Origin of the sequence: Roseomonas marmotae (assembly GCF_017654485.1) — a bacterium.
GTDB lineage: Bacteria > Pseudomonadota > Alphaproteobacteria > Acetobacterales > Acetobacteraceae > Pseudoroseomonas > Pseudoroseomonas marmotae.
This window is the reverse complement of sequence record NZ_CP061091.1, coordinates 462,501-518,373: the sequence shown is the minus strand read 5'-3', so window position 1 is coordinate 518,373 and position 55,873 is coordinate 462,501. Positions and strand designations below refer to the sequence as shown.

The following is a 55,873-nucleotide window of genomic DNA, read 5'->3' as shown; positions in this document are numbered from 1 at the left end:
GCCGCCCGCGGTCGGCCGCCGCCCAGTCGCGTGCCCGGTAGGACCACCACGTATAGACCTTCTGCGGCGGCGGTACGAGGTGGCGGATGGCATCCTCCCAGCCGCCGGCCTGCTGCCAGCCCGTCAGCGCCTCCACCTCCACGGGCGTGTGGGAGATGACCTTGACCATCTGCCTGTGGCTCCAGACATCGTCCTCCAGCGGCGCGATGTTCAGGTCCCCCACAAGAACGGCGCGCTTCGCCGGGCCGCGCTGCCGGCTCCAGGCCGTCGCCTCGGCGATGAAATCCAGCTTATGGGCGAATTTCGGGTTCGCCTCGCGGTCGGGGATATCGCCGCCGGCGGGCACGTAGAAATCATGCAGCTCCAGCCCGCCCGGCACGTCCAGGTCGACGCTGAGGTGGCGGCAATCGCCCCTGGCGCACCAGTCCGGGTCCGACGACCGGATCTGGAACGGTACGCGGGAGAGCACGGCGACGCCGTTATATCCCTTCATTCCCTTTGCAGCCCGGTAAGGGAAGCCCAGCGCTTCCAGCCCCTCATGCGGGAAGAACTCGTCCGGGCATTTCGTCTCCTGCAGGCAGATGACGTCGGGTGCCAGGTCCCGCACCAGATCGGCCAGCAGCGGCAGGCGAAGCCGAACGGAGTTGATGTTCCAGGTGACGATGCGAAGGGGGCTCATGATAGCCAGGGATAAGCTGGCCGGCTGCCAGGGCCAAGCCCCGCCGGCACCGCCCCTGCCTTGAGGAAAAAGATGTTCACGGATGCGTGATCATCTAGCATGACGTCCATGCGCCGCCTCCTGCCCGCCCTTCTGCTGCTGCTCCCCGCCTGCTCCTGGCTGCCCGGCCTCGGCGGCCTGCCGGGGGCGGAGACGCTGGGCCTCGCCACCCCGCTGCCGGAAGCCGAGCCGGAGGAGCCCATAGGCTCCGCCCGCGCGCAGGCGGGCGGGGAGCCGGCACTGACCCTGCGCTGGCGGAACCGCCGCGCCCTGGCGGTGCTGGCGGTGCTGGCGCAGCAGAGCGGCGAGAACCGGATGTGGCGCAGCGCCGGGGGGCTGGTGGTGGCGACGGACGGCGCCCGCGTCATGGCCGTGGCCGGGCTGCGCGACGGGCTGGCCGCCACGCGGCTGGATGGCCCGGACCCGCTGGATGAGCCGCTGCAACTGCTGGGGCGGGAGGTGGCCGCGCGGCGGCAGGTGGACCTGATGCGGAGCGACCGCTCACCGGAGGGGATGCGCTTCGGCCTCTCCCTGGCCTGCCGCCTGGGCGCCAGCCTGGCCGGCGGGGCGGCGGCCCCCCGCGCGCTGCTGATCGTCGAACGCTGCCGCGGCGGGGGGGGAGAGCTTCACCAACCGCTTCTGGGCGGACCCGGAGACGGGCGGGATCTACCGTTCCGAGCAATGGATCGGCCCGCAGGGGCCGCTCTGGCTGGAGGTGGTCAATCCGCCTTCCAGCTGAGGCCCGCCCGCCGGACGCGCCGGGCCACATAGGCCAGCCACAGCAGCTGCAGCGCCAGGGGCGGCAGGATGATCAGCGGCTTGGCCCAGCCCGGCAGGTCCGCGAAGCCCAGCGCCAGGGCGCCATGGAACAGCGCGAAGCCTGAATGCGCCACCGCCACCGCCGGTACCGGCAGCCCGCTGCGCTGGGCCATTTGATAGATATGGGTGCGGTGCGGCGTGCTCACCCGCTCCCCCATCCAGGCGCGGCGGAGCAGCGTGAAGCCGGTATCGAAGAGCAGGGCGAAGAGCAGCAGCGGCACCAGCAGGAAGGAGATCTGCGCCGCGTCGAAACGCGCCGCCGCCACGCCCAGCACCGCCAGGATGAAGCCCAGGAACTGGCTGCCCACATCGCCCATGAAGATGCGCGCCGGCGGCAGGTTGAAGGGCAGGAAGCCCAGGATGCCCGCGCCCAGGATCAGGCAGGCGGCATAGAGGAACCAGGCGCCCTGCTGCGCCGCCAGCACCGCCAGCACGCCGCAGGCGATCAGCGTCACCCCGCCCACCAGGGAATCCAGCCCATCCATGAAATTGACGGCATTGGTGCAGGCGACGATCCAGAACAGCGTCAGCACCGGGGCCAGCCAGCCCAGCTCCACCACGCCGATCCAGGGCAGGGCCAGCCTGTCCACCACCAGCCCGCTGCCCACCGCCACCAGCGCCGCCAGGCCCTGGGCCGCCAGCTTCACCACGAAGCGGAAATTCTTCACGTCATCCGCCAGCGCCAGGCCGGCGATGGCCACGGCGGCCAGGATGACGCCGATGAACTGCCGGTCCGCCACGCGGGCGAATTGCGCCGTCAGGAACAGCAGCAGCATACCGGCGACGAAGGCGCCGACGATGCCGACCCCGCCGCCCTTGGGGGTGGGGCGGTCATGCGCCTTGCGGTGGTCCGGATGGTCCAGAATGGGAAAGGCGATCATCAGCCGCACCAGCAGCGCGGAGAGGGCAGCCAGGCCGGCGCCGAAGACGAAGTGTTGCAGAATGGCTTGGCCGGTCATGTCGCTCCTTGGCGGGAGCCAGGGCCAGGGTGAGGCTCAGCCTCCTCCCGGCCCCTCGCCGGTGGGCATTCCCCCGGACCCCGCTGGCAGTATCCGGCTGGGGCTTAGGCCATAAGGCTTGGCCAGCGTCAAACCACACGCTCAGGCTGTGACGCGTTCCGGCTCCAGGCTGGCGTAAATGTCACCGCTGTTTACTTCGGGCGGGAGTGTCTGCAGCCAGAGCGCCAGGGTGCCGGCATGCACCGGGGCGGGCAGGGCGAAGCGCATCTCCTCCCCCAGGCAGGCATTGAAGCGGTAGCCGCCGCTCAGCGCCTCCAACAGCCGCAGTGCCTCCAGCGCCACCTCCCGCTGGATCAGCGTGAACTCGAAGGAGAGCGCGCGCACCGGGCGGGAAAGGCCGGCCAGGACCCGCGCCTCGTAGCCCTCCACGTCGATCTTGATGAAATCGGGCCTCCCATATGCCTCGGCCAGCAGGTCCAGGGTGGTGACGGGCAGGGTGATGGTCCCGTCCCAGCGCTGACCTTCCCAGCCCCGCGCGCCACTGGCGGCTGCCAGGAAGGCTTCCGATGCGGTGGCGACGGTGGGATTGGCGGGATTCAGCCGCAGGCGGGCCTGGCCCGCCTGCGCGCCCGCCAGGCTGGCCACGCGCACCACCCCCTTGTCCCGCCCGAAGAGCAGGCGCAGCAGCCGGGCCAGGCGGGGCTGCGGTTCCACCGCCACGGCACGGGCGCCCAGGCGGCGGAAGCTGGCGGTGCGGTCCCCCACATGCGCGCCGATATCGAAGCCCAGTTCCCCCGGCCCCAGGAACCGGGCCAGGAAGGCGTCCAGCCGCGCCGCCCGGCCGGGGGCGTAATAGGTGCGGAGGGACCGGCCGATCGCCCGTGCCTCGCTCACGGGCGGAAGACCAGGGCGGCACCGCCGGCCAGGGCGGGCGGGACCATCAGCCCGCCCTCCGGCGCCTCCCGCGTCTCCAGCCCCGCGAGGATGCGGCGGGCCGCGGCATTATCGTCATCGGTGCGCAGCACGAAGCCGGCGATGAAGGGCAGAGCCGGCACCGCGACCCCCGGCAGCACGGCCGCCAGTGCCGCCTCCGGCAGGATGCGCATCCGTCCCTGCGGCAGCGGCAGGGCGAATCCTCCCACGGGGTCCGGCTCCAGCACCGCGCCCGTCAGGCGGGACAGCCGCGCCGCGCTCTCGGCGGGGTCCGCCGAGACCAGCACCGCCGCCTCCAGCGCCACGGCGTGGTTGGGGTGGCGCATCCAGCGCTCCTGCCAGAGCAGTTCTGGCGTCAGGTGCTCGATCAGCTGCAGCCGCCCTTCCGGCGCGTCCGGCATGGGCAGGCGGGCGAAGCGGGCCAGCGGCCCCTCCGGCGCGGCATCGTCCACCGGCCGCTGCAAGGGGGCCACGCCCGCAATGTCGAAGCCCGCGCGCCGCAGCCGTGGCAGCTCGGCCTCCGCCTGCTCCACCCCGAAGGCGAGGATATGCAGGCCCCGGTAGCGGGCGACGAAGCCACCGATGCCATTGTCGAACAGCCCCGGCTCCAGGATGCCCAGCAGCTCCACATAGCCCTGGCGCAGCATGGCGCAGCGGTTGCCCGTGGCCAGCCGCTCCGGCGCCGCGCTGGGCCTCCGGGGGCCGGATTGCCGGGCCACGGGCGTCAGCGTGAAGCCCAGCCGCTCGTATTCCGCCCAGAGCGTCTCCGCCCGGTCGGTGCAGAGCCCGACATGGTCGAGCGTGGCGGCGCTCATTTCGTCGGCGCCTCATATTGCGGCAGGCGCCATTCCACCGGCTCCTGCGCCGCCTCGGCGTACCAGCGCTGCATCAGCGGATGCGCCCGCACCGCCTGCATGTATCCCTGTGCCGCCGCCGAGACGGCCGGGCGCCAAGTGAGGAAGCGGCAGACCACCGGCGCATACATCACATCTGCCCCGCCCATCTCCTGGCCGAAGAGGAAGGGGCCGCCCGACGCCTCCAGCGCCGCCTGCCAGATGGCGTCGATCCGAGCGATATCGGCCATGGCCTCGGGCGTCGCGCCCTCCCCGGGGCGGGTGTTCAGGATAGTCATGGGCATGTTCTGCCGCAGGGCGCGGAAGCCCGCATGCATCTCGGAGGCGATGCTGCGCGCCCAGGCCCGGGCCGCCCGGTCCTCCGGCCAGAGGCGTGGCGCCAGCTCGGCGCAGTATTCCAGGATGGCCAGGCTCTCCCAGACCCTGGCGCCCCTGTGCTCCAGATAGGGCACGGTGCCGGAGGGCGTGGCCTGCTTCACCGCGGGCGTGCTGCCCCCGGCCAGCGGGATCATCACTTCCTCCACATCCAGACCGGCCAGATGCACCGCCAGCCAGCCGCGCAAGGACCAGGAGGAATACATCTTGGTCCCGATGAAAAGCCGGCCATCCGCCATAGGTGCATCCCCTGTGCTGCTGCGCGAGAGCCTATGCGCTGGCGGCGGCAGGGGAAAGCGGGGGCAGCGATGATAAGAACGGGGGAGGGCGGGGGGTGAAAGGCCGGGGGAATGAATTCCCCGGACCCCCATCTTTCTTCTTCGGTTTTTTGGGCTGGGCCGGAGGGCCTGGCCCTCCGGCGACTGCGGGTTCAGCCCCGTAGGGCCCTTAAAAGAAAAAAGGGTCCCATTTCAGGGACCCTTTCCGGCTTCGAAGCCTGAAGCCAGGCTGACGGAAAAAAGAAGGATCAAACGCATACGTTGATGGGGAATTCATTCCCCAGCCTTGGCCTTCTCAGTCGTCCATATCGCTCCGCCGCGCCAGCACCTCGCGCTTGCCGACATGGTTGGCCGGCCCGACGATGCCTTCTTTCTCCATCTGCTCGATCAGCTTGGCGGCGCGGTTGTAGCCGATGGAGAGGTGCCGCTGGATGAAGGAGGTGGAGGCCTTGCCTTCCCGCGTCACCAGCGCCACGGCCTGGTCGAAGAGGCCCTTCTCGCCATCCGAGGCACCGGCGATGCCGGACAGGCCGGAATCGCCGCCCGCTTCCTCGTCGCTTTCCGTCACTTCCTCGATATAGGCGGGCTCGCCCTGCTCGCGCAGGAATTCCACCACGCGCTCCACCTCGGCATCGGAGACGAAGGGGCCGTGCACGCGGGCCACGCGGCCGCCGCCGGCCATGTGCAGCATGTCGCCCTGTCCCAGAAGCTGCTCGGCGCCCATCTCGCCCAGGATGGTGCGGCTGTCGATCTTGCTGGTGACCTGGAAGGAGATGCGGGTCGGGAAGTTGGCCTTGATGGTGCCGGTGATGACATCCACCGACGGCCGCTGCGTCGCCATGATGACATGGATGCCGGCGGCGCGCGCCATCTGCGCCAGGCGCTGCACGGCGGCCTCGATCTCCTTGCCCGCCACGATCATCAGGTCGGCCATCTCGTCGATGACCACGACGATCATCGGCAGCGGCTCCAGCGCCAGGGGCTGGTCCTCGAAGACGGGCTTGCCGGTATCGGGGTCGAAGCCGGTCTGCACGCGGCGGGTCAGCACCTCGCCCTTGGCGCGGGCGGCATTCACCTTGTCGTTGTAGCCGCCGATATTGCGCACGCCGAGCTGCGACATGGCGCGGTAGCGGCGCTCCATCTCCCGCACCGTCCATTTCAGCGCGCCAATGGCCTTGGGCGGTTCCGTGACAACAGGCGCCAGGAGATGTGGGATGCGGTCATAGACCGAAAGCTCCAGCATCTTCGGGTCGATCATGATGAAGCGGCACTCATCCGGGCTGAAGCGGTAGAGCAGCGACAGGATCATGGTGTTGATGCCGACCGACTTGCCGGAGCCGGTGGTGCCGGCGATCAGCAGGTGCGGCATGCGCGCGAGATCGGCGATGACGGGCGAGCCGCCGATATCCTTGCCCAGCACCAGCGGCAGCCGGGCATTGTTGGTGGCCCATTCGTGGCTGGCCATCATCTCGGAGAAATAGACCGTCTCCCGCCGCGCGTTCGGCAGCTCGATGCCGATGACGTTGCGGCCCGGCACGGTGGCGATGCGGACGGCCATCACGCTCATGCTGCGGGCGATATCGTCAGCCAGGCCGATGACGCGGGCCGACTTGGTGCCGGGCGCGGGTTCCAGCTCATAGAGCGTGACCACCGGGCCGGGGCGGATCTCCACGATGCGGCCACGGACGCCGTAATCCTCCAGCACGGATTCCAGCAGCCGGGCATTGTCCTGCAACGCAGCTTCGTTCGGGCCGTCCTGGCGCCGGGCCGGCGGCGGCTCCAGCAGGTCCAGCTGCGGCAGGCGGAAGCGTTCCGGCTGCGGCATGGGCTGCGGCGCGCGGGCGGCGCGGGGCGGGGGCTCGGGCGGGCGGGACAGGATGCGGCGCGCGGGCGGGGCCTCGTCCTCCTCGTCCATCGGCTCAGGCTGCGGCCGGGCGCGGGGCGGCGGCGCGGGGAAATCATCCTCCGCCGCATCCCCTCCGGCCACCGGAGGCGGCATGGGGGCGGGAGCGCGGGAGAGGATGGGCGCGCGCCGCTGCGGGGTAGAGGCGGCGGCGGCATCGGCGGCGCGCAGCATGGCCGAGAGCTGCGGCGAGGGGGCTTCCCGCCGGCGGGACAGCAGGCCGCCCATGGCGCTGCCCATGGCCAGGAAGGGCGCGGCCATGCGCTGCCCGATGCCGGGGCCGGGCTCCTGCTCCGGTTCCTCCTCCCGCTCGGCCCAGGCCGGCGCGGGGGGGACGCTGCGGCGCAGCAGGCTGGCGGTCAGGTCGGCCCCGCCGCGCGCGGCACGGCCGGCGCTGCGGCTCATGTGCAGCCAGGCCAGCAGCGGCACGCCGATGGCGGCGAAAGAGAGGGAGCCGGCCAGGGCGACGATGCCGACCTGCCCGACCAGCCGTCCCGGCGGACCGAAGATGCCTTGCGCCATGTCCAGCACCCGGCCTGCCAGCAGCTCGCCCAGCGCGCCGCCAGGGCCGGCCAGGGTGGGGGTGGCGGCTTCCATCGGCACCAGATGCAGGGTAGCGGCCAGCAGCGGCAACGCCGCCAGTATCGCCGCCACGCGGCCGGCGAAGGGCGCCAGGCCCTTATGCGTCGCCAGGCGCCAGGCCCAGCCCAGGGCCACGGCGCAGGGCAGCATCGCCGCCCAGCCGAAGCCTTGCAGCAGCAGGTCGGCGGCGATGGCGCCCATCGGGCCGGCGAGGTTGGTCACCTCGCGGTCGGCGGCGGTGGAGAGGGAGGGGTCGGCCGGGTTGTAGCTGGCCAGCGCGACCAGCAGGGCCCCGCCGGCGATGGCCAGCACGAGCCCCGCCAGTTCCGCCCCGCGCCGCCTGAACGCGGCCCTGACGGCGGGCGAGGCGAATTTCCGGGCCCCGGAGGCCAACCGGCCGCCAGACGAGGTGGAGGAGGATGGACGGTCGGCAAGAGCGCGGGACATGGACCTCGGTCGTCTGATGCTGAGCAGTAGGATCAGGCTAGCATGACAAAGGCTTGCAACAGAACGCAAAGCTGTGGGTGTTGCACGCCATGCGTGCAGCGGGCGTGCTCAGCGGCGCGCCACGGACCGGTAAAGCGCCGCGTAATGCCGCGCGGGACGGGTCCAGCTGACATCGGTAGCCATGCCGTTGCGCTGCAGATGCGCCCAGAGGTCACTTTGCCGCCAGAGGCCGGCCAGCCGTCCCAGGGCGCCCTCCAGCGCCTCGCGCGAGGCGCTGGCGAACTGGATGCCGGTGCCGACTCCGGCCGCCAGGGCCATGTCATTGGCGTCGATCACGGTATCCGACAGTCCGCCGACCCGCGCCACCACCGGCACCGCGCCGTAGCGCAGGGCGCAGAGCTGGGTCAGGCCGCAAGGCTCGAAGCGGGAGGGCACCAGCAGCGCGTCGCAGCCGCCCTGGATCAGATGCGCGAGGGATTCGTTGTAGCCGAGATGCAGCCCGATCCGGCCGGGATGGGCGACGGCCGCGTGCTGGAAGCCCTCCTCCAGCGCCTGGTCCCCGGTGCCCAGCACGGCCAGTTGCATCCCATGCTCCAGCAGGGCGGGCAGCGCCTCCAGCACCGCGTCCATGCCCTTCTGCCAGGAGAGGCGGCTGACGATGCCCAGCAGCGGCGCCTCCCGCGCCTCGTACAGCCCCAGCCGGGCGCGCAGGGCGCGCCGATTGGCCTCCCGCGCCTCCAGGGTAGCGGCGGTATAGGTGGCCGGCAGGCTGGGGTCTGCGGCGGGGTCCCAGACCGTGGTGTCGATGCCGTTCAGGATGCCCGAGAGATCCCGCGCCCGGTCCCGCAGCAGCCCGGCCAGGCCCATGCCGCCGGCCTCCGTCATGATCTCGGCGGCATAGCTGGGGGAGACGGTGGTGATGCGGTCGGCCAGCCTGAGGCCGGCCTTCAGGAAGCCGATGCTGCCGTAGTACTCGACGCCATCGATGGAATAGGCCTGCGGCGGCAGCCCCAGCTCGGCCAGCAGCCCGGCATCGCACTGGCCCTGGAAGGCCAGGTTATGGACGGTGAAGACACTGCCGGGGCGCCGTCCTTCCCAGTATTCCAGATAGGCCGGCACGAGCCCGGCCTGCCAGTCATGGGCATGCAGCACATCCGGCAGGAAGCCGTGCAGGGCGCCCTGGCTGATGCGCGCGGCCACCTGCGCCAGCGCGGCGAAGCGCTGCGGATTATCCGGCCAGTCCCGCCCGTCCGGCCCGCTATAGGGCCCGCCGTCGCGGTCATAGAGATGCGGCGCGTCCAGGATCAGCAGGTCCAGCCCATGGGCGCGGGCGGCCAGCAGCCGCGCCGGGCCGCCGAAGAGCGGGCCCAGTTCCAGCGCCGGCTCGGCCTCCTCCAGCGCCCGCAGCACGCGGGGATAGCCCGGCAGCAGGCTGCGGACGGCGATGCCCTCCGCCGCCAGGGCCAGCGGCAGCGCGCCGGCCACATCCGCCAGCCCGCCGGTCTTGATCAGCGGATAGAGTTCGGAGGCAACGGAGAGAACAGCCAGGCTCATGCGTTCAATGCGTCTATCATCGGTTGGGTGATGAGGGTGATACCCCTCGCGGTGCGGCGGAAGCGGCGCGCATCCTCCTCCGGATCCTCCCCCACGACCAGCCCGGGCGGCAGGTGGACGCCGCTATCCACCACCACATTGTTCAGCCGGACATTGCGGTGGATGTTGACGCCCGGCAGCAGCACTGCGCCACGGATGTCGCAGTAGGAATGCACGCGCACATTATGCGCGACCACCGACCGCGAGAGATGCGAGCCGGAGATGATGCAGCCGCCCGAGATCAGCGAATCCACGGCCATGCCGCGCCGCCCGTCATCGTCGAAGACGAATTTCGCCGGGGGCGTCAGCTCGTTGTAGGTCCAGATCGGCCAGTCGCGGTCATAGAGGTCGAGCGCGGGCACCACATCGGTCAGGTCGATATTGGCCTGCCAATAAGCATCCACCGTGCCGACATCCCGCCAATAGGCCTCGGCCTCGGCGCCGGAGGTGACGCAGGATTCGGTGAAGCGGTGCGCGACCGCCCGGCCGTTCTTCACGATATAGGGCACCACATCCTTGCCGAAGTCGTGGCTGGAATTCGGGTCGGCGGCGTCCCGGCGCAGCTGCTCGGCCAGGAAGGTCATGGTGAAGACATAGATGCCCATGCTGGCCAGGGCCATCTCCGGCTTGTCCGGCATGCCCGGCGGGTCGGCCGGCTTCTCCAGGAAATGGACGATGCGGTCCTCGGCATCCACATGCATGACGCCGAAGCCGGTGGCCTCCATCCGCGGCACCTCGATGCAGCCCACGGTCACGTCGGCGCCGCTGGCCTCGTGCTGCTGCAGCATCAGCTCGTAATCCATTTTGTAGACATGGTCCCCCGCCAGCACGACGATATGGCGGGGGGTATAGGATTCGATGATGTCGAGGTTCTGGTAGACCGCGTCGGCGGTGCCGGAATACCAGCCGGCCTCCGCCACCCGCTGGCTGGCGGGCAGGATGTCGAAGCTCTCGTTCCGTTCGGAGCGCATGAAGCCCCAGCCGCGCTGCATGTGGCGGATCAGGCTGTGCGCCTTGTACTGGGTGGCGACGCCAATGCGGCGGATGCCGGAATTGAGGGCGTTGGACAGCGCGAAGTCGATGATGCGGGACTTGGCTCCGAAGAAGACGGCCGGCTTCACGCGCCGTTCCGTCAGTTCCATCAGGCGGGTGCCGCGGCCGCCAGCCAGCACATAGGCCATGGCATGGCGGGCAAGGGGCGAAGGACTCGGCTGCGGCGACATGGCGGCTGTTCCTGCTGGCGCGTTCTTGGTTCGATGATGGCCGCGAATCCCGTGGAAAAAGGTCGCGGCAAGCTGATTCTAAGCGGCCATACCACCGGTACGTAGGGGCAAGACACGTTTCGGGATGGCATATATTTTTCGCCGAAGATGAAACCAAACCGCGCTTCGTGGCACCCAAGTCGATGCAAAGCCCTTTTCTTGACGGCCGCCGCGCGGCATTGGCCCTATGAGAGAACGGAACCAAGCCGGAGGAGGCGCAGCAATGACGGACAACACCCGAATCCCCGTGAAGCCGGAGATCGCGCAGGGTAGCTGGGTCGACGCCGCCCGCTTCCAGGCCATGACCGAGCAGGCCCGGCAGGACCCGGATGGTTTCTGGGCGGAGGAGGCGAAGCGCATCGCCTGGATGACGCCGCCGACCCGGATCAAGAACACGAGCTTCGAGGGCGACGTCCAGATCAGGTGGTTCGAGGACGGGGTGCTGAACGCCTCCGTCTCCTGCCTCGACCGGCACCTGGAGACGCGGGGGGACCAGACCGCGCTGATCTGGGAAGGCGACGACCCCGGCCAGGACATGAAGGTCACCTATCGCGACCTGCATGCCCGGGTCTGCCGCCTGGCCAATGCCATGAAGGCGCTGGGCGTGAAGAAGGGCGACCGCGTCACCCTCTACCTGCCCATGATCATCGAATCGGCCGTGGCCATGCTGGCCTGCGCGCGCATCGGCGCGGTGCATTCGGTGGTCTTCGGCGGCTTCAGCCCCGACAGCCTGGCCAGCCGGCTGATCGACTGCGAGAGCACGCTGCTGATCACCGCCGATGAGGGCCGCCGCGGCGGCCGCCGCGTGGCGCTGAAGACCAATGCGGATGAGGCGCTGAAATCAGCCCCCGCCGTGAAGTCGGTGATCGTGGTGCGTAACACCGGCGGCGACGTGCCGATGCAGGAGGGCCGCGACCACTGGTATCATGAGATCACCGAGGCCGCGCCGCGCGACTGCGAGCCGGAGCCGATGAACGCGGAGGACCCGCTCTTCATCCTCTATACCTCCGGCTCCACCGGGAAGCCAAAGGGGGTGCTGCACACCACCGGCGGCTACATGGTCTGGGCCAGCTATACCCATCAGTATGTCTTCGACTACCACGAGGGCGAGGTCTACTGGTGCACGGCCGATGTGGGCTGGGTCACGGGCCACAGCTACATCGTCTATGGGCCGCTGGCCAATGGCGCCATCAGCCTGATGTTCGAGGGCGTGCCCAACTACCCCGACAACAGCCGCTTCTGGCAGGTGGTGGACAAGCACCAGGTCAGCATCTTCTACACCGCGCCCACCGCCATCCGCGCGCTGATGCGCGACGGCGACGCGCCGGTGAAGAAGACCTCGCGCAAGTCGCTGCGCATCCTCGGCACGGTGGGCGAGCCGATCAATCCGGAAGCCTGGCTCTGGTACTACCGCGTGGTGGGGGAGGAGCGCTGCCCGGTCATCGACACCTGGTGGCAGACCGAGACCGGCGGCCATCTCATCACACCGCTGCCGGGCGCGACCGAGCTGAAGCCGGGCTCCGCCACCCTGCCGCTGCCGGGCGTGCAGGCCGGGCTGGTGGATGGCGAGGGCAAGGTCCTGGAAGGCGAGGCCGAGGGCAATCTCGTGATCCTCGATTCCTGGCCCGGCCAGATGCGCACCGTCTACAAGGACCATGAGCGCTTCATCCAGACCTACTTCGCCACCTTCCCCGGCAAGTATTTCTCGGGCGACGGCGCGCGGCGGGACGCGGATGGCTACTACTGGATCACCGGCCGCGTGGACGACGTGCTGAACGTCTCCGGCCACCGCATGGGCACCGCCGAGATCGAGAGCGCCCTGGTGGCCCACCCGAAGGTGGCCGAGGCCGCCGTCGTCGGCATGCCGCACGACATCAAGGGCCAGGGCATCTATGCCTATGTCACCCTGATCGCCGGGGAGGAGCCGAGCGAGGCGCTGCGGAAGGAGCTGGTGGTCTGGGTGCGCAAGGAGATCGGGCCGATCGCCAGCCCCGACGCCATCCAATGGGCGCCGGGCCTGCCGAAGACGCGCTCGGGCAAGATCATGCGCCGCATCCTCCGCAAGATCGCCGCCAACGAGACGGATTCCCTGGGCGATACCTCGACCCTGGCGGATCCGACGGTGGTGGAGGAACTGATCGAAAACCGCGTGGTATGACGCGGAAAGCCGGGGGAAGCCCATGCCCCCGGCTTTGTGATGGGCCGCCGCCGGCTTCAGCCCGGTGGCAGCGATGCCCGCGCGGGGCGCGGGCTTGTTGACCCGGCCCTTCCCTGCACTAGATCAGCCCTGGAAACAGCAGTCCAGGAGGGCAGAATGCCTGATAACGACCTGCAACGTGTCGTCGGCCGCCTGCGGAAGGATGCCAGGGGCCTCTCCAAGCTGACCATCCTCTGGCAGCACAAGCGGGACAGGAGCGGCGGCACCGCCGAACATTGCCGCCGGGCCGCCTGGGACCCGGAACGCCGCCTTGAGGTGCTGCGCCGCCGCGCCCCCGGGCATCCGCACTGATCCGCTCCGGCGCGAAGCAGGGTGGCCGGGGTCACAGATATTCCCGCCGGAACAGCCGCTTCAGGCTGAGGCTCTCCCCGGCCACCATGAAGTTGCCCTCGCCCCGGTAATGGATGCTGCGCGGGTATTTCGGCCGGCGGGCCACATGCGCCTTCACGACTTCCCAGATGAAGAAGTTGTATTTGCCGACAAGCGCCGCATCGGCCAGCCGGCATTCCAGGCTGCTGTGGCATTCGGCGATCAGCGCCGCGCCAACCTGCTCGGCCGGTTCCGCCGTCAGGCCGAACTCCGCGAATTTGTCCGTGTCGGCGCCTGAGCAGTTGCCGATCCGCGTCACAACCTCGGCCAGTGCCGCCTCCGGGATGTTGATGACGCATTCGCGGGAGCGGCGGACCATCTCGAAGCTGTGATTCCCGGCGGCGATGACGCAGCCGATGAGTGAGGGCGTGAACTCCATCACCGTGTGCCAGCCCATGGTCATGACATTGCGCCGGCCCTTCCAGGCGCTGCTGACCAGCACGATGGGGCCGGGCTCCATCAGCCGGCGGATCTCGGCGACGGGGAAGTCCTGCTTGCGGTAGCGGCGCATGGCGGCCTCAGTTGACGGAGGTTTCTTCCAGCGTGACCGGTGCATAGAAGGTCAGGCTGCCAGGAAGGTTCCGGAAGCCCTGCACGCCGGCCTGCATGGCGAAGGCCTGGGACCGCAGCGTCAGCCAGACAATCGGGCATTCCTCCGCGGCCTGCTTCTGCAACTCGTCATAGATGGCGCGCCGCCTGGCCGGGTCGGCTTCCTGGCGCCCGGCCTGCAGCAAGGCGTCGATATGCTCGCTGCTGAAGCCGTGGGAGCGGGTATAGGCATTGCTGCCGGAGAGATAGACCGACAGCGCATCCGGGTCCGGCCAGGCGGCCACGGTGCCGAAGACGGCGAAGTCGTATTGGCCCCGGTTGCCCATGGTGACGCGCGTGCCCCATTCCGGCAGGCGCAGCGTGACCTCGATGCCGATCTCCTTCAGGTTCTGCTGGATCACTTCCGCCGTGGACTGGTGCAGCGTGGGGCTGGAGGTCGCCAGCAGCGTGGCCGCGAAGCCATTGCCGACCCCGGCTTCCTGCAGGAGCAGCCTCGCCCGCGCGGGGTCGTAGGAGAAGATGCCGGCGCTCGGCAGGTCGTCATAGGGCGCGGGATAGGGCAGGCCGAAGAGCGGCGTGCCGCGGCCGTAATGGGCGGCGCGCACCACCTCGTCGCGCTTGATGGCATAGGCGACGGCGCGGCGCACCCGCGCATCGGTGAAGGGGCCGGTGCGCGTGTTGAACAGCAGGTTCATGAAGGGTCCGACGGTGCTCTCCATCTTCAGCCGGGGATTGTTGTCGATGGCCGCCATGCTCTGCCAGGGCACGCCCTCGATGACATCGACATCGCCGGCCTGGAGCGCCGAGACGCGCAGGTTCTCGTCCGAGTAGCCCTGGAAGCGGATGCGCGCGACCTTCGGCAGGCCGGGCTTGTAGAAGCCCTCGAAACGCTCGACCTCGATGGAGGAACCACGCTCGATGGCCGCCAGCCGGAAGGGGCCGGTGCCGGCGGGCAGGCCGTTCACCTGGCCCTTCTTCGCCGAGAGGATGGGGGCGTGGTAGCTGGCCATCAGGTGCGGGAAGGGGATGGAAGGCTCCTTCAGCAGGATGCGCCCTTCCAGCGGCCCCAGCACCTCCACCTTCTCCACCACGGAGAGGAAGGGCTTCATATAGGCGGTGGAATTCTCCGCCAGGATCTCCGCCAGCGTGAAGCGCACATCCTCGGCCGTGACGGGCTCGCCGTCATGGAAGCGCAGGCCGGGGCGCAGCCGGAAGCGGTAGGCGGTGGGGCTTTCCGCCTCCCACAGTTCCGCCATCTCGTTCCGCAGCTGCCCCGCGTGATCGTAGGAGAGCAGGCTGCGGTAGATCATCATCTTCACCGCCGCCTGGGATGAGCCGGTATTCTCCAGCGGGCGGATATTGGGCGGGAAGTTCACCAGGCCCACGCGCAGCAGGCCATTGGCGGCGGCGGCGACGCGCGCCGGAGCACCGCCGGCCAGCAGGATGCCGGCACCCAGCAGCATGCCGCGGCGTGTGATGGACCCGTCAGCAGCCTGTTGATGGGCATCGTGGAGATCTCTGCACATGCCGCCACCTTTCAAAGAACGTCGCGGGAAGCCTGTCTTCATCCGCAACATCAGGCAAGGTCCAAGACGGCGGCGCCTGCCCGGTGAACCGGACGGGGGGAGAGATATTTCGATCAGCCAGACTGGGCGGGGGCACCAGCGCCACGGCATCTTCCGGCATCGGGCGGTTCGGCGCAGACTACGCAGGCCCCGCCAATGAAGGACCGTCGCGATGACCCTGCCCGATGATGCCCCTCGCTTCAATTCTGCCGCCGCGCGGGACATCGAATATGCCCTGCACCCCTATACCAACCACAAAGCCTTCCAGGAGAGCGGCCCGCTGACCATCCAGCGGGGCGAGGGCATCCGCGTCTTCGACGACAGCGGCAGGGATTACATCGAATCGGTGGCGGGCCTGTGGTGCGCCTCGCTCGGCTTCGCCAACCAGCGGCTGGCCGATGCCGCCTACCGGCAGATGCAGAAGCTGCCCTTCTACCATGCCTTCGGCGGCCGCAGCCACGACCCGCTGATCGACCTGTCGGAGATGCTGATCCAGCGCGCGCCGCCCGCCTCCGGCGGAAAGCCCTTCAGCAAGGTCTTCTTCGCCAATTCGGGCTCCGAGGCGAATGACAGCGCCATCAAGATGATCTGGTTCTACAACAACGCCATCGGCCGGCCGCAGAAGAAGAAGATCATCGGCCGCATCCGCGGCTATCACGGCATCACCGTGGCCTCCGGCTCCGTCACCGGGCAGCCGCTGAACCACAAGATGTTCGACCTGCCGATCGCCGGCTTCCATCACGTCTCCTGTCCCCACCACTACGGCTATGCCGAGCCGGGGGAGAGCGAGGAGGCCTTCGCGACCCGCCTGGCGCAGGAGCTGGAGGAGCTGATCCTGCGCGAGGGGCCGGAAACCGTCGCCGCCTTCTTCGCCGAGCCGGTGATGGGCGCCGGCGGCGTCATCATCCCGCCCGCCACCTATTACGAGAAGGTGCAGGCCGTGCTGCGCCGGCACGATGTGCTCCTCGTGGCGGATGAGGTGATCTGCGGCTTCGGCCGCACCGGGAACTACTGGGGTTGCCAGAGCTTCGGCATCCAGCCGGATATCCTGACCTGCGCCAAGCAGCTCTCCTCCGCCTTCCTGCCGATCTCGGCGGTGATGATCAGCGAGCAGCTCTACCAGGGCATCGCCGAGGGTTCGGACGCGGCGGGCACCTGGGCGCATGGCTTCACCTATTCCGGCCACCCGGTGCCCGCCGCCGTCGCGATCGAGACGCTGAAGATCTATGACGAGATGGAGATGCCGAAGCTGGTGGCGGAGCGCGGCGCCTATCTGCAGAAGGCGATGCGGGAGCGTTTCGCCGGCCATCCGCTGGTGGGCGAGGTGCGCGGCATCGGCATGATCGGCGCCATCGAGCTGACAGCGGACAAGGCCAGCCGCACCAGCTTCGACCCGGCCCGCAGGCTCGGAGCCCGCTGGCAGGCGCTGGGACTGGAGCATGGTGTGATGATGCGGGTGCTGGTCAATGAATCCGCCGCCATCTCCCCGCCGCTGATCATCTCGGAACCCGAGATCGACGAGATGCTGGACCGCACCATGCGGGCGCTGGAGGCGCTGCGGGCGGAGATCTGACGCCACCGGGCGGCGGCGGGCCTCAGCTCCGCCGCCGCGCCCGCATGACATGCCAGAGATAGGCCCCCACCAGCCCGGCCAGCACCACGTAGCTCAGCGGCTCGATGGCGTTTTCGACCTTCTTGTACTGCTCCTCCAGCAGATAGCCGGCCACGGCCAGGATGCTGACCCAGAGCGCCGAGCCCACCAGGGTCCAGAGGTAGAAGACCGGACGCGGAATGGCGGCCAGCCCGGCGGGGATGGAGATCAGCGTCCGCACCGCCGGCACGAGCCGGCCGAAGAACAGCGCCACCGGCCCGTATTGCCGCAGCTTCGCCTCGGCCTTGTCCAGGTCCTCGGTGGAGACGGCGAACCAGCGGCCATAGCGCCCCACCAGCCGGCGGATGCGCGTGCTGCCGATGCGCCGGGCGATCTCATACCAGACCGCGTTGCCGATCACGCTGCCGGCCGTGCCGGCGATGATGGCCAGCACCAGCGACATCTGCCCCCGCGCGGCCACGAAGCCCGCCAGCGGCATGATCAGCTCCGAGGGGATGGGCGGGAAGAGGTTCTCCAGGAACATCAGGGCGAAGACGCCGGGCAGGCCGGCCCCTTCCACCATGCCCGTCACCCATTCGATCACGGGGTGGCATTCCCGCCGCCGGCCCGGAACAGCCGCAGCACGATGTGCCGGCCGCGCGTGTAGTTATAGCCTTCGACCATCCCTTCCTCCTGCGGCACCAGGCCGAGTTCCCGCGCCGCGGCCTGGAAGGCAGCGAGGTCGCGGTCGCCCACCGCGGCGAAGCGGCCGGGAGCCTCGGCCAGGAACGCAGCCGCGGCTGCGCCGTTGCGCAGCAGCACGGTGCCCGTGCCGGTGGCGAAGAGCTGGGAGGGCTCGTGATAGCCCGCCACGCCGAACTGCGCGGGCGGCAGGCCGGGCGCGCGCTCGGCCAGCAGGGCGGCCATGCGGGGTGCCACCCAGGGCGCGGTCAGGCGCGGCAGCACGCCGCCCAGCGCCACGGCATAGATCGGGATGGCCAGGAAGGCCGCCGCCAGCCCCGCCCGCGCCAGCGCCCCGCGCCGGATCTCCGCCAGCACCACCCAGAGGAACAGCGCGGCGGCCGGGATGCCCAGCAGGGCGAGGGGGTCGATGCGGCGGTCGGCGAGCCAGGGCAGGAGGCCGCTGGCGATGCCCAGCCCGCCCGCGCCCAGCACCAGGGCGAAGATGCCGAGCCCCCGCAGCCAGCGTGGCGCCGGACGGCGCAGCGGGTCCATGGCCCAGGCGGCGCCCAGCAGCATCAGCGGCGGATACATCGGCAGGCTGTAATGCGGCAGCTTGGTCGCCACCGCCTCGAAGACCAGCCAGGAAGGGATGATCCAGGCCAGCAGGAAGCGCGTGCCCGGGTTCAGCCGGTCCCGCCAGGCGGAGGGCAGCGCCCGCAGCACCAGGAAAGCGGCGGGAAAGGCGGCGATCAGGAAGGTGAGGAGGTAGTAGCCCGGCGGCCCCCAATGCGCCTCCTCGCCCGAGCCTACCTTGGAGAGCATGTCGCCGCCCACCGCCTCGGCGAAGAACCGGCCTTCGGTGGCGATGCCGATGGCGGCGAACCAGGGCAGCACCACCAGCAGCATCAGCCCCAGTCCCCAGCCCGCGCGCAGCCGGCGCAGCCAGGGCGCGCCCCGGTCGGCGATGGCCAGGGTGAGGGTGGCCAGCAGCACCACCATCGGCCCGATCGGCCCCTTCAGCAGGATGGAGGCGCCCAGCACCAGCCAGAAGCCGGCGGCCTGCCGGGCGGTGAAGGCGCCGGGGGCCAGATAGGCGCGCCCCAGCAGCCCCATGGCTGCAGTGACCGTGGCCAGCAGCGCGGCATCGGTCTTGGCGATATGCGTCTCCACCACTAGCACCATGCAGGAGGCCAGCATGGCCGCGGCCAGGAAGGCGGCCCGCCGCCCCACCAGCGCCCGGCCCCAGTGGAAGGTGGCCAGCACCGCCAGCAGCGCCCCCAGCAGAGAGGGCACGCGGTAGGGCCAGATCTGCGTCCGGTCGCCCAGGTGCAGTGCTTCCGCCACATGCACCACGGCGGATTGCGCCCAGTGGATGCCGACCGGCTTCTTGTTGCGCGCCTCCTCGCCATAGCGGATGCGGACATAGTCGCCGCTCTCCACCATCTGCCGACTGGCCTGGGCGAAACGGCTTTCGTCGCGGTCGCCGGGGGGGAGGTTGAAGAAGCCGGGCAGCCAGAGCAGCAGGCAGAGCAGCGTCAGGCAGAGACGCGGCCAGCGGGTTTCCGGCAGCCGGTCAAGGGCATCGCGCAGGGACATGCAGGGTGAACTCGGCGGGGGCGGCGCGGGCGCGGATTGGCGTCCGGCGAAGGACAGGCATGCGGGCCCGGCGTGCCGTGGCCCGCCTTACCCCTAGCACGCGGGCGCGGAAGGCGACATAGCTGCGCGCGAGATGAAGCCGCCCGCACGACGCCGCCCCCAAGCCCCCCGCCCGCGCGCCACTTCCGGCCGCAACCCCACACGACAGGCCGCCCTGGCGCTGCTGACCGCCGTGCTGGACCGCCACAGGCCGATGGAGGAGGCGCTGGACGCCCTGCCGCCCTCCGACCCGCGGGACCGGGCGGCGGCGCATCGCATCGCCGCCGCCGTGCTGCGCCGCCTCGGCAGCCTCGACGCGGTGCTGGAGCCGCTGCTGCGGCGGGAGCCGCCGCCGGAGGTGCGGCAGGCGCTGCGGATCGGCGCCGCCGAGCTGCTGCTGCTGGGCACGCCCCCGCATGCGGCGGTGGCGAGCTGCGTGGACCTGGTGCCGCGCCCCTTCGCCGGGCTGGTGAACGCGGTGCTGCGGAAGGTGGCCACCGAAGGCCCCGCCGCGCTGGAAGACCTGGACGGCGAGCGGCTGGATACCCCTGGCTGGCTCTGGACCGCCTGGCACAAGGCCTATGGCCCGGCGGTGCGCGCCATCGCCCGCGCCCACCGGCTGCCGGCGCCGCTCGACCTCTCCCTGAAGGCGGGCACCCCGCTACCGGAAGGCGCCGTCCTGCTGCCCACCGGCACCGCCCGCCTGCCCGCCGGCACGCGCATCACGGAACTGCCGGCCTTCATCGAGGGTGCGGCCTGGGCGCAGGATGCCGCCGCCGCCCTGCCGGCGCGGCTGCTGGATGTGCGCCCCGGCATGAGCGTGCTCGACCTCTGCGCCGCCCCCGGCGGCAAGACCGCCCAGCTGGCCGCCGCCGGCGCCGATGTGGTGGCGGTGGAGCGCGACCCCACGCGCATCCTGCGGCTGCGGGAGAACCTGGTGCGCCTGGGCCTCGATGCCCGGGTGGTGCAGGGCGACGCGACGGAATGGGACCCCGGCACCCGCTTCGACGCGGTGCTGCTGGATGCGCCCTGCTCGGCCACCGGCACCATCCGGCGCCACCCCGACGTGCCCTATCTGAAGCGCCCGACCGATGTGCCGACCCTGGCGGGGCTGCAGGCGCCGATGCTGGCCCATGCGGCGAAGCTGCTGGCGCCGGGCGGGCGGCTGGTCTTCGCCACCTGTTCCCTGCAGCCGGAGGAAGGCGAGGCCCATGCCGCCAATCCGCCGCCGGGGCTGGTGCCGGACCCGATCCGACCCGAGGAGGTGCCGGGGCTGGAGGGCGCTATCTCGCCGGAAGGCTGGCTGCGGACGCGGCCCGACCTCTGGGAGGAGGAAGGCGGGATGGACGGCTTCTTCATGGCCCGCTTCCGCGCCGGCTGAGCCGGAGCGGCGCGCGGCGCCGCCTGAACACCTTCCCGTGCGCCGACCTTGCCTGTGCCGGCCGGCCCGTGCTCCTTGCCCCCGGTCTGGGGATATCAGCCGGGGAGGGGCAGCCGATGAAGAGCGAGCAAGGCTGGACCGATGCCCTGCCGGCGGAGGATCTCCGCGATTTCGCCATCGGCGGCTTCACCGGGCTGGGATGGGAGGCGCTGCGGACCGACCCCGAGGCCGGGGACCTGCCGGTGCGCACCACGCTGGCCTTCGCGCATCCCACCTTCGGCGTGGCCCTGGTGGACCTCGCCCCGGACCAGGCGCCGGCGCCGGTCGAGCGCCTGCGGCAGCGGCTGCGGGCCGATGGCGACCCCGCCGCGCAGAACCTGCCGGTGATGCATCTCTCGCTGAAGGCGGGGGATCTCTGGCGCCTGACCACCGTGCTGGACAGCGCGCTGGAGGAACAGCCACGGGTGAAGGCGGCGACCGGGCAGGCCTGGATGGGCGCTGTGCAGCGGGCCCTGTTGCGGCACCTAGCCGCCGAGGCGCCGCCTGCTGCTGCTGCTGCTGCTGCTGCTGCCGCCGCCGTGCCCCCGCCCGCCCCTCCGGCAGGCGGGCCGGAGCCACCCGCCACCATGCCCGCGCCGCGCCGCGCCGCCGCGCCGCCCCTGGCCGCGCCGGCATCTATGTCTGCATCCATGCCAGGGGCCGATCCGCGCCAGCCGCTGGCGCCGGCCGCCCCGCCGGCCCCCTCACGGCGCCGCCTGCCCGCGCTCCTGGCGCTGGCCGCGCTTGCGGCTGCCGGCGGCCTGTGGCTGTTCCGCGTATCCGAGGCGCCGATGATACCTCCGGCCGGCATGCCGGAAGCCGCCACCCCCGCGCGGCCGGCACCCGAGGGCGATGTGGCGGCCGCCCCCGCCGCGCCGGAACCCGCCCGCCCCGCGCAGCCTTCTCCCCCGCAGCCTTCCGCTGCTCCGCCTTCCGCTGCTCCGCCTTCCGTTGCTCCGCCTTCCGCTGGGCCATCTTCCTCTGGGCCGGCTCCCTCTCCGGAACGACCCCCCGGGCGGAGTGCCCCGGCCGCGGCGCAGGCGCCTGCCCCTGCGGCCCTCCCCATCATCCCCATGCCGCCGCCACCGCCACCGCCCGCGGCGGCGCCCGTCACGGCCGCGGTGGACCCGCTGTCACGCATTGTGCTGCACCATCGTCCAGGGTTCCGCGCCGCGGCGCTCGACCTGGCCGGGCGGGCGGAGCAGGACGGCTCCGGCGTGGAGTTGCGGCAGGTCGCCAGCACGCCCGGCAGCGCCGTCGTGCGGTATTTCACGCCGAATGACGCCCTGGCGGCGGCGAAGCTGGCGATGCGGCTGGGCTCGGGCTGGCGGGTGCAGGACTTCACCTTCTACCGCCCGCGCCCCGCGGCCGGCACGCTGGAGATCTGGGTGCCGCGCCGGATGCCCTGAGGACGGCACGGCGGGCGGGCGGAGGCCAGCGCCTCCGCCCATCTGGTCAGGCCGCCGCGCCGGCCAGCAGGCCCCATTCCCGCAGCAGCCCTTCCAGCGCGCGGGCGCTCTCGGGCGCCAGCGGCCAGGCAGCGGGCGGGCGGGCGGGGCCGACATCGACGCCGCTGAGCGTCAGCGCCGCCTTCACGACGGAGACATTGGCGCCGTTCTGCTCCTCCGACCGCAGCGCCTCGAAAGGCTCGATGCCGGCGATGGTGGCATTGGCGGTGGCGTAATCCCCGCGCGCCAGGGCATCGCGGATCGTGACGGAACGCTCCGGCAGCAGGTTGATCAGGCCGGAGGTGAAGCCCTTCGCGCCCACGGCGGTCATCGGCGGCGCCCAGGGCTCGGCCAGGCCGCAGACGAAATTGATCTCCGGCCCCACGCGGCGGATGACCTTGGCCAGGGTCATGACATTGGGCGTGGCCCATTTCACGCCGGCGACGCCGGGGACGCGGCAGAGTGCCTCGATCGCCGGCAGGCCGATGCCGTCGTTGCGGAGGTAGAGCACCACCGGCAGGCCGGCGGCATCCGCCACGCGCCGCACATATTCCACCACCCCGCGCGGGGCCACGAAGGGATCGGGCGGCTGGTGGACCATGATGGCGTCGCAGCCATCGGCCCTGGCGCGGGAAGCCAGGTGCACCGCGTCCCTGACACCGCGGCCAATGCCGGCGATCACCAGCGTCCGCCCGCCGATCAGCGCTGGCACCTCCGCCTGCATGCGCTCGGCCTCGGCCAGGGTCAGGCCGTAGAACTCGCTGGTATTGCCGTTGATGGTCAGGCCATCCACGCCCGCACTGGCGCAGCGGTCGATGATGGGGGTGAGGCGCCGCGGCACCGGATTGTCATCGGCATCCATCGGCGTGACGAGGATGCCGGAAATGCCGGACAGGGCGTTGCGCAGGCGGTCGGAAAGGGGGCTCATCGGATGTCTGTCCTCCGGGATCGTTTCCCTGGGGCGCGGCGCGGGCCGGCGCCGTCCTGAAACTGCTATAGCAGTTTATGCCCCGGCGTTTCAATGCGGGCCCGCCAGGAATCGCCGCGCCGGAATGGCGTGAGGTGCCCGGCGTCATGACGAAGGCCGGGCCTCGCGCCGAGAGGGCCGGACGGTGCCGCCGGAGCGTCCCGGCGACATCCGCAATCCGCCATGGCCCGGCTTCGGCTCCAACGGGCATGGAGAATGATTTCTGCTCCGTTCCAGCACAGTGGGTGCAGCCTTTCCCGGGTTGCCGCGTTCGCCGTTGGTCCTGGGAGGAAGAAACGCCGATGCCGCGCGCGACCTGTCAGGCTCCTGCCGCCATCCCCGCCCGCCGGCTCCCGCCCCCGCCTGAGAAGGCCCTCATCCCCCGCCATGCCTGACGGTGACATCCCGCCCCTGTTCCGGAGCTTCTTCCTGGGTGGGTTCGAATGCTCCTCTCATCGCCGGCGCGATGGCCGTCGCCTCGATCTGCTCGCCACCACCGGGCATGACCGGCTGGCGCTGGCGGATTACCAGGCGCTGCGGGGCCAGGGCATCGTGGCGGCGCGGGACGGCCTGCGCTGGCACCGGATCGAAACCGCGCCGGGCCGCTACGACTGGTCCGAATTCCTGCCCAGGCTGCGGGCGGCCCGGGCCTCCGGCGTGCAGGTCATTTGGGACCTCTGCCATTACGGCTGGCCCGACGACCTGGATATCTGGTCCCCCGCCTTCATCGACCGTTTCGCGGCCTTCGCCGGCGCCGCCGCCCGGCTGGTGCGGGAGGAACAGGACGAGGCGCCGGCCTATTGCCCGCTGAACGAGATCTCCTACTGGGCCTGGGCGGGGGGCGAGATGGGCCATATCAACCCGCTCGCCCGCAAGCGCGGCGGCGCGCTGAAGCGCCAGCTGGTGCGCGCCACCATCGCGGCGATCGAAGCGGTGCGGGCGGTGGACCCGCGCGTCCGCATCATCAGCGCGGAGCCGCTGATCCATGTGGTGGCCCGCGGCCCCCAGCCCCGGCAGCAGCGGGCGGCGGCAGGCTACCGCCTGTCGCAATACGAGGCGCTCGACCTTCTCAGCGGCCGCCAGGAGCCGGAGCTGGGCGGCCGCGCCGACTATCTCGATATCCTCGGCGTCAACTTCTACCCGCATAACCAGTGGTACTATCATGGCTCCACCGTGCCGCTGGGCCATTACGACTACCGGCCGCTGAGCGAGATGCTGGGCGAGACGTATCGCCGCTACGGCCGGCCGCTCCTCCTGGCGGAGACGGGAGCCGAGGGTTCGGCCCGCCCGGCTTGGCTGCATTACGTGTGCGACGAGGTGCGGGACGCTCGGAGCGCCGGCGTTCCGGTGGGCGGGATCTGTCTTTATCCCGTGACCGATTATCCCGGCTGGGAAAATGACCGGCTCTGCCGCTCCGGCCTCTTCTCCGAACCGGATGGGCAGGGGCGGCGGCAGGTCCATGCGCCGCTGGCGGCCGAGCTGCGCCGGCAGCAGGAGATTTTCCGCTTCGGGACGGAGGCCGATGTCCTCCAGCACGGCTGAGGCACCGCCACGGCCGGTCAGGCCCAGGCCCCTGGCGGCCTGCCCGCAGAGCCTGCCGGGGCCCGCGGCCTTCATCGGCCACTACCTGCGCGGGCGGCCGCTGCATGTGACCGGCCTCGCGCTGATGGTGTTGGGCGCGGCTTCCTGCGCCATCGGGGTGCAGTACATCATCAAACTGCTGGTCGATGCCATGGCCGGCGATGGCGGCGGCGATGCCGCCTGGCGGGCGCTGGCCTGGTTCCTCGGCCTGATCGCGCTGGAGAGCCTGCTCTGGCGCCTGAGCGGCTGGCTGGGATGCCGCACCACCGTGGGCATGGGCATCGATGTGCGGCTGGATCTCTTCGACTACCTCGCGGGCCAGCCGATGCGCTACTTCACCGAGAACCTCGCCGGCTCGCTCGGCCAGCGCATCACCGCCACGGCCGGAAATCTCGGTGCGCTGGTCAATACCGTCGTCTGGCGTGTCATGCCGCCCTGCGTTGACTTCCTTGGCGCGCTGCTGGTCTTCGCCACGGTGGACACGGGCATGGTGCTGGCGCTGGGCGGCCTCGTGGTGGTGATCACCATCGGGCTGGTCCTGTTCGGCGAGCGTGGCCGGCCACGCCACCGCGCCTATGCCGAGAAGGCCGGCATCGTCGCCGGCGACCTGGTGGATACCATCACCAATATGTGGGCGGTGAAGGCCTTCTCCGCCCGCATCCGCGAGCATGAGCGGCTGGCGCGCGGCTTTGGCCTGGAGGGCAGGGCACAGCACGCATCCTGGATGTACACCGAAAGGGCCAGGCTTCTGCACGACATCGCGCTCTGGAGCCTGGCGGGTATCATGCTCTGCTGGGCCGTGAGTCTGTGGCAGCAGGGACGGGTCACGCCGGGGGATGTGGTGGTGGTCAGCGCGCTGACCTTCCGCATCCTGCATGGCTCGCGTGAGATGGCGCTGGCGCTGGTGGATATGGCGCAGCAATTCGGCTTCATCGAGGACACGCTGCGCGTCATCGGCCAACGGCAGGCGGTGCGTGACCAGGCTGGCGCGCCGGTGCTGCAGCCGCGTGGCGGCCAGGTCGAATTCCGCCATGTCAGCTTTTCGTACGGAACAGGACAGCAGGCGCTGCACGACCTGAATATCGTGGTTCCCGCCGGGCAGAAACTTGGCATCGTCGGGCCCTCGGGTGCAGGGAAATCAACCTTCGTGCAGTTGCTGCAACGCCTGTACGACGTGCAGCAGGGCGAGATCCTGATCGACGGCCAGCCCGTGCGGGCGGTGACGCAGGACAGCCTGCGCGCTGCGCTGGCAGTGGTGCCGCAGGAGATCATGCTCTTCCACCGCAGCGTGATGGAAAACATCCGTTTCGCGCGGCCGGAGGCGAGCGACGAAGAGGTCTTCGCCGCCGCCCGCGCCGCCTTCTGCGACGGCTTCATCCGCCGCCTGCCGCATGGCTACGATACGCTGGTGGGCGAGCGGGGCGCCAGCCTCTCCGGCGGGCAGCGCCAGCGCATCGGCATCGCGCGGGCCTTCCTCAAGCGCGCGCCCATCATCATCCTGGATGAAGCGACATCGGCGCTGGATACTGAATCGGAGATGGAGATCCAGGATGCACTGGTGCGGCTGATGCGGGACCGCACCGTCATCTCCGTGGCGCACCGCCTGTCCACGCTACGGCATTTCGACCGTATCCTCGTGATCGAGGATGGCCGTGTCGTCGAGGATGGCACGGCGGATTCGCTGCTGCAGCATGGCGGCACCTTCGGTCGCATGTGGCAACTGCAGGCCGGCGGCATGTCCCTGGCGCGCGCCTCGTGACGCCAGGCGGTTCTCAACGGGATTAATCTGTGCGGACACGTAACTTAAGCGGGGCTCGCGCGTTGCTGCTCAGGACCGATCTCTTCTTCCCGCCTGCGGGATGCGTCCGGAACTTCACACGGTCACGAAAGATCCGCCCATGATCCTATCGGTCACCTCCACGGCGTCTGGCTCGCAGTATGGCGAAAGACCAGTGCTTCTCGTCTGTTTTTCTCATCTCCGCTGGGATTTCGTCTATCAGCGCCCGCAGCATCTTTTGAGCCGCGCGGCGGCAGGCCAGGACGTCTATTTCCTGGAAGAGCCGGTACACGAGGCAGGGCTGCAGATGCCGCGCCTGAACCTGCGGCGGGATCCCTCAGGCGTCATGGTTGCCGTCCCCGTGTTGCCCGAGGGTTATGATGCCGCGCGGGCGGTAGCGGCCCAGCATGATTTCCTGAACGAGATCCTGGAGGAGCATGAGGGGGCCGCCACGACCTTCTGGTACTACACGCCGATGGCGCTGCGCTTCTCTGGCCATTGCGAGCCGGATGTCTGCGTCTATGACTGCATGGATGAGCTTTCCGCCTTCCACGGCGCGCCGCCCGAATTGACGGCGCTGGAAAACCAGCTCTTCGCGCGGGCGGATCTGGTCTTCACCGGGGGCCAGAGCCTCTACGAGGCCAAGCAATCGCGCCATCACAGCGTGCACGCCTTCCCCAGCAGCATCGACAAGGCGCATTTCGCGCGCGCCCGGCAGCCAGGTCTGGCCGGGCCAGAGGATCAGCGCGGGATCCCGCGCCCGCGCATCGGCTTCTTCGGCGTGGTCGATGAACGGATGGACACCGCCCTGGTGGATGCGTTGGCGGCGGCACGGCCGGACTGGCATTTCGTCATGATCGGCCCGGTGGTGAAGATCGACCCCGCCAGCCTGCCGCGCCGGCCGAACCTGCACTGGCTCGGCATGAAGTCCTATCAGGAGCTTCCGCAATATCTGGCGGGCTGGGATGCCGGCTTCATGCCTTTCGCCATGAATGCCTCCACACGCTTCATCAGCCCGACCAAGACACCGGAATTCCTGGCTGCCGGCCTGCCGGTGGTCTGCACTCCTGTGCGCGATGTCCAGCGTCCCTATGGCATGCTCGGCTTGGTCGAGATCGCCGGCACGGCGGAGGAGATGGCGCAGGCACTGGACAAGGTGATGGCCGGCCCGCGCCCCGAATGGCAGGCGGCGGTGGAGCGCCATCTGGCCGACATGTCCTGGGACGCCACCTGGGCGGCGATGGAGGCGCTGATCCGGCAGAGTCACAAGGCCGCGGCTCCGGCCAGCGGCGCCGATGGCCCGCGGCAGGGAGTGGGCGCCGATGTTTGACTGGCTGGTCGTGGGCGCCGGCTTCGCCGGCAGCGTGCTGGCGGAGCGCCTGGCCAGCCAGAGGAATGAGAAAGTTCTTGTCATAGACAAGCGCAACCACATCGCCGGCAATGCCTATGACCGCCATGACGATGCTGGAATTCTAATGCATCAATACGGGCCGCATATCTTCCACACCAATTCGCACGCGGTCTTCGACCATCTCTCGCGGTTCACGGAATGGCGGCCCTATGAGCATCGCGTGCTGGCGCGGGTGGACGGGCAGCTTCTGCCTATTCCGATCAACCGCACCACCATCAACCGGCTCTACGGCCTCTCCCTTTCCAGTGATGAGGAGACCGAAGCCTTCCTCGCCACCCTGGCCGAGCCGGTCCAGGAGATCCGTACCTCCGAGGATGTCGTCGTCAGCCGTGTCGGCCGCATGCTCTATGAAAAGTTCTTTCGTGGGTACACCCGGAAGCAATGGGGCGTCGATCCGTCGGAACTGGACAAATCCGTCACAGCGCGCGTGCCGACGCGGGTGAACGAGGATGACCGATACTTCAACGACCAGTTCCAGTTCATGCCGGCCCATGGCTATACCCGGATGTTCCAGCGGATGCTGGATCACCCCAACATCAAGATCATGCTGAACACGCGCTTCGAGGAGATCCGCGGCGTCATCCCCTATCGCCGCCTGATCTTCACCGGCCCGGTGGACGAGTATTACGGCTTCCGCTTCGGGCGCCTGCCCTATCGTTCGCTGCGCTTCGAGCATGTCACGCTGGACAAGCCGCAGCACCAGCCGGTGGGCGTGGTGAATTATCCACAGACCGAGGATTATACCCGCGTCACGGAATACAAGCACCTGACGGGGCAGGAGCACCCGAGGACCAGCCTGACCTATGAGCGCTCCTCCGCCGAGGGTGAACCCTACTACCCCGTGCCGCGCCCGGAGAATGCCGCGCTCTACCGCCGCTATGAGGAACTGGCGGATGCGGAGAAGAATGTCTGGTTCGTCGGCCGTCTGGCAACCTACCGCTACTACAACATGGACCAGGTGGTGGGGCAGGCGCTGGCGACCTTCCGGCGCATCGATGCGGCCCTGCCCGCCCTGCCGCTGGCCAGCCTGGCCTCCTGACCGACGGCGCGCGCCGCCGCGCGATGTCAGCCCTTGCCGCCCTGCGCCAGGGTGGCGGTGCCGTTATAGGTCGGCGTGGCAGCGGCATCGCGCCCCCACAGTTCCAGGATCTTCTCGCTACCTGGGGCGGCGGCCCGCACGCAGTCACGCCCCTTGTCGCCGAAGCCCCGGGGATGCCCGCTGTGCCAGGCCCAGGCGGTGCGGATGATGTCGTCCAGCCCGCTGTGGCGCGGCGTCCAGCCCGTCTCTTGCCGCAGCCTCTCGCTGGAGGCCACCAGCACCGGCGGATCGCCCGGCCGGCGCGGGCCGGAACGGTGCGGCACCGGCCGCCCGCCGATGCGCTCCACCGCCTGCATCACCTCTCGCACCGAATGGCCCTTGCCTCCACCGATGTTGAAGCGGCAGCTCTGCCCGTGCCGCAGATACTCCAGCACGCGCAGATGCGCGTCGGCCAGGTCCGCCACATGCACATAGTCGCGGATGCAGGTGCCGTCCGGCGTGAGATAGTCGGTGCCATGGACGGTCAGCGGCGGCGCGAGGCCAAGGGCCGCCTTGATCGCCAGCGGGATCAAATGCGTCTCGGGGTCGTGGTCCTCGCCGATACTCCCGTCGGGGTCCGCGCCGGCGGCATTGAAATAACGCAGGCTGGCCGAACGCACGGCATGGATGCGTTCCGCCCAATCCAGCGCGCGCTCCGCCATCAGCTTCGATTCGCCATAGGCTGAGACAGGATCGATCCGTGAATACTCATCGATCGGCGTGCGCTCGGGATAGCCGAAGAGCGCGGCGGTGGAGGAGAGCACAAAGCGCAGGCAGCCCGCCCGCGCCGCCGCATCGATCAGCCAGGCGGTATTGGAGACATTCTCGGCGATATAGCGCATCGGCTCGCGCATGCTCTCCCCCACCAGGGAGAGGGCAGCGAAATGCAGCACGCCATCGAAGCGGCCGCTCGCGAAAACCGCCGCGACATCCTTGCGTTCCGCGAGGTCGAGATGAATGAACTCGGCCTCGTCGGGGACCGCCGCGCGGTGCCCCTGGCAGAGGTTGTCGATCACCACGACATCGTCGCCCCGTCGCAGAAGCGCGAGGACGACATGGCTGCCGACATAGCCGGCCCCGCCGGAGACCAGAAAACGCGCCAATATCCGCCTGCTCCTCTGACCATGCCCGGATGAAGCGACTTTGCCGGCGCTGTTCTGCCGCGAAGGAAATAACGGGCTTGGTGCTGGAAAGTTCCGGTTTGTTGACGGTTTAACGGGGCGGAAAAATCTTATGCCGGGACGGCGAAGCCGGCGGCCCGCAACGCGGATTCGATGGCCCTGGCCACCTCGCCGGTGGCGCTGTGGTGAATCATGTGCCCGCATCCCGGCAGGTTGCGGAAGCGGCTGCCGGGGATGCGCGCATGCAGGGCGGCGGATTGTCCGGCGGTGTCCACGATCCGGTCTTCCTCCCCGGCGGCGATGATGACGGGCATGGTGAGCCTGCGGAGCTGCCGGAGCTGCGCGGCGGCGCTCGGGATCATCAGCGCGGTGTCGCCGGCGCTGGCGCGGAGCTGCCCGGGCCGGAGCACCAGGGCGGATGGAAATCCATGCCGGAAATTCGGGCTGACCGGCGCCGGGGCAAAAATCCGTCGGTAGAGGCGGGGCAGGAGGAACGCGTTCAGCAGCGGCGCGACAGTGTGGCAGAGCAGGTCGCCCAGCAGCGGCAGGGCCAGCAGCGAGGGCGGCAGGACATCCGGCCTCGGGCCGGGGATGTGATAGCCGGAGAGCAGCACCAGCGCGGCGGTCTCCCGCGGGTGTTGTGCGGCCATGGCCTGCGCCACCAGCGCGCCCCAGGAATGCCCCGTTAGCACCGGGCGCGCGATGCCGAGCGCATGCAGCGCCGTCCAGAGCAGCCGCGCCTGGGCGCCGGCGCTCCAGACCCGGCCGCGCGGACGGCTGCTATGGCCGAAGCCCGGCCGGTCGAAGGCGATCACCCGGTGCCGCCGCGCAAGGATGTCGATCAGCCCGCTGCTGCCGAAATCCTCGGTCATGGCGCCATTGCCGTGCAGCAGGACGATGGTGGCCGGGCCCGCGCCACGGTCGAGGTAATGGAGCCGGACCCCGTCCACCTCCAGGAAGCGGCCTTTGGGCGGATGGCGCCGCACGGCCTGCCGTGACGCCACGGCATTGGCCAGGGCCATGCCGCCGAGCAGCGCGGCCGCCACCGCCAGCATGGTGCCGGGGCGCCCTGGCGCGGCTCTTCCGGGCAGGCGGGCGGAAGCTGCCATCATGGCTCCTCGGGCGCCGCCGCGGGGCGGGGCGAGTGGCAGCGGGAAGGCAGCCCGGCGAGGCCGGCTGTCACATGGCCCGGCCGGGAGGGCAGGGGCGGCGGTATGCCCGCCGCCCGAGCGGCTACTTCAGATGCGCGGCGAGATGCTTGTTCATCTCGAACATCGTGACCTTGTCCTTGCCGAAGACTTTCTTCAGCTTGTCGTCGGCCAGGATCTCGCGCCGGTTCTCGGGGTTCTGCAGGTTGTTGGACTTGATGTAGTCCCAGACCTTGCTCACGACCTCGCCCCGCGGCAGGGGGCCTTCGCCCACCACGGCCGCCAACTCCGAAGAGGGCTTGAGCGGCGTTTGCAGCGCATTGGGCTTGCTCCCCGGCTTGGCCGGCTTGACGGCGGCCTTCTTGTCCTGTCCTGCCGATTTCGCTGGCATTGCACGCTCCTGGTTCTTGGTTCTGGGAAACCTGGCTTCGGATAGGGTCCGCCCTGGAAAAGCATGGTACAGAGCCCTGCCCGAGGCAAGCAAAGTGGTCGTTGTTCAGCTTCGGGTGAGACGTCGCTCCAGCCCGATGACCATCAGCACGGCCCCGGCCACCAGGCCGAGCCCGATCAGCCGCTGGCTGCGGGAACGCAGGCCGCCGTCGATCCGCCCGCCATCCCCGGAGGATGCGAAGAGGCTGCCATCCGTGACCGGCGCCGCGCGGGCGCGCCGGAAATAGGCGGACATGAAGCGCGCCATCAGCCGAGTCGTTCCGTCCGGCGCCAGCAGATGCGCCAGCCGGGCGGCCCAGGAGACCCAGCCCACCACCGCGCGCGGGCGGGGCGCGCGGGCCAGGCCCAGGATGGTCGCGGCGACGCGCCGGGCGTCATAGACCGGCGGCGGCGCCGAGAGCGCGCGGCCGGTGTAGTTGGCGCCATGGCTGATGCCGGGCGTGTCGATGAAGGCGGGGAAGACATCGCAGACATGGATGCCCGGATGATCCGCCAGTTCCGCCCGCAGCGCCTCCGAGAAGCCCCGCAGCCCGAACTTGCTGGCACTGTAGGCCGCCGCGAAGGGGGCGGCGGCGAAGCCACCGAGCGAGATCATGTTGATGAAGATGCCCCGCCCCTGGCGCAGGAAGACGGGGATAACCGCATGCGCGTCGTTCATGTGGCCGATCAGGTTGGCGCGGATCACCTGCTCATGCGCGCGCATCGGCGTATCCTCGAAGCGGCCCACCGCGCCCACGCCCACATTGCTGACCCAGACGTCGATGCCGCCGCCGAAGGCACGCGCCTGCGCCGCCAGCCGGTTCACCGCCTCGCTGTCCGTGGCATCCGTCGGCACGGCAACGGCCGCCGCGCCCAGCGCGCGGCAGCGGGCGGCGACCCGCTCCAGCGCCCCGGCGCCGCGCGCGGCCAGCACGAGCCGCGCGCCTTCCCGCGCGAAGGCCTCCGCCGTCGCCTGCCCGATGCCGCTGGACGCGCCGGTGATGACGACCGTCGCCCCCGCGAGCCTCAATGCCATTGCCTCAATGCCATTCCATCCTCTCCTGCCGGGCCTGCCGCTAAACCTGCCGGCAGGGCAGGAGTTGCCCGGCAGCTTGCCGCTTGCAGCCGGGAGGCGCGGGATCTGGCAGGGAAGGGACGGTGCAGCAGTGTCAGCCCCGGTCGGCGGCGGATGGCCAGGGCGCCGCGTCCAGGCGCTGGCGGGCGGCGCCGATCATGTCCAGCAGGCGGGTCCGCACCTTCTCATGGCCCAGGCCACCGGCGCGCGCCTCCGCCACGCCGGCCTCAAGCGCCAGCCGCTCCAGATCCGCATCCTCCACAGGCTGCGCTTCACTGCCCATGGAGCGCAGCATAGCGCCATCCCCATGGACCGGCGGAACACAAGCCGGTGCTTACGCGGCATGAAATTTTCGTCACATTGCCGAAACATGGAGAAATGCTGGACAGCCCGACAGAAGGCCCGGCTATGGTGACCGGAACGGCAGCGAAACTGCCTCAGGAGGTCACGTCCATGTCCAGCCTACTGGCTCCCATCATCGCCATCCTGCAGCCGCTCCTGAACCTGATGAAGGGATATACCTGGAGCAGCCTCCTGGCCCTGGCGGTGCTGGTCCTTCTCACCGCGACGATGGGCTATCCGCTGGTGGCGGTGGTGCTGGGCGCCATCATGGGGCTGCTGCTCATGTGGAAGGCGGAGCACCAGGGAAGGCTTGAGCAGGATCAGCCATAGCCATTTGGGAGGCCGGAGTGCCGGAACGGGACGAGGAGATCCAGCAGCGGATCCGCGAGCATGCCTACCGCCTCTGGCAGGAGGAGGGGTGCCCCGGGGGACGAGCCGGGGAGCACTGGCGGCGGGCGGAGGCGCTGGAGGCGGAGCGGCTGAGGGAGGACGAGCGGATCGACGAGGAAGGGCGGGAGAGCTTTCCCGCCAGCGATCCGCCCAGCCACAACAGCTTCACCGGAGAATGGCGGCCCGCCTGACACTGGGACGGCGGGAAGGGCGCGACGGAGGCCATGTGCCTGCCGGCTGCGGGAGCATCTTGTCCTGGAGGGGATCGCGCGGGCGGTGGTGGAGCCGAGGGGAATCGAACCCCTGACCTCCTCATTGCGAACGAGGCGCTCTACCAACTGAGCTACGGCCCCGCACTGCGCGAGGCCCGGCTTATTGCCGACGGCACAGAGCCTGTCAAGCGGTGCTTGCCGCCAGGGCCTGGGCTCCGTAGATGGAGGCGGGACCGGCTTCAAGGAGTGGCGATGTACGCACTGTTCTGGCTGATCGATCAGCTCATCGGGCTTTTCGTGTGGGCGTTGATCATCGCCGCGGTGTTCAGCCTGCTCGTATCCTTCAACGTGCTGGATACCCGTAATCGCTTCGTCTGGACGGTGGGGGACTTCCTCTACAAGGTGACCGAGCCGGCGCTGCGCCCGATCCGGCGCTTCATGCCGGACCTGGGCGGCATCGATATCTCGCCCATGATCCTGATCATGCTGCTTTACGCGCTGCGGATCTTCCTCTGGCAGTCGCTGTGGCCGCTGCTGGCCGGCTGAACGCGGCGGCCGCCTGGCGGGCGGTGGCGGATGGGCTGGAGCTGCGCGTGAAGGCGCAGCCCCGCGCCCGCCGCCCCGGGCTGCAGGGGCTGGTGGAGGCCGCCGATGGCCCCCGCCTGAAGCTGGCCGTGAACGAGGCGCCGGAGGATGGGCGCGCCAACCGCGCCATCTGCGCCCTGCTGGCGGAGGCCTTGCATGTCCCCCCTTCGCGCATCGCGGTGGTGCAGGGGGCGGCGTCGCGGGAAAAAACCTGCCATATCGCGGGTGATTCCGCCGCACTGGCCGCAAGGATGGCCGAGATACTGGAGAGACTGGCATGACCGCACGCATCATCGACGGCAAGGCGGTGGCGGCCGACCTGCGCGCCCGGCTGGCCGAGCGCGTGCGGCTGCTCGGCTTCGCCCCCGGCCTGCGCGTGGTGCGGGTGGGGGATGACCCGGCCAGCGGCGTCTATGTCCGCAACAAGGACCGCGCCGCGCAGCAGGCCGGCTTCGACAGCGCCACGCTGCAGCTGCCCGAAGCCACCACCGAGGCCGAGCTGCTGGCGGTGGTGCGGGAGCTGAATGCGGACCCGGCGGTGGACGGCATCCTGGTGCAGCTGCCGCTGCCGGCGCAGATCCGGGCGGATGCGGTGCTGCGCGCCATCGACCCTGCCAAGGATGTGGACGGCTTCCACCCCGTCAATGCCGGCCTGCTGGCCACCGGCCAGCCGGCCCTGGTGCCCTGCACGCCGAAGGGGGTGATGCATCTGCTGGCCGCCGCCGGCGTCGCGCCGCGCGGGGCGCGGGCGGTGGTGCTGGGCCGCTCCAACATCGTGGGCAAGCCGATGGCGGCGCTGCTGCTGGCGGCCGATGCCACGGTCACGGTGGTGCATTCCCGCACCCAGAACCTCGCCGCCGAATGCCGCCGCGCGGAGATCCTGGTCGCCGCCGTGGGGCGGCCGGAGATGGTGCGGGGGGACTGGGTGGCGGAAGGGACGACGGTGATCGATGTCGGCATCAATCGCCTGCCGACGGGCAAGCTGGTGGGTGACGTGGCCTTCGCCGAGGCGGCGGCCCATGCCGGTGCCATCACCCCGGTACCGGGCGGCGTCGGTCCGATGACCATCGCCTGCCTGCTGGAGAATACGCTGGAGGCGGCGGTGGCCCGCCGCGGCATCGCCGCGGCCTGAGCCACCGCCCCGGGATCAGGCCGCCGACAGCAGCAGCCGGGGCCCGGCCTCGGTCTCCTCCAGGGTGATCCCCGCATCCTCCAGCGCCGCACGGCTGCCTTCCGGCAGCGGCCAGTTGAGTTGCAGGCCGGCGCCTTCCAGCCGCACGGTGGGCAGGGTGGCGCGCGGCAGTTCCCGCGCGCCCGTGAAGGCATCCACCAGCGCCAGATCCACCTGCGGGCGGCGCGGCATAATGGTGGCGGTGGAAACGGTTTCCACCGTCAGCGGCCGCCCGGCGGCCAGTTGCAGCACCGGCTGCACCGCCGTGAAGAAGCGGCCGGAATCGACGGCGCTGTGCTCCTCCGGCCGGCCCAGGCGCAGGAAGGCCCGCACCAGCGCCTCCATCTCCCGCCCCGCATGGGCGGCGCGCGTCAGGCGGACGGAAGCACGGTCCTCCGGCGGCAGGCTCGCCAGCACGCTGTCCATATTGGCCTGCATGACCATGACGAGGTTGTTGACGGCGTGCTGCATCGGCCGGGCGAGGCCCGCCATGATGTCGCCTGCATCCTTCACCGGCTCATCTCCTCCACGATTTCCTTGAACAATCTGGCGGGAAGGCCGCCGCCCTGCACATCCTCCATCGGGCTGGCATCGTCATTGCCCAGCCAGATGCCCACTACCCTTTGCCCGGCTATACCAATGAACCAGGCATCGCGTGAATCCTGCGTTGTGCCGGTCTTGCCGCCGACCCGCTGGCCCGGCACCGCCGCCGCGCGGCCGGTGCCCCGCTCCACCACGGCGGAGAGCATGCGGCGCATCTCCGCCGCGTGGCCAGGAGAGAGGGCGCGCGCCGGCGCCGTCATGGGCACGGCCAGGGGCCGCCCCGCGCCTTCCGCGCGGGCGATGCCATAGGGCGTGACGCGCAGCCCGCCATTGGCGAAAGCCGCATAGGCGGCGGCCAGGTCCAGCAGCGTCACCTCGGCCGTACCCAGCGCCAGGGAGGCATCCCTGGGGAAGCGGCCATGCACGCCCAGCCGCTCCGCCACCGCCGCCACAGGTCCGGCGCCGCCGGCCGCCAGCAGGACCCGCACGGCCGCGGTATTGACGCTATGGGCCAGGGCGTCCTCCAGCGACAGCTCGCCGCGCGCCCGCCAGCGGCCATTGCCGGGGGACCAGCCGCCCAGGTTCAGCGGCAGGTCGGAGACGGTGCTGGAAGACTCCAGCCCCCGCTCCAGCGCCGCCAGCCAGACGAAGGGCTTGAAGGCCGAGCCAGGCTGGCGCCGTGCGGCGGTGGCGCGGTTGAAGGGGCTCTGGCGGTAATCGCGCCCACCGACCATGGCGCGCACCGCGCCATCCGCGGCCTGCACCACCACCACCGCGCCCTGCGCGACATGCGCGGCGGCGCCCGGACCCGCCAGCAGCGCGGTCAGCCGCGCCTCCACCACCGCCTGCAGCCGCAGGTCCAGCGTGCTGCGCAGCATCAGGTCGCCGCTGCCGGGGAAATCCTCGGCCAGGTTGCCCTGCACCCAGTCGGCGAACCAGCCGGCATTGCCGGAAGGGCGCGGTGGCAGGCTCATCCGCTCGGCCTCCTGCCGCGCGCGGCTTCCGGTGATCAGCCCGGCGGCGGCCATGGCCTCCAGCACCTCGGCGCCCCGGCGGATGGCGGCATCGGGTGCCGCGCGGGGATTGTAGCGGGAGGGCGCCTTGGGCAGCCCGGCCAGGATGGCGGCCTGCCACAGCGTCACCTTGCGCGCGGGCACGCCGAAATAGAGCCGGGCCGCCGCATCCACCCCATAGGCGCCCGCGCCCAGATAAACACGGTTGAGGTAGATCTCCAGCAACTGGTCCTTCGTGAAGCGGCTTTCGAGCCAGAGCGCCAGAAGTGCCTCCTGCAGCTTGCGGCGAATGTTGCGCTCAGGCGTCAGGAACAGGTTCTTCGCCAGCTGCTGGGTCAGGGTGGAGCCGCCCTGCACGACGCGGCCGGCCCGCCAGTTGGCGAGGGCGGCACGGGCCAGCCCGACCGGGTCCAGGCCGAAATGGCTGCGGAAGCGCCGGTCCTCCACCGCCATCAGCGCGCCCGGCAGATAGGCCGGCAGGTCCGCCAGCCGCACCCGCTCCCCATAGAGGTCGCCGCTGGTGGCGAGCAGCCGGCCGTCGCTGGCCTGGAGCGTGACGGAAGGGCGGCGGGTGGCGGCCAGCGCCTCCTCCGGCCGCGGCAGGTCCCAGGTGAAGAAGAGCAGGAGACCGCCCAGCCCGAGCCCGCCCCAGACGCCCAGCAATACCAGCAGCCGGAACAGGCGCAGCAGGCCGCCACGCCGGCGCTGCGGGCGGGCGGCGGCGGCGGGAAGGGCGGCAGAGGAAAAGGGCACCAGGCCGCGAGGCGCATGTGCCGGAAGGCGGGGCATGGACCCATTCTAGCACCGGAAGGCTTCCGGAAGACCCAAAGGATGCACCGGAATGCAATTCCCGCGAAACCGGCTGGCCGCGCCTGGCCATGCATGGCACCTCCATCAGCCAGGGCGGCCGGAAAGGACGGGGAATGCGCTGGGCAGGCTTGATGTCACTGGGTTTGTTTCTGCTGGCCTCGCCCCCGGCGGGCGCGGCGCCAGCGCCGCCGGACAGCCAGCACTGCCAGCGCCAGTGCGGTGCCGTGCTGCCCCGGCGCGCCGATCATCCTCGTGAGGTGCAAATCTGCCTGATGCGCTGCCAGGCGCTTGAGCAGTCCCAGGCCGTCACCCGGAAGCCGCAGCCGCGCAGGCCGCAGGCCAGCCAGCCCGCCGGAAAGCCGGAGGAGCCGGGCGGCGCAGGCCACGGCGCCATCTATCTGGCGCCCGCGCCCCTGCCGGATGCGGGGATGTCGGCAGGCATGGCCGACCGCAACCTCGCCCATGCCATGGCCGAGCAGCAGTGCATGGCGCGCCAGGGCGCTCCCTGCCGGCTGGCGCTGGAATTCAGTGACCGCTGCGGGGCGGTGGCGCAGGGGGTGGTATCGAAGGCCATGGTCCTGACCGCCGACCCCAGCACCTTCACCGTCATGGCGGCCACGGCCGGCGCCGGTGCCACCCGGGCGCAGGCGGAGCGATCCGCGCTCTCCGCCTGCCGCCAGCGGTTCCGGGGCACCTGCCGCATCGCCCGGAGCCTCTGCGCCGGCTGAAGCCCGCCCGCCGGAGCTGAAGCGGATCGGCGGACAGGCTGTGGCGCCTGACGCCATAGCCGCGCCCGATGGCACCGGCAGGGACTGATGACGGCGTGGCCTTCGCCTGATCAAAAATCCGGCCGGGGAGCTTTGCTCCGGCGTTCAGGATGGCTGTTTTCGAGCTACATTTGTAATACAAGTGATTTTATCCCTGGTTTGTGCAGGATGATTCGTGTTCCTGGAAAGTATTGTTGCTGAAAACAGGAATATTCGATGAGTGTGATAGAGGATGCGCCGCCTGCTGCCCGGATGGTGCAGATGATCACCGGCCACTGGGTGACGCAGATCATCCACGGCGCCGCGATGGCGGGATATGCCGAGCACCTGCATCGGGGGCCGGCGAGTGCGGAGGAACTCGCCAGGCTCGCCGGCATGAATCCCTCGGCCGTCTTCCGTCACCTGCGCGCCTGTGCCGGACTGGGCCTCGTGACCTTCGATGAAGGGAGGTTCACGGCGACGCCGCTGCTCGACACATTGCGGCGGGATCATCCCCAGTCCCTGCGCGGCTTCGCCATGTCGCAGGCCGCCCCGGGCCATTGGCTGCCCTGGGCGCGCTTCGGCGAGGCACTCCGCTCCGGCATCCCGCAGACGGTTCCGGCGCTGGGGGCGGAGATCTTCGAGTATTACCGGCACAATCCCCAGGAGGCGGATGCATTCACCGAGGCGATGGATGGCTTCTCGGCGGCCACAGCCTCCGAGGTGGCGCGCGTGCTGGATGCCAAAGGCGCCGGGCGCGTGGTGGATGTCGGTGGGGCCGGCGGTGCCTTGCTGGTCCCCTTCCTGGAGGCCAATCCGTCGCTGAAGGGGACGCTGTTCGATCTTCCGAACGTCCTCGAAGGCGAAGCCTTCAGCAATGTCCCGGAGCGGATCCGTGGCCGGATCGACAGGGTCGGCGGAGATTTCTTCGAGAGCGTTCCTCCCGCCGACCTGTATCTCCTGAAGTGGATTCTGCACGACTGGGACAACGAGCAATGCGTCACGATCCTGCGGAACTGCCGCAGGTCGATCACGCCCGGCGGTCGCATCGCGATCATAGAACTCGTGTTGGGCGAGATGGGCGAGGGCGGTCTCGCGCCGCTCATGGATATGAACATGCTGGTGATGCTGCCCGGCCGCGAGCGTTCGCTGGCCGAATATTCCGACCTCCTCGCAAGAGCCGGCTTCGGTGAGGTCGTGCTCACGCGCACCCAATCTCCGATGGCCGTCATCACCGCAGTCCCGAGCAGCCAGAGCATCTCGGAACGGTCCGTCTCATATCCTGCGGCAGTGAAGTAGCCGGCACATCCTCGTGGTGAGGCATCCGGCAGATCACGCCGGGCAGCGGGACACCGGACCGGACTGCCGCTGCCGGTTGGGATGATCCCGTCTCCACGGCCGAAACGACGCTCTGCCCATCCCCGCCGGCTTCCTCCCGACCCATGGCGGTGGACCGGATTCCGGTGGGGAATCCCTGCCCGACTCCATCAGGTCAGGCCATGCTCTGACCCCGTATGGCCGCCAGCACGGCGCGGCCGAGCGGCGTGGCGGTGCCGCAGAGCTGGAAGACGATGTCGAAATGGTTGGAGCCCGGAGGCGCCGGCACCAGCGTCACCGGGCAGCCGGCCCGCGCGTAGAAGCCGGCCTGGTCCCGCGTCTGCCGCTTGAACTCGGCGGTCTCCGTCTCCGCCACACTCAGCACCACCGGCATGCCCTGGCGCGGCGGCGGCAGGAGGGCCGGGGAATTGCGGGCCGCCGCCGCGGCGTCCAGCGTCATCCAGTCATTCACATGGCACAGCCGCAGCGGTTCCAGATCGAACAGCCCGGAGAGCAGCGTGGCGCCGGCCACGGGATGCGGGGGCAGGCCGAAGCCCGCTGGCCAGTCGCCCCCCGCCGCCAGCATCGCCGCCAGATGCCCGCCGGCTGAACTGCCGCCGACATGGATGCGCGCGGGGTCGCCGCCATGCGCGGCGATATTCCCATGCACCCAGGCCAGCGCGGCGCGGCATTGGCGCACGATCTCATCCAGCGTCGCGCCGGGCGCCAGGGCATAGTTCACCACGACCACGCAGATGCCCGCCGCCGTGAGGGCCGGCGCCATGAAGCCGGAATCGGCGGCATCCAGCAGGCGCCAGTAGCCGCCGTGGATATAGACGAAGACCGGCGCGGGCGATTCCGTGCCGGCGGCGGGGAAGACATCCAGCCGCTCAGGCTCCGTCGGGCCATAGGGGATGTCCAGCACGCAGGACAGGCAGCGGCGCGCGGCCTCGGTGCGGGCACGATACTCGGCCATGATGGGGGCGATATCAGGCACCGTGGCGCGGGCATTGTACTCGCGGTCCAGGGTGGCGCGATCCATGTCGCGATAGGTCATCGGTCCGTCCTGGTTGTGGCTGGCTGGGGCCAAGGGGGTGCTGCCCCCTTGGAGCCCCCACCGGGGTGGAAAGTCCACCCCGGACCCCGCTTCGAATTCCGTCTGGGCCTCAAGGCCCAGGCGAGGCGCTCACCGCCCGACCCTTCCACCAGCGCCAAACGGATGGCGGGGTCTGGGGTGACACTGTCACCCCGGCGGGGAGGCCTGGAGGGGCGGCGCCCCTCCAGCGTCACACCCCGATCCATCCCCGCACCCGTTCCGCGTCGCGCGCCAGATCGGCGCTGCTGCCGGACCAGACCGTGCGGCCCTTCTCCAGCACGTAGTGCCGGTCGGCCAGCCGTCCCAGCGCCGTCAGGTTCTTGTCGATCACCAGGATCGCCTGCCCGCGCTGCTTCAGGGCGGCGAGCGTCGCCCAGATCTCGGCGCGGATGACGGGGGCGAGGCCCTCGGTGGCTTCGTCCAGGATCAGCAGATGCGGGTTGGTCATCAGCGCGCGGCCGATCGCCAGCATCTGCTGCTCGCCGCCCGAGAGGGTGCGGGCGGACTGGGAGGCGCGTTCGCGCAGGCGCGGAAACAGCGCGTAGATCCGCTCCAGCGTCCAGGGCTCGGCATGGCCGGCGCGGTTGGCGGCGGTGGCGACCAGGTTCTCCCGCACGGAGAGGGTGGGGAAGACCTGCCGGCCTTCCGGCACCAGCCCGATGCCGCGCCGGGCGATGGCCTCGGGCGGCAGCCCGGCCAGCGGCGCGCCGCGGAAGGCGATGCCGCCGCCGCGCGGCGGGTTGAGCCCCATGATGGCGCGGACGGTGGTGGTCTTGCCCATGCCGTTGCGGCCGAGCAGCGTCACCACCTCCCCCGCCCCGACGCGCAGCCCGACATCGAAGAGCACCTGGCTATGGCCATAGCCGGCCTGGAGGGCGGAGACCTCCAGCATCAGACGCCCTCCTCCTCCGTCAGATAGGCGGCGCGCACCTCCGGGTCGCTGCGGATGGCCTCCGCCGTGCCGGTGGCGATGACCTTGCCGTAGACCAGGACGGAGATGCGGTCGGCCAGGGCGAAGACGGCTTCCATGTCGTGCTCGACCAGCAGGATGGCGGTCTGCCCCTTCAACCCGCGCAGGGTCTCCGTCATGGCGCGGGATTCAGCGGCGCCGAGACCGGCCATGGGCTCGTCCAGCAGCAGCAGGCGGGGGGAGGCGGCGAGCGCCAGCGCCAGTTCCACCTGCTTGCGCTCCCCGGCCGCGAGGTCGGCGGCGGGGATGGCGTGGCGGGCATCGGGCAATCCGGCGCGGCGCAGCAGGGCGCGGGCGGGGGCGCGCAGCGACGCATCGCGCGACGCGTCGCGCCAGAAGCGGAAGGAATGGCCCTGCGCCGCCTGCACGGCGAGCGCCGCATTGGCCTCGGCGCTTTCATCGTCCAGCAGCTGCACGATCTGGAAGCTGCGGGCGAGGCCGCGCCGCACCCGCCGCGCGGCGGAGAGGCGGGTGATGTCATGCCCGCCGAACAGGATGCGCCCGCCATCCGGGCGGATCTCGCCGGTGATCTGGCCGATGGCGGTAGACTTGCCGGCGCCGTTGGGGCCGATCAGCGCGTGCAGCTCACCGGGCATGACATCGAGGTTCAGCCCGTCCGTGGCGCACAGCCCGCCGAAGCGCTTCTCGAGATTCTCGACGCGCAGCAGCGGCGTGCTCATGCCGGCAGTATCCTGCGCAGCATCGCCATCAGCCCGCCGCGCGCGAAGAGCACGACCAGCAGCAGGATGGGGCCGAGGATGAACTGCCAGTGCTCGGTCAGCCCGGCCAGGATGTATTCCAGCCCGACCAGCGCGACCGCGCCCAGCACGGGCCCCAGCAGCGTGCCGAGCCCGCCCAGGATGACCATGATCATCAGCTCGCCCGACTGCGCCCAGTGCATCATGTCCGGGCTGACGAAGCGCATGGCATTGGCCATCAGCGCCCCCGCCAGCGCCGTGCCCATGCCGGAGAGGATGAAGGCGGTGAGCCGGTAGGGATAGACGGAGACGCCGAGGGCGGCCATGCGCCGCTCGCTCTGCCGCGCCCCCGCCAGCACCTGCCCGAAGCGGGAGCGGGTGACGCGCCGGAGCAGGGCCAGCCAGGCCACCAGCACGCCCAGGCAGAGCCAGTAGAGCTGACGGGCATCGCGCAGGTCCAGCCCCGGGAATTCCCCGCGCCGGCGGATGCTCAGCCCGTCATCCCCGCCATAGGCCTTCAGCGAGACGAAGAGGAAGAACAGCATCTGCGCGAAGGCGAGGGTGATCATGATGAACTGCACGCCGCGCGTGCGCAGCGAGAGCGCGCCGAAGATCCCCGCCGCCACGCCGCCCACCAGCATGGCCGCGCCCAGCGTGGCGGGCAGGCTGACGGTGCCGGGGATCAGCCCGAGGAAAGGCTCGCCCAGCGACCAGTGCGAATAGAGGATGCCGACGGCATAGCCGCCCAGGCCGAAATAGGCGGCATGGCCGAAGCTGACCAGCCCGCCATAGCCCAGCACGAGATTCAGCGCGGCGGCGGCGATGCCATAGACCGCCATGCGCGTGGCCAGGCTGATGGTGGCGGGGCTGCCGGCGGCTTCCGCCAGCCAGGGCAGGGCGATGGCCAGCACCAGCGCGAGGCCCGCGAGCAGGCGGTCACGCATGGGCGGGGAAGAGGCCGCGCGGGCGGATCAGCAGCACGATGGCCATCAGCAGGTAGATGCCCATCGAGGCGAGGCCGGCGGCCAGGGCATCGGCATCCGCGCCCTGCATGACGCCGCGCAGGGCGGTGGGCAGATAGGCGCGCAGCATCGTATCCACCACCCCCACCAGCAGCGCGCCCGCCACGGCGCCGCGCACCGAGCCCAGCCCGCCGATGACGATGACGACGAAGGTCTGGATCAGGATCTGCTCGCCCATGCCGACCTGCACGGAGAAGAGAGGCCCCGCCATCACCCCCGCCAGCCCCGCCAGCAGCGCGCCAAGGCCGAAGACCAGCGTGTAGAGCAGCCGGATATCCACGCCCAGCGCGCGCACCATCTCTCTATGTGTGGCGCCGGCGCGGACCAGCATGCCAACCCGCGTGCGCTGGAGCAGGAACCAGAGGCCGAGGCCCACCAGCAGGCCGACGCCGATGATGGCAATGCGATAGGCGGGGTAGGGCACGCCCGGGATGATCTCCACCGCGCCCTGTAGCAGTGGCGGGATATCCACGAAGAGCGGCTGCCGCCCGAAGAGCAGCACCATGCCCTGGTTGAAGAAGAGGATCAGCCCGAAGGTGGCGAGCACCTGGTCCAGGTGATCCCGCGCATAGAGCCGGCGCAGCACGACATATTCCATGACCATTCCGCAGAGCGCCGCCGCCGCCAGCCCGGCCAGCAGCGCCAGCAGGGCGGAGCCGGTCTGCGCCGCGGTGAAGGCCGCCGCGAAGGCGCCGACCATGTAGAGCGAGCCATGGGCGAGGTTGATCACGCCCATGATGCCGAAGACCAAAGTCAGGCCCGCCGCCAGCAGGAACAGCATGACCCCGAGCTGCACGCCATTGAGCAGCTGTTCCAACAGCAGCGCCATTCAGCGCCTCAGAGCTTGCACTGCGCCGAATAGGCGTCGCCGTAATTCTCCAGCACCTTGCCCGGCTGGGTGACGAGGGTCAGCCGGCCGTCCGAGCCCTTCTGCACCTTCAGCATGTACCAGTCGCAGACCGGGTGCTGGTTGGGGCCGAAGGCGAACTTCCCGCGCGGGGATTCGAACTTCGCGGGCATCATCGCGCGCCGGAAGGCTTCCGTATCGTCCACCTGCCCCCTGGTGCCGCGCAGCGCCGCGCCGATGGCCAGCGCGGTGTCGTAGCCCTGCTCGGCGTAATAGGTGGGCATGCGGTTGTATTTGGCCTGGAAGGCGGCCAGGAAACCCTTGTTGGCGGCGTTGTCGAAATCCGAATTCCAATGCGCGGTCACGGTGATGCCCAGCGCCGCCTCGCCCACCGCCGTCATGGTGTTGTAGTCCATCGAGGGTGAGGAGAGCACCATCGGGATATTGGCCGAGAGCCCGGCCTGCACATACTGCTTCAGGAAGGCGATGCCGAGCCCGCCCGGATGGAACTGGTAGACCGCATCCGGCTGCGCCGCGCGGATCTGCGCCATCTCGGCCGCGTAGTCGGTCTGGTCGAGGCGCGTATAGACCTCGCCCGCCACCGGCAGGCCATACTTCCGCTTGAAGCCGTTGATGGCATCCTTGCCCGCCTGGTAGTTGGGGGCCAGCACGAAGACCTTCTTGTAGCCGAGGTTGCGCGCGGCCTGGCCGGCGGCCTCGTGCAGGCTGTCATTCTGCCAGGCGACGGACCAGAAGTTGCGGTGGCATTCCCGCCCGGCGAGGTTGGAGGGCGAGGCATTGGGGCTGACATAGATGCCGCCCGCATCCAGCACATCCGGCGCCACGGCGCCGAGGACGTTGGAGAAGACGATGCCGGTCAGCAGCCTGATCTTCTCGTTCTGCATGAAGCGCTCGGCGATCTGCTTGCCCTGGCCGGGCTTCAGCGCATCGTCCTCCACCAGCAACTGCACCGGCGTGCCGCCGAGCTTGCCGCCATCGGTCTCCATCGCCAGCGCGAAGCCGTCGCGGATGTCCTGGCCCAGATAGCCGCCGGGGCCGGAGAGGCTGGTGATCATGCCGATCTTCAGCGGGGCGCCCTGGGCGATGGCCGGGCGGGCCAGCCAGCCGGTGGCGGGGGCGGCGGTCAGCGCCGCGGCGGCCCCCAGCAGGTTACGCCTGTCGATCATGTCTCAACTCCCCGTACCAGGAATCACATCCGGTTCATCCCGGCGGCGAAGGTGGCCTGACCATGCTTCCGGGGCAATGGGTTTAGAGGCGGGCGCGGCCCTGGCGGGGTGCCGCGGGCGGATGCGCGCCGTTTCATCGCCGTGGAACCGCGCGCAGAGCGGTGGCGGCCTGAACCCGGCGGGGCCGGGGCTCCCGGACCCCGCCGGGCGCTTTCTGTCATCGTCGTGAAAAGCCGGGCGTGGCCTGGGGTGGCCCCGCAGCCATGGCGGGCAGGCCTGGAGGGGCGGTGCCCCCCTCCGGCTCCCTCAGTCCCGGCGGCGGCGCTGCTGCGCCTCGGCCTGCCGCATCTCGACGAAGACGGCGTAGTCCTTGTGGCTGGTGCGGGCCCAGCCAACGGCGCTGCCGCGTTCCACCGCCCTGTGGATGTCCGGGTGCACCTTGGGCAGGGCCAGGTGGAAGGCGATCATGTCCTCCTTGAACTCCGCCGGCACGTCGGCACGCACCACGATGGGCCCGTTCTGGATGGGGCGGGAGGTCCAGATGACCCGCAGGTCCTTCGCCTCCAGCATGCCCTTCTCCACCGCCGCGCGCAGCGTGCCGCGGGTATAGGGGAACTCGCCCTGGCCGGAGACCCAGGTGACGCCGGCGTCGTACTGCTTCTGCAGCACCGCCACCAGCGCCTGGTCGTGCCCCCCGCCGAAGCCGGCGCGGGAGAAGAACTGCCCGGGCTCCGGGCTGATGCCGGCGGCCCGCAGCTCCGCGCGCGGGATCAGGTAGCCCGAGGCGCTGTTCGGGTCCGACCAGGCGATGGAACGGCCCCGCATCTGCTCCAGGCTGGAGATGCCGGAATCGGCGCGGACATACATCACCGCCACATAGGCGGTGGAGCCGTCCTGCTCCTGCGTCACCAGGATGGGCTCTACGCCGCCATTGGTGTCCATCCAGACGCCGGCATAGGCGGCGGGGGCCATGCTCGCCATCTCGATCTGCCGGGCGGCGAAGGCCTGCTGCACCCCGCCATAGTCGCTGGCGAAATAGAGCCGTGTGGGCACCTGGAAAGTCTCTTCCAGCAGCCTGGCATAGTCGCCGTAGCGGCCCAGGCGGTCGCTCTCCGACTCCCCGCCCAGCACGCCGATCCGCAGGCCGGGCACCTGGGCCGCCCAGGGGCGCTTGCCCGGGGCGGGCATGGCTGGCTGCTGCGCCCGGGCCTGCCGGAAGGCCATGCCCGGGGAAGCGCCCAGTCCGGCGGCGAGGCCCGTCAGGGCCAGCAGATGGCGGCGGTGCATGCGGTCGATTCTCCGGGAGAGGCTGGTCGGGACAATGTGTCATTCTTCCCCCGTGCTTTTCCAGCCTCCGCGGCGTGTCCCGCCCTCCCTCCGCAAGGATGCGCCCCGCGCCTCCGGCAATGCTGTGCCCCGGGCCTGCGGGCGGGGTGTGTCCCGCGCCTGCGGCGCATGCGACCAAACGAAACGGTGCTTCGCGCCCGGTGGGGCACGGGTGTAAGGGGAACGCGCCATGGCACCCAATGACCTCCGCGCCGACCGCCCTCTGGTTGGGGATCGCCCCCGCACAGTGTCCACCACACCCCAACGCCCCGCCTCCGGCGGCACGCCGCCGGGCGGAAGGCCGCCCCGCGCGCCAAGGGCCGGCGGGCCGGGCGGCGGCGGCTTCGGGCGCTGGACGCGCCGGCTGGTGGGGTGGGGCTTCTCCCTGGTGCTGGCGCTGGCGGTGGTGGCGGGCATCGGCCTCTATGGCCTCTACCGCCAGGGCATCGGCGACCTGCCGGACCATGCCTGGCTGGCCGATTACCAGCCGCCGCAGATGAGCCGCGTCTTCGCCGCCGACAGCCAGCTGATGGCGGAGATGGCGCTGGAGCGCCGCGTCTTCCTGCCGATCGACGCCATTCCGCGCCGGGTGCAGGAAGCCTTCATCGCCGCCGAGGACCAGCGTTTCTGGGACCACCATGGCGTGGACCCCGTCGGCCTGGCGCGCGCCGTGATGACCAACCTGGAGGCCATGGGCAGCGGCCGCCGGGCGGTGGGCGCCTCCACCATCACCCAGCAGGTCGCCAAGAACATGCTGGTGGGCAATGACCGCACCCTCATGCGGAAGGTGCGGGAGGCGATCCTGGCCTTCCGGCTGGAAAGCGCCATGTCCAAGCAGCGCATCCTGGAGATCTACCTGAACGAGATCTTCCTGGGGCAGCAGGCTTATGGCGTGGCCTCGGCCGCCATGAACTACTTCAACAAGGGCCTGGACGAGCTGACCCTGAGCGAGACGGCCTTCCTGGCCGCGCTGCCCAAGGCCCCCAACAACCTGAACCCTTACCGCTACCCCGAGGCCGCGCGCGCCCGCCGCGACTATGTGCTGGACCGCATGGTGGATGACGGCGCGATCACGGCGGCCGAGGCCGAGGCGGCGAAGCAGGAGCCGATCGTCGCCCGGGGCCGCGCCCGCCCGGATACCGTGCCCGTCGGCCAGTATTTCACCGAGGAGGTGCGGCGTGAGCTGGTGGCCCGGTTCGGCCAGGACCAGACCACCATGGGCGGGCTGGTGGTGCGCACCAGTATGGAGCCGCAGCTGCAGGCCGCGACCGAGCAGGCGCTGCGCGAGGGGCTGATGGGCTATGACCGCCGCCGCGGCGGCTGGCGTGGCCCGGTGGCCAGGATCTCCGCCCGGCCCACGGAATGGATGCCGGAGCTGGAGGCCGCCGTCCGCCCGGCCGGCGCCCTGCCCGGCTGGAAGCTGGCGGTGGCGCTGGAGGTGGAGGCGCGCAGCGCAAAGCTGGCCTGGCTGGAAAAGCCCGCCGACGGCGGCCCCGCCCAGCCGCGCCAGGGCACGCTGAATTTCGAGGAGGTCTCCGGCTGGGCCCGCCCCGTCTCGGCCCAGGGGCGCCTCGGCGCCGCGCCGCGGCGGATGCAGGATGTGCTCAGCGCCGGCGACGTGGTGCTGGTGGAGCCGCTGCCCGCCCGCGCGGCCGAGGGCCGCAACGCGGCGCGGGCGGAGCGGCTGGCGCTGCGGCAGATCCCGCTGGTGCAGGGCGCCGTGGTGGCGCTGGACCCGCAGACCGGCCGCGTGCTGGCCATGACCGGCGGCTTTAACTTCGAGCAGAGCTGGTTCAACCGCGCCACCCAGGCGATGCGCCAGCCCGGCTCCTCCTTCAAGCCCTTCGTCTATCTGCCGGCGCTGGAGATGGGCATCCCGCCCAACCAGAAGCTGCTGGACGCGCCGATCGAGATCATGACGCCGCAGGGCCTCTGGCGCCCCGGCAACTACAGCCGCAACACCAATGGCTGGGTGACGATGCGCACGGCGCTGGAGAAGTCGCTCAACCTCGTCACCATCCGGCTGGCGCAGGAGATCGGCATCGACAAGGTGGCCGATACCGCCGCGCGCTTCGGCGTCATCCCGAACATGCCGAAGGTGCTGTCCATGTCGCTGGGCGCGGGGGAGACGACCGTGCTGCGGATGGCCGCGGGCTACGCCTCCTTCGTCGCCGGCGGCAAGCAGGTGACGCCGACGCTGATCGATACGGTGCAGGACCGTTTCGGCCGCCTGGTCTGGCGCGCCGACAACCGCCACTGCGATGGCTGCGGCAACCCGCCCACGGCCGAGCCGCCGACCCTGGTGGACGACCGCAAGCAGGTGACGGACCCGATCTCGGCCTATCAGATGGTCGCGCTGCTGCAAGGCGTGGTGCAGCGCGGCACCGGCCGCGCCGCCGGCGCCGGGCTGGACCGCCCGATCGGCGGCAAGAGCGGCACCACCAACGATTACATGGACAACTGGTTCGTCGGCTTCACGCCCGATATCGTGGTGGCCGTCTGGGTCGGCTTCGACGAGCCGCGCTCCCTGGGCGATGGCGAGACGGGCGGCGGCAACGCGGCCCCCATCGTGCATGACGTGCTGGAGGCGGCGCTGAAGAACAGCCCGCCCGTGCCCTTCCGCGCCCCGCCGGGCATCGCCCTGGTGCGCGTGCAGGCCAGCAACGGCGACACCATCCTGGAGCCCTTCCGGCCCGGCACCGAGCATGCCGCCCGCGCCCCGATCGGCGGTGGCGGCGGCGGCGGGGGTGGCGGGGGCGGCGGGTATGGCGACGACGGCATGTCCAATTCGGCGGCCGGCGCGGATTCCTCGCTGGGCGGGCTCTACTGACGGGGCGGGGGGCGCCCCTCCGGCCCCTTGGCCTCCCCCCGGGACCATGCCCCGGCCATGCTCCGCCGCCCCGGCATGGCACCAACTGCCGGTGCATCCCATCTGAGTGGGGAAGGCCAGGGGATGGGTCCACCCGCCACAAGCCCCGGCCGGTGGCGGGGCTGGGGTGACACCGCCGCTCCGGCGGGGGTAGGGGACGGAGCTTTCCCCTGCCTCTTCCAAGGCCGGCCCCAGTTGCTGTAGGAACCCGCCCCATGCGCGCAGATGCCGAGGCCCTGAACGGGCAGATCCAGGATTCCATCGCCCTGCTGCGGCGCCACCTCGACTGGGATGTGGCGCTGCGGCGGTTGGATGAGGTGAACGCGCGCGCCGAGGACCCCACGCTGTGGGACAAGCCCGACCTGGCGCAGGAAGTGATGCGCGAGCGTGGCCGGCTGGCCGACCAGATCGAGGGCGTCCAGAAGCTGGAGCAGAATGTCCGCGACGCGCTGGAACTGGTCGAGATGGCGGAGGCCGAGGGCGATGAGGCCACGGCCAATGCCGCCGTGGCCGACCTGAAGGAATTCGCCGCCGAGGCCAAGCGCCGGGAGATCGAGAGCCTGCTCTCGGGCGAGGCCGATATGCGCGACGCCTTCCTGGAAGTGAATGCCGGCGCCGGCGGCACCGAGGCCCAGGACTGGGCCCAGATGCTGCTGCGCATGTACACCCGCTGGGCCGAGAAGCGCGGCTACAAGGTGCAGCTGACCGAAGAATCCGAGGGTGAGCAGGCCGGCATCAAGTCGGCCACCATCCAGGTCTCCGGCCCCAATGCCTTCGGCTGGCTGAAGACGGAAAGCGGCGTGCACCGGCTGGTGCGCATCTCTCCCTTCGACGCCGCCGCCCGGCGCCAGACGAGCTTCGCCAGCGTCTATGTCTTCCCGGTGATCGACGACAAGATCGAGATCGAGATCAACCCGGCGGACATCAAGACCGATACCTTCCGCGCCTCGGGCGCCGGCGGCCAGCACGTGAACAAGACGGAATCGGGCGTGCGCTTCACGCATATCCCCACCGGCATCGTCGCGGCCTCCACCCAGGACCGCTCGCAGCACCGCAACCGCGTCATCGCCATGGATATGCTGAAGGCGCGCCTCTATGAGCTGGAGCTGCGCAAGCGGGAGGAAGTGACCGCGGGCATCGAGGCCGGCAAGACCGATATCGGCTGGGGCCACCAGATCCGTTCCTACGTGCTGGCGCCCTACCAGCTGGTGAAGGACCTCCGCACCAACGTGGAGAAGGGCAACCCGGACGCGGTGCTGGACGGCGAGCTGGACGACTTCATGGCCGCCGCCCTGGCCAGCCGCGTCGGCACCACGCGTTCCGAGGCCAGCGCCAACGCGCGCTGAGGCGCTCCGCGCATGACGCATCCGGCCTGGGGCACGGCCCTCGCCGCCCTGCCGCCCTGCTGGCGGGAGGCGATCGGCGACGAGTTCGGCGCGCCCTACATGGATGCCCTGGCGGATTTCCTCCTGGCGGAGCGGGAGGCGGGTAAGACCCTGTTCCCGCCCGAGCCGCTGGTCTTCGCCGCGCTGCTGCGCACGCCGCTGCAACAAGTGAAGGCGGTGATCCTGGGCCAGGACCCCTATCACCAGCCCGGCCAGGCCATGGGCCTGTCCTTCTCCGTGCCGAAGGGGGTGCGTATCCCGCCCTCCCTCCGCAACATCCACAAGGAACTCGCGGGTGATTGCGGCATCCCGGCGCCGGACCATGGCTGCCTGACCCACTGGGCGGATGGGGGCGTGCTGCTGCTCAACACCGCCCTGACCGTGGAACAGGGCAAGGCGGGCAGCCACGCCAGGGCGGGCTGGCACATCTTCACGGACCGGGTCATCCAGGCCGTCAATGCGCGACCCGGCCCCGTGGCCTTCCTGCTCTGGGGTGGGCATGCCCGGAAGAAGGCGCCGATGCTGGATACCGGCCGGCACCTGGTGCTGGAATCCGACCATCCCTCGCCCCTGGCGGCGGCCCGCGCGGCGACGAGCCCGTGTCCCTTCGCCGGTTCCCGCCCCTTTAGCCGGACGAATGACTTCCTGCGCAGCCATGGCCGGAACGGCCTGATCGACTGGCGCCTGCCCTGACGGCCTGCCGCTGGCGCGGCAGATAAACCCTGCTCCCGCGCCTGACGTTGCAACAGCACGCCATCATCGGGAGCCGCCCCATGCCGAAGCTGAATTTATCCGATCTTTCGGAGAGGATGCGCCGCATCGACATCGCCATGCTCTCCACCCATGCGGAGGATGGCTCCATCGCCAGCCGGCCGATGAGCAACAATGGCGATGTCGAGTATGACGGCCACTCCTACTACTTCACCTGGGACCAGTCCCACACGGTGGGCGAGATCCGGCGCAACCCGAAGGTCTCCCTGACCTTCCAGGGCGACAAGGCCTTCGCCGTGGCGGTGGAGGGAATGGCCGAGATCATCCAGGACAAGGAGGCGTTCCGCGCCCATTGGACGCCCGACCTCGACCGCTGGTTCGCCCAGGGCATCGACACCCCGGGCGTGGTGATGATCAAGGTCAATGCCAGCCGCCTTCATTACTGGAACGGCGAGGAGTCCGGCGAGATCATGCCCTGAGCACCGTTTGACAGCGGCGGCGCCAGGGAGGCATTCCTCCGCCCTTCACGGCCAGATACTGGAACTGCCATGCGTCCCTCGGGCCGCGCCGCCGATGCGCTGCGCACTGTCATCCTGGAACCCGGCGCCGCCCGCCATGCCGAGGGCTCCTGCCGAATCCGCATGGGACTGACGGAAGTGCTCTGCACCGCCAGCGTCGAGGGCCGCGTCCCCGGCTTCCTGCGCGGCAAGGGAGAGGGCTGGGTCACGGCCGAATACGGCATGCTGCCCCGCGCCACCCACAAGCGGGGCGAGCGCGAGGCCGCCAAGGGCCGGCAATCCGGCCGCACCCAGGAAATCCAGCGCCTGATCGGCCGCAGCCTGCGCGCCGTGGTGGACCGCAAGGCCATGGGCGAGATGACCATCACGCTCGATTGCGACGTGCTGACCGCCGATGGCGGCACCCGCTGCGCCGCCATCACCGGCGCCTGGGTGGCGCTGCACCTGGCCTTCGAGCATTGCATCAGCAAGCGCGTGCTGGCCCGCAACCCCATCACCGGCCAGGTCGCCGCCATCTCCTGCGGGCTGTGGGAGGATGAGCCGGTGCTGGACCTGGACTATGCCGAGGACAGCGCCGCCCAGGCCGATGCCAATTTCGTCCTGACCGGCACCGGCGGCATCGTCGAGATCCAGGGCACGGCTGAGGGCGCACCCTTTTCCGAGACACAGTTGCTGGGCCTGATGGCCCTGGCGAAGAAAGGCACGGCGGAACTCTTCGCTGCGCAACGGGGAGCCATTGGCGCATGAGCACGCATCGCAAGCTGACCGAGGAAACCGTCGTCCTGGCCAGCCACAATGCCGGCAAGGTGCGGGAGAACGCCGCCCTGCTGGCCGAATACGGCGTGACCATCGTCAGCGCCGGCGACCTGGGCCTGCCGGTGCCGGAGGAGACGGAAACCACCTTCCTCGGCAATGCCAGGCTGAAGGCGTTGGCCGCCGCCCGCGCCTCCGGCATGGTGGCCCTGGCCGATGACAGCGGCTTCTCTGTCGCGGCGCTGGACGGCGCCCCCGGCGTCCATACCGCCGATTGGGCCGAGCAATCCGATGGCAGCCGCGATTATGCCACCGCCATGGCCAAGGTGGAGAAGCTGGCCCGCCATAGCGCCGACCGCAGCGCCTGGTTTACCTGCGCCCTGGTGCTGGCCTGGCCCGATGGCCATACGGAAGGCTTCGAGGGCCGCTGCCCCGGCACCTGGGTCTGGCCGCCGCGCGGCGAGGCTGGCTTCGGCTACGACCCGATGTTCCAGCCGGAAGGGATGACGCAGACCTTCGCGGAAATGGACCCGGCGGAGAAACACCGTATCAGCCACCGGGCACGGGCCTTCGCGATGCTGGCGGAAGGCTGTCTCGTCAAGCGGTGAGGGCAGGCCAGGGGCGCTGCCCCAGGACCCCGCCGGGGTGGAAACTCCACCCCGGACCCCGCTTCGAGTTTAAGATCAAGGGCCACATGGGCTGAGGCCGCAGTCGCCGGAGGTCGATGACCTCCGGCGGGACCGGCCTGCCACCAAACTGATGGCGGGGTCCGGGGTGACACGGTCACCCCGGCGGGGAAGTCCAGAAGGGGCGGCGCCCCTTCTGGCCCGGCCCGTTATCCTTGTTCTTCCCGCAGTTCCAGCGCCCGTGCATAGACCTGCTTGCGCGGCAGCCCGGTCGCCGCCGCCACCAGGGCTGCCGCGTCCCGCAGGCTTTCCCCGGTGGCGAGCGCTGCGCGCAGGCGGGTGTCCAGCTCGTCCTCGCCGGCGGTGGCGTCTTCCTCCGGCGGGCCCACCACCAGGGCGATCTCGCCGCGCGGCGCGTGCTCGGCATAGTAAGCGGCCAGTTCCGGCAGCGGGCCGCGCCGCACTTCCTCGAAGCGCTTGGTCAGTTCCCGTGTCACGGCGGCGGGGCGGGGGCCGAGGGCCTCGGCCAGGGCGGCGAGCGTCTCCGCCAGCCGGTGCGGAGCCTCATAGAAGACCAGCGTGGCGGAAAGCCCGGCGCGTTCGGCCGCGCGCAGCTTGGCGAGCTCTGCCGCGCGGGCGGCGGCGCGGGAGGGCAGGAAGCCCAGGAACAGGAAGGGATGAGGCGGCAGGCCGGAGAGGGTCAGCGCCATCACCGCCGCATTGGGGCCGGGGATGGCGGAGATCTCCACCCCCGCGGCGATGGCGGCGCGCACCAGGCGGTAGCCCGGGTCGCTCATCAGCGGCGTGCCTGCATCCGAAACCAGAGCAAGGCGTTTGCCTTCCGCCATCCGCGCCAGCAGGCGGGGGGTGGCCTGGTCCTCATTGTGGTCGTGCAGCGGCGTCAGTGGCGCCGAAATACCGTGCCTTGCCAGCAGGGGCGCGGTAACCCTGGTGTCCTCGCACAGGATCGCGTCCGCCTCCCGCAGGGTGGCGACGGCGCGGGGCGAGAGATCGCCGAGGTTGCCGATCGGCGTCGAGACCAGGATAAGTCCGGGCCGGCTGCGGCCGGGCGGGTCATTCAGGCCGCGACTGTTCCCAGCGGGGGCGTCCGGTGGAAGGGAGGTTGGCGTTGCGCTTCCAGTGGTCGGTTGGTCCTGCAGAGGTTCGTCCTGCGGCATGTCGTGATACTCCCTCGGGCAGCCTGGGACGCACACGCCGGCTGACGCTGGCCCTCGGTGCCCTTGTGGCGCTGGCGGGCTGTGCGCAGCAAGCCCCGGGAGCCTGGGTGGGAAGCGGGCCAGCACCGCTTACGTCGCAGGGCATGACGATGCCGCCGCAGCCGCAGCGCAGCCAGGTGGCGCTGCTGCTGCCGCTGACCGGCAGCAACGCCGCCCTGGGCCAGGCCATGCTGAACGCGACGCAGCTCGCGCTGTTCGAGCAGGGGGCGCCCGGATTCGAATTCGTCCCGCGCGATACCGCCAGCACGGCGGTGGGCGCGGCGGAGGCGGCGCGCGCCGCCATCGCCTCCGGTGCCAAGGTGCTGGTGGGGCCGCTGACGGCGGGCGAGACCTCAGCCGCCGCCGTGCCGGCACGCGCGGCGGGGGTGCCGATGCTGCCCTTCACCAATGATTCCAACCAGGCCGGGGCGCAGGTCTGGCCGCTGGGCATCACGCCACGCCAGCAGATGCGCCGGCTGGTCTCCGGGGCACATGCCCAGGGAGCGCAGCGCTTCGCCCTGGCCGCGCCCTCCGGCGCCTTCGGGCAGCAACTGGCGGCGGGGCTGCGCTCGGCCGCCTCCGATCTCGGCCTGCCGCCCCCGGTCATCGTGACCTATCCGGCCGCCGCCGCGCCTGGCATGGCGGCGCGCGACGTGGCGCGGAGGCTGCAGCCCTCCGAGGCCGCGGCCGACCCGGATGCGCCTGTCGGCGAGGCGGTCGCCGATGTGCT

The 55,873-nt window shown here is 70.5% G+C and carries 51 protein-coding genes, 1 tRNA gene and 1 pseudogene (2 of these 53 only partly in view); 24 read left to right on the top strand and 29 right to left on the bottom strand.

Annotated elements, in window-relative coordinates; all coding sequences use genetic code 11:
* On the bottom strand, nt 1-679 hold the 5' portion of the coding sequence (locus tag IAI58_RS02470) for an exodeoxyribonuclease III (RefSeq protein ID WP_207447287.1). It extends 128 nt beyond the left edge of the window; only the first 679 of its 807 coding nucleotides appear in the window; it begins with the start codon at nt 677-679; the stop codon falls past the left edge of the window.
* Between the two features lie 694 nt (nt 680-1,373).
* Here IAI58_RS02470 and IAI58_RS22965 point away from each other — a divergent pair.
* A pseudogene (locus IAI58_RS22965) lies at nt 1,374-1,457 on the top strand (YjbF family lipoprotein); the annotation flags it as partial.
* Here IAI58_RS22965 and IAI58_RS02460 read toward each other — a convergent pair.
* From IAI58_RS02460 to glgC, 7 genes are all read right to left on the bottom strand, one after another.
* Entirely contained in the window at nt 1,438-2,496 is a 1,059-nt protein-coding gene (locus IAI58_RS02460; RefSeq protein ID WP_207447288.1) for a glycosyltransferase family 4 protein, read from the bottom strand. The pseudogene IAI58_RS22965 and the gene IAI58_RS02460 overlap by 20 nt on opposite strands.
* Nucleotides 2,497-2,637: 141 nt before the next feature.
* The gene (locus IAI58_RS02455) at nt 2,638-3,390 is read right to left on the bottom strand and encodes an FkbM family methyltransferase (protein WP_207447290.1); all 753 of its coding nucleotides are present in this window, start codon (nt 3,388-3,390) and stop codon (nt 2,638-2,640) included.
* Entirely contained in the window at nt 3,387-4,244 is an 858-nt protein-coding gene (locus tag IAI58_RS02450) for a VOC family protein (protein ID WP_207447292.1), read from the bottom strand. Before IAI58_RS02450 ends, IAI58_RS02455 begins: the two co-directional genes overlap by 4 nt.
* Nucleotides 4,241-4,897 carry a glutathione S-transferase gene (locus tag IAI58_RS02445; protein ID WP_207447293.1) on the bottom strand — a complete coding sequence of 219 codons (657 nt, stop codon included), beginning with the start codon at nt 4,895-4,897 and terminating at the stop codon, nt 4,241-4,243. The genes IAI58_RS02450 and IAI58_RS02445 overlap by 4 nt, the downstream gene beginning before the upstream one ends.
* 334 nt (nt 4,898-5,231) lie before the next feature.
* Nucleotides 5,232-7,868 (bottom strand): DNA translocase FtsK, encoded by a 2,637-nt coding sequence (locus tag IAI58_RS02440; protein ID WP_207447295.1) that lies wholly within the window; start codon nt 7,866-7,868, stop codon nt 5,232-5,234.
* 108 nt (nt 7,869-7,976) lie between these two features.
* A complete protein-coding gene (glgA, locus tag IAI58_RS02435) occupies nt 7,977-9,416 on the bottom strand; it encodes a glycogen synthase GlgA (protein ID WP_207447369.1) in 1,440 nt (479 codons plus the stop codon).
* A 2-nt stretch (nt 9,417-9,418) separates the two neighbouring features.
* Nucleotides 9,419-10,684, bottom strand: coding sequence for a glucose-1-phosphate adenylyltransferase (glgC, locus tag IAI58_RS02430; RefSeq protein WP_207447297.1), 1,266 nt, complete (start codon nt 10,682-10,684; stop codon nt 9,419-9,421).
* Nucleotides 10,685-10,946: 262 nt separating this feature from the next.
* On the opposite strand from glgC, the gene acs reads away from it, so the two are divergent.
* Nucleotides 10,947-12,881 carry an acetate--CoA ligase gene (gene acs, locus IAI58_RS02425; RefSeq protein ID WP_207447299.1) on the top strand — a complete coding sequence of 645 codons (1,935 nt, stop codon included), beginning with the start codon at nt 10,947-10,949 and terminating at the stop codon, nt 12,879-12,881.
* A gap of 156 nt (nt 12,882-13,037) precedes the next feature.
* The gene (locus tag IAI58_RS02420; protein ID WP_207447301.1) at nt 13,038-13,232 is read left to right on the top strand and encodes a hypothetical protein; all 195 of its coding nucleotides are present in this window, start codon (nt 13,038-13,040) and stop codon (nt 13,230-13,232) included.
* 31 nt (nt 13,233-13,263) lie between these two features.
* Here IAI58_RS02420 and IAI58_RS02415 read toward each other — a convergent pair whose 3' ends face one another.
* Together IAI58_RS02415 and IAI58_RS02410 are read right to left on the bottom strand one after the other, a co-directional pair.
* A complete protein-coding gene (locus IAI58_RS02415; RefSeq protein ID WP_207447303.1) occupies nt 13,264-13,821 on the bottom strand; it encodes a flavin reductase family protein in 558 nt (185 codons plus the stop codon).
* Between the two features lie 7 nt (nt 13,822-13,828).
* Nucleotides 13,829-15,322, bottom strand: a complete 1,494-nt coding sequence (locus IAI58_RS02410; RefSeq protein ID WP_207447305.1) for an ABC transporter substrate-binding protein — start codon at nt 15,320-15,322, stop codon at nt 13,829-13,831.
* A 274-nt stretch (nt 15,323-15,596) separates the two neighbouring features.
* Here IAI58_RS02410 and IAI58_RS02405 point away from each other — a divergent pair, with 274 nt between their 5' ends.
* Entirely contained in the window at nt 15,597-16,997 is a 1,401-nt protein-coding gene (locus IAI58_RS02405) for an aminotransferase (RefSeq protein WP_207447307.1), read from the top strand.
* A gap of 22 nt (nt 16,998-17,019) precedes the next feature.
* Here the strand turns inward: IAI58_RS02405 and IAI58_RS02400 are convergent, their stop codons facing one another.
* Together IAI58_RS02400 and IAI58_RS02395 are read right to left on the bottom strand one after the other, a co-directional pair.
* Nucleotides 17,020-17,619: a DedA family protein gene (locus IAI58_RS02400; protein WP_207447308.1), complete on the bottom strand. Its 600-nt coding sequence runs from the start codon at nt 17,617-17,619 to the stop codon at nt 17,020-17,022.
* On the bottom strand, nt 17,616-19,295 hold the full coding sequence (locus tag IAI58_RS02395; protein WP_237182408.1) for an ArnT family glycosyltransferase: 1,680 nt from the start codon (nt 19,293-19,295) through the stop codon (nt 17,616-17,618). Before IAI58_RS02395 ends, IAI58_RS02400 begins: the two co-directional genes overlap by 4 nt.
* A gap of 133 nt (nt 19,296-19,428) precedes the next feature.
* Here IAI58_RS02395 and IAI58_RS02390 point away from each other — a divergent pair, with 133 nt between their 5' ends.
* Both IAI58_RS02390 and IAI58_RS02385 read left to right on the top strand, forming a co-directional pair.
* Entirely contained in the window at nt 19,429-20,715 is a 1,287-nt protein-coding gene (locus IAI58_RS02390) for an RsmB/NOP family class I SAM-dependent RNA methyltransferase (protein WP_207447309.1), read from the top strand.
* Nucleotides 20,716-20,831: 116 nt separating this feature from the next.
* Nucleotides 20,832-22,163 carry a hypothetical protein gene (locus IAI58_RS02385; protein ID WP_208776011.1) on the top strand — a complete coding sequence of 444 codons (1,332 nt, stop codon included), beginning with the start codon at nt 20,832-20,834 and terminating at the stop codon, nt 22,161-22,163.
* Between the two features lie 46 nt (nt 22,164-22,209).
* Here the strand turns inward: IAI58_RS02385 and IAI58_RS02380 are convergent, their stop codons facing one another.
* Complete coding sequence (locus IAI58_RS02380) at nt 22,210-23,130, bottom strand: dihydrodipicolinate synthase family protein (RefSeq protein ID WP_207447311.1); 921 nt, start codon at nt 23,128-23,130, stop codon at nt 22,210-22,212.
* A 426-nt stretch (nt 23,131-23,556) separates the two neighbouring features.
* On the opposite strand from IAI58_RS02380, the gene IAI58_RS02375 reads away from it, so the two are divergent.
* The 4 genes from IAI58_RS02375 to glf all read left to right on the top strand — a co-directional run bounded on the left by IAI58_RS02375 (nt 23,557) and on the right by glf (nt 28,977).
* Nucleotides 23,557-24,711 carry a beta-glucosidase gene (locus tag IAI58_RS02375; protein ID WP_207447312.1) on the top strand — a complete coding sequence of 385 codons (1,155 nt, stop codon included), beginning with the start codon at nt 23,557-23,559 and terminating at the stop codon, nt 24,709-24,711.
* Nucleotides 24,692-26,509 (top strand): ABC transporter ATP-binding protein, encoded by a 1,818-nt coding sequence (locus IAI58_RS02370; RefSeq protein ID WP_207447313.1) that lies wholly within the window; start codon nt 24,692-24,694, stop codon nt 26,507-26,509. Before IAI58_RS02375 ends, IAI58_RS02370 begins: the two co-directional genes overlap by 20 nt.
* 325 nt (nt 26,510-26,834) lie before the next feature.
* Nucleotides 26,835-27,857 carry a glycosyltransferase gene (locus IAI58_RS02365; protein WP_237182409.1) on the top strand — a complete coding sequence of 341 codons (1,023 nt, stop codon included), beginning with the start codon at nt 26,835-26,837 and terminating at the stop codon, nt 27,855-27,857.
* Complete coding sequence (gene glf, locus IAI58_RS02360) at nt 27,850-28,977, top strand: UDP-galactopyranose mutase (protein WP_207447317.1); 1,128 nt, start codon at nt 27,850-27,852, stop codon at nt 28,975-28,977. Before IAI58_RS02365 ends, glf begins: the two co-directional genes overlap by 8 nt.
* 26 nt (nt 28,978-29,003) lie before the next feature.
* On the opposite strand, the gene galE is transcribed toward glf, so the two are convergent.
* From galE to IAI58_RS02335, 5 genes are all read right to left on the bottom strand, one after another.
* Entirely contained in the window at nt 29,004-30,119 is a 1,116-nt protein-coding gene (gene galE, locus IAI58_RS02355) for a UDP-glucose 4-epimerase GalE (RefSeq protein ID WP_237182410.1), read from the bottom strand.
* A gap of 128 nt (nt 30,120-30,247) precedes the next feature.
* Nucleotides 30,248-31,249 (bottom strand): alpha/beta fold hydrolase, encoded by a 1,002-nt coding sequence (locus IAI58_RS02350; protein ID WP_208776010.1) that lies wholly within the window; start codon nt 31,247-31,249, stop codon nt 30,248-30,250.
* A gap of 121 nt (nt 31,250-31,370) precedes the next feature.
* Nucleotides 31,371-31,676, bottom strand: a complete 306-nt coding sequence (locus IAI58_RS02345; protein WP_207447323.1) for an SWIB/MDM2 domain-containing protein — start codon at nt 31,674-31,676, stop codon at nt 31,371-31,373.
* 105 nt (nt 31,677-31,781) lie between these two features.
* Complete coding sequence (locus IAI58_RS02340) at nt 31,782-32,750, bottom strand: SDR family oxidoreductase (protein WP_207447325.1); 969 nt, start codon at nt 32,748-32,750, stop codon at nt 31,782-31,784.
* Nucleotides 32,751-32,883: 133 nt separating this feature from the next.
* On the bottom strand, nt 32,884-33,084 hold the full coding sequence (locus tag IAI58_RS02335) for a hypothetical protein (RefSeq protein WP_207447327.1): 201 nt from the start codon (nt 33,082-33,084) through the stop codon (nt 32,884-32,886).
* A gap of 158 nt (nt 33,085-33,242) precedes the next feature.
* Here IAI58_RS02335 and IAI58_RS02330 point away from each other — a divergent pair, with 158 nt between their 5' ends.
* Together IAI58_RS02330 and IAI58_RS02325 are read left to right on the top strand one after the other, a co-directional pair.
* Complete coding sequence (locus tag IAI58_RS02330) at nt 33,243-33,461, top strand: hypothetical protein (RefSeq protein WP_207447329.1); 219 nt, start codon at nt 33,243-33,245, stop codon at nt 33,459-33,461.
* A gap of 17 nt (nt 33,462-33,478) precedes the next feature.
* Nucleotides 33,479-33,712, top strand: coding sequence for a DUF2934 domain-containing protein (locus IAI58_RS02325; protein ID WP_207447330.1), 234 nt, complete (start codon nt 33,479-33,481; stop codon nt 33,710-33,712).
* 86 nt (nt 33,713-33,798) lie between these two features.
* On the opposite strand, the gene IAI58_RS02320 is transcribed toward IAI58_RS02325, so the two are convergent.
* Nucleotides 33,799-33,874 (bottom strand) — tRNA-Ala (locus tag IAI58_RS02320).
* 111 nt (nt 33,875-33,985) lie between these two features.
* Here IAI58_RS02320 and IAI58_RS02315 point away from each other — a divergent pair.
* The 3 genes from IAI58_RS02315 to folD are packed head-to-tail and all read left to right on the top strand — an operon-like array spanning nt 33,986 to nt 35,450.
* The gene (locus IAI58_RS02315; protein ID WP_207447331.1) at nt 33,986-34,279 is read left to right on the top strand and encodes a YggT family protein; all 294 of its coding nucleotides are present in this window, start codon (nt 33,986-33,988) and stop codon (nt 34,277-34,279) included.
* Entirely contained in the window at nt 34,258-34,599 is a 342-nt protein-coding gene (locus tag IAI58_RS02310; protein ID WP_207447332.1) for a DUF167 domain-containing protein, read from the top strand. Before IAI58_RS02315 ends, IAI58_RS02310 begins: the two co-directional genes overlap by 22 nt.
* The gene (gene folD, locus IAI58_RS02305) at nt 34,596-35,450 is read left to right on the top strand and encodes a bifunctional methylenetetrahydrofolate dehydrogenase/methenyltetrahydrofolate cyclohydrolase FolD (RefSeq protein ID WP_207447333.1); all 855 of its coding nucleotides are present in this window, start codon (nt 34,596-34,598) and stop codon (nt 35,448-35,450) included. Before IAI58_RS02310 ends, folD begins: the two co-directional genes overlap by 4 nt.
* A gap of 15 nt (nt 35,451-35,465) precedes the next feature.
* Here the strand turns inward: folD and IAI58_RS02300 are convergent, their stop codons facing one another.
* Together IAI58_RS02300 and IAI58_RS02295 are read right to left on the bottom strand one after the other, a co-directional pair.
* Nucleotides 35,466-36,002: a hypothetical protein gene (locus tag IAI58_RS02300; protein ID WP_207447334.1), complete on the bottom strand. Its 537-nt coding sequence runs from the start codon at nt 36,000-36,002 to the stop codon at nt 35,466-35,468.
* The gene (locus tag IAI58_RS02295; RefSeq protein ID WP_237182411.1) at nt 35,999-37,834 is read right to left on the bottom strand and encodes a transglycosylase domain-containing protein; all 1,836 of its coding nucleotides are present in this window, start codon (nt 37,832-37,834) and stop codon (nt 35,999-36,001) included. The genes IAI58_RS02300 and IAI58_RS02295 overlap by 4 nt, the downstream gene beginning before the upstream one ends.
* Before the next feature lie 152 nt (nt 37,835-37,986).
* On the opposite strand from IAI58_RS02295, the gene IAI58_RS02290 reads away from it, so the two are divergent.
* Nucleotides 37,987-38,583, top strand: a complete 597-nt coding sequence (locus IAI58_RS02290; RefSeq protein WP_207447335.1) for a DUF4189 domain-containing protein — start codon at nt 37,987-37,989, stop codon at nt 38,581-38,583.
* A gap of 255 nt (nt 38,584-38,838) precedes the next feature.
* Nucleotides 38,839-39,900 (top strand): methyltransferase, encoded by a 1,062-nt coding sequence (locus IAI58_RS02285; protein WP_207447336.1) that lies wholly within the window; start codon nt 38,839-38,841, stop codon nt 39,898-39,900.
* Nucleotides 39,901-40,093: 193 nt separating this feature from the next.
* Here IAI58_RS02285 and IAI58_RS02280 read toward each other — a convergent pair whose 3' ends face one another.
* From IAI58_RS02280 to phnD, 7 genes are all read right to left on the bottom strand, one after another.
* Nucleotides 40,094-40,975, bottom strand: a complete 882-nt coding sequence (locus IAI58_RS02280; protein ID WP_207447337.1) for an alpha/beta hydrolase — start codon at nt 40,973-40,975, stop codon at nt 40,094-40,096.
* A gap of 229 nt (nt 40,976-41,204) precedes the next feature.
* Nucleotides 41,205-41,906, bottom strand: a complete 702-nt coding sequence (locus tag IAI58_RS02275; RefSeq protein ID WP_207447339.1) for an ABC transporter ATP-binding protein — start codon at nt 41,904-41,906, stop codon at nt 41,205-41,207.
* Nucleotides 41,906-42,664 (bottom strand): ABC transporter ATP-binding protein, encoded by a 759-nt coding sequence (locus tag IAI58_RS02270; protein WP_207447341.1) that lies wholly within the window; start codon nt 42,662-42,664, stop codon nt 41,906-41,908. Before IAI58_RS02270 ends, IAI58_RS02275 begins: the two co-directional genes overlap by 1 nt.
* A complete protein-coding gene (locus tag IAI58_RS02265; protein ID WP_207447343.1) occupies nt 42,661-43,626 on the bottom strand; it encodes a branched-chain amino acid ABC transporter permease in 966 nt (321 codons plus the stop codon). The genes IAI58_RS02270 and IAI58_RS02265 overlap by 4 nt, the downstream gene beginning before the upstream one ends.
* Nucleotides 43,619-44,533 carry a branched-chain amino acid ABC transporter permease gene (locus IAI58_RS02260; RefSeq protein WP_207447345.1) on the bottom strand — a complete coding sequence of 305 codons (915 nt, stop codon included), beginning with the start codon at nt 44,531-44,533 and terminating at the stop codon, nt 43,619-43,621. Before IAI58_RS02260 ends, IAI58_RS02265 begins: the two co-directional genes overlap by 8 nt.
* Nucleotides 44,534-44,541: 8 nt before the next feature.
* A complete protein-coding gene (locus IAI58_RS02255) occupies nt 44,542-45,738 on the bottom strand; it encodes an ABC transporter substrate-binding protein (protein WP_207447347.1) in 1,197 nt (398 codons plus the stop codon).
* Between the two features lie 306 nt (nt 45,739-46,044).
* Nucleotides 46,045-47,025 carry a phosphate/phosphite/phosphonate ABC transporter substrate-binding protein gene (phnD, locus tag IAI58_RS02250; RefSeq protein ID WP_207447348.1) on the bottom strand — a complete coding sequence of 327 codons (981 nt, stop codon included), beginning with the start codon at nt 47,023-47,025 and terminating at the stop codon, nt 46,045-46,047.
* Between the two features lie 286 nt (nt 47,026-47,311).
* On the opposite strand from phnD, the gene IAI58_RS02245 reads away from it, so the two are divergent.
* The 6 genes from IAI58_RS02245 (at nt 47,312) to rdgB (ending at nt 53,908) form a co-directional block, all read left to right on the top strand.
* Complete coding sequence (locus tag IAI58_RS02245; RefSeq protein WP_272877182.1) at nt 47,312-49,894, top strand: penicillin-binding protein 1A; 2,583 nt, start codon at nt 47,312-47,314, stop codon at nt 49,892-49,894.
* A 254-nt stretch (nt 49,895-50,148) separates the two neighbouring features.
* The gene (prfB, locus tag IAI58_RS02240) at nt 50,149-51,279 is read left to right on the top strand and encodes a peptide chain release factor 2 (RefSeq protein WP_207447349.1); all 1,131 of its coding nucleotides are present in this window, start codon (nt 50,149-50,151) and stop codon (nt 51,277-51,279) included.
* A 12-nt stretch (nt 51,280-51,291) separates the two neighbouring features.
* On the top strand, nt 51,292-52,011 hold the full coding sequence (ung, locus tag IAI58_RS02235) for a uracil-DNA glycosylase (RefSeq protein WP_207447350.1): 720 nt from the start codon (nt 51,292-51,294) through the stop codon (nt 52,009-52,011).
* A gap of 80 nt (nt 52,012-52,091) precedes the next feature.
* Nucleotides 52,092-52,508 (top strand): pyridoxamine 5'-phosphate oxidase family protein, encoded by a 417-nt coding sequence (locus IAI58_RS02230; protein WP_207447351.1) that lies wholly within the window; start codon nt 52,092-52,094, stop codon nt 52,506-52,508.
* A 69-nt stretch (nt 52,509-52,577) separates the two neighbouring features.
* On the top strand, nt 52,578-53,294 hold the full coding sequence (gene rph / locus IAI58_RS02225; RefSeq protein WP_207447352.1) for a ribonuclease PH: 717 nt from the start codon (nt 52,578-52,580) through the stop codon (nt 53,292-53,294).
* Nucleotides 53,291-53,908, top strand: coding sequence for an RdgB/HAM1 family non-canonical purine NTP pyrophosphatase (gene rdgB, locus IAI58_RS02220; RefSeq protein ID WP_207447353.1), 618 nt, complete (start codon nt 53,291-53,293; stop codon nt 53,906-53,908). Before rph ends, rdgB begins: the two co-directional genes overlap by 4 nt.
* Before the next feature lie 227 nt (nt 53,909-54,135).
* Here rdgB and rsmI read toward each other — a convergent pair whose 3' ends face one another.
* The gene (gene rsmI / locus IAI58_RS02215; RefSeq protein ID WP_207447354.1) at nt 54,136-55,104 is read right to left on the bottom strand and encodes a 16S rRNA (cytidine(1402)-2'-O)-methyltransferase; all 969 of its coding nucleotides are present in this window, start codon (nt 55,102-55,104) and stop codon (nt 54,136-54,138) included.
* A gap of 149 nt (nt 55,105-55,253) precedes the next feature.
* Between rsmI and IAI58_RS02210 the strand changes: the two genes are divergently transcribed.
* On the top strand, nt 55,254-55,873 hold the 5' portion of the coding sequence (locus IAI58_RS02210; protein WP_207447356.1) for a penicillin-binding protein activator. 460 nt of this gene lie beyond the right edge of the window; 620 of the gene's 1,080 nt are visible here — the first part of the coding sequence; the start codon lies at nt 55,254-55,256; its stop codon lies off the right edge, out of view.

Coding starts and splice junctions, on each gene's coding strand:
- IAI58_RS02460 (WP_207447288.1), bottom strand. CDS start 2,496: ATGACCGGCCAAGCCATTCTGCAACACTTCGTCTTCGGCGCCGGCCTG.
- IAI58_RS02450 (WP_207447292.1), bottom strand. CDS start 4,244: ATGAGCGCCGCCACGCTCGACCATGTCGGGCTCTGCACCGACCGGGCG.
- IAI58_RS02445 (WP_207447293.1), bottom strand. CDS start 4,897: ATGGCGGATGGCCGGCTTTTCATCGGGACCAAGATGTATTCCTCCTGG.
- IAI58_RS02440 (WP_207447295.1), bottom strand. CDS start 7,868: ATGTCCCGCGCTCTTGCCGACCGTCCATCCTCCTCCACCTCGTCTGGC.
- glgC (WP_207447297.1), bottom strand. CDS start 10,684: ATGTCGCCGCAGCCGAGTCCTTCGCCCCTTGCCCGCCATGCCATGGCC.
- acs (WP_207447299.1), top strand. CDS start 10,947: ATGACGGACAACACCCGAATCCCCGTGAAGCCGGAGATCGCGCAGGGT.
- IAI58_RS02420 (WP_207447301.1), top strand. CDS start 13,038: ATGCCTGATAACGACCTGCAACGTGTCGTCGGCCGCCTGCGGAAGGAT.
- IAI58_RS02415 (WP_207447303.1), bottom strand. CDS start 13,821: ATGCGCCGCTACCGCAAGCAGGACTTCCCCGTCGCCGAGATCCGCCGG.
- IAI58_RS02410 (WP_207447305.1), bottom strand. CDS start 15,322: ATGCTGCTGGGTGCCGGCATCCTGCTGGCCGGCGGTGCTCCGGCGCGC.
- IAI58_RS02405 (WP_207447307.1), top strand. CDS start 15,597: ATGACCCTGCCCGATGATGCCCCTCGCTTCAATTCTGCCGCCGCGCGG.
- IAI58_RS02395 (WP_237182408.1), bottom strand. CDS start 19,295: ATGTCCCTGCGCGATGCCCTTGACCGGCTGCCGGAAACCCGCTGGCCG.
- IAI58_RS02390 (WP_207447309.1), top strand. CDS start 19,429: ATGAAGCCGCCCGCACGACGCCGCCCCCAAGCCCCCCGCCCGCGCGCC.
- IAI58_RS02385 (WP_208776011.1), top strand. CDS start 20,832: ATGAAGAGCGAGCAAGGCTGGACCGATGCCCTGCCGGCGGAGGATCTC.
- IAI58_RS02380 (WP_207447311.1), bottom strand. CDS start 23,130: ATGAGCCCCCTTTCCGACCGCCTGCGCAACGCCCTGTCCGGCATTTCC.
- IAI58_RS02375 (WP_207447312.1), top strand. CDS start 23,557: ATGCCTGACGGTGACATCCCGCCCCTGTTCCGGAGCTTCTTCCTGGGT.
- IAI58_RS02370 (WP_207447313.1), top strand. CDS start 24,692: ATGTCCTCCAGCACGGCTGAGGCACCGCCACGGCCGGTCAGGCCCAGG.
- IAI58_RS02365 (WP_237182409.1), top strand. CDS start 26,835: ATGCCGCGCCTGAACCTGCGGCGGGATCCCTCAGGCGTCATGGTTGCC.
- glf (WP_207447317.1), top strand. CDS start 27,850: ATGTTTGACTGGCTGGTCGTGGGCGCCGGCTTCGCCGGCAGCGTGCTG.
- IAI58_RS02350 (WP_208776010.1), bottom strand. CDS start 31,249: ATGATGGCAGCTTCCGCCCGCCTGCCCGGAAGAGCCGCGCCAGGGCGC.
- IAI58_RS02345 (WP_207447323.1), bottom strand. CDS start 31,676: ATGCCAGCGAAATCGGCAGGACAGGACAAGAAGGCCGCCGTCAAGCCG.
- IAI58_RS02340 (WP_207447325.1), bottom strand. CDS start 32,750: ATGGCATTGAGGCTCGCGGGGGCGACGGTCGTCATCACCGGCGCGTCC.
- IAI58_RS02335 (WP_207447327.1), bottom strand. CDS start 33,084: ATGCTGCGCTCCATGGGCAGTGAAGCGCAGCCTGTGGAGGATGCGGAT.
- IAI58_RS02330 (WP_207447329.1), top strand. CDS start 33,243: ATGTCCAGCCTACTGGCTCCCATCATCGCCATCCTGCAGCCGCTCCTG.
- IAI58_RS02315 (WP_207447331.1), top strand. CDS start 33,986: ATGTACGCACTGTTCTGGCTGATCGATCAGCTCATCGGGCTTTTCGTG.
- folD (WP_207447333.1), top strand. CDS start 34,596: ATGACCGCACGCATCATCGACGGCAAGGCGGTGGCGGCCGACCTGCGC.
- IAI58_RS02295 (WP_237182411.1), bottom strand. CDS start 37,834: ATGCCCCGCCTTCCGGCACATGCGCCTCGCGGCCTGGTGCCCTTTTCC.
- IAI58_RS02290 (WP_207447335.1), top strand. CDS start 37,987: ATGTCACTGGGTTTGTTTCTGCTGGCCTCGCCCCCGGCGGGCGCGGCG.
- IAI58_RS02285 (WP_207447336.1), top strand. CDS start 38,839: ATGAGTGTGATAGAGGATGCGCCGCCTGCTGCCCGGATGGTGCAGATG.
- IAI58_RS02280 (WP_207447337.1), bottom strand. CDS start 40,975: ATGACCTATCGCGACATGGATCGCGCCACCCTGGACCGCGAGTACAAT.
- IAI58_RS02275 (WP_207447339.1), bottom strand. CDS start 41,906: ATGCTGGAGGTCTCCGCCCTCCAGGCCGGCTATGGCCATAGCCAGGTG.
- IAI58_RS02270 (WP_207447341.1), bottom strand. CDS start 42,664: ATGAGCACGCCGCTGCTGCGCGTCGAGAATCTCGAGAAGCGCTTCGGC.
- IAI58_RS02265 (WP_207447343.1), bottom strand. CDS start 43,626: ATGCGTGACCGCCTGCTCGCGGGCCTCGCGCTGGTGCTGGCCATCGCC.
- IAI58_RS02260 (WP_207447345.1), bottom strand. CDS start 44,533: ATGGCGCTGCTGTTGGAACAGCTGCTCAATGGCGTGCAGCTCGGGGTC.
- IAI58_RS02255 (WP_207447347.1), bottom strand. CDS start 45,738: ATGATCGACAGGCGTAACCTGCTGGGGGCCGCCGCGGCGCTGACCGCC.
- phnD (WP_207447348.1), bottom strand. CDS start 47,025: ATGCACCGCCGCCATCTGCTGGCCCTGACGGGCCTCGCCGCCGGACTG.
- prfB (WP_207447349.1), top strand. CDS start 50,149: ATGCGCGCAGATGCCGAGGCCCTGAACGGGCAGATCCAGGATTCCATC.
- ung (WP_207447350.1), top strand. CDS start 51,292: ATGACGCATCCGGCCTGGGGCACGGCCCTCGCCGCCCTGCCGCCCTGC.
- IAI58_RS02230 (WP_207447351.1), top strand. CDS start 52,092: ATGCCGAAGCTGAATTTATCCGATCTTTCGGAGAGGATGCGCCGCATC.
- rph (WP_207447352.1), top strand. CDS start 52,578: ATGCGTCCCTCGGGCCGCGCCGCCGATGCGCTGCGCACTGTCATCCTG.
- rdgB (WP_207447353.1), top strand. CDS start 53,291: ATGAGCACGCATCGCAAGCTGACCGAGGAAACCGTCGTCCTGGCCAGC.
- rsmI (WP_207447354.1), bottom strand. CDS start 55,104: ATGCCGCAGGACGAACCTCTGCAGGACCAACCGACCACTGGAAGCGCA.